The organism is Rapidithrix thailandica (assembly GCF_039710355.1).
Classification (GTDB): domain Bacteria; phylum Bacteroidota; class Bacteroidia; order Cytophagales; family Flammeovirgaceae; genus Rapidithrix; species Rapidithrix thailandica.
The window spans coordinates 115,344-173,014 of the sequence record NZ_JBDKWZ010000010.1; the positions used below are offsets into that span (position 1 = coordinate 115,344).

48 protein-coding genes (2 of these 48 cut by a window edge) are annotated in these 57,671 nt (G+C 42.2%); 31 read left to right on the top strand and 17 right to left on the bottom strand.

Annotated features, from left to right (window positions below; genetic code table 11):
• Positions 1-1,901 carry the 3' end of a hybrid sensor histidine kinase/response regulator transcription factor gene (locus AAG747_RS17645; RefSeq protein WP_346822530.1) on the top strand. 2,137 nt of this gene lie to the left of the window's left edge, so only the last 1,901 of its 4,038 coding nucleotides appear in the window; its start codon lies off the left edge, out of view; it ends in the stop codon at positions 1,899-1,901.
• Between the two features lie 502 nt (positions 1,902-2,403).
• Positions 2,404-5,496, top strand: a complete 3,093-nt coding sequence (locus tag AAG747_RS17650) for a M4 family metallopeptidase (protein WP_346822531.1) — start codon at positions 2,404-2,406, stop codon at positions 5,494-5,496.
• A 126-nt stretch (positions 5,497-5,622) separates the two neighbouring features.
• Here the strand turns inward: AAG747_RS17650 and AAG747_RS17655 are convergent, their stop codons facing one another.
• The 3 genes from AAG747_RS17655 to ribD form a co-directional block, all read right to left on the bottom strand.
• Complete coding sequence (locus AAG747_RS17655; protein WP_346822532.1) at positions 5,623-5,826, bottom strand: hypothetical protein; 204 nt, start codon at positions 5,824-5,826, stop codon at positions 5,623-5,625.
• 180 nt (positions 5,827-6,006) lie between these two features.
• Positions 6,007-6,555, bottom strand: a complete 549-nt coding sequence (gene dcd, locus AAG747_RS17660; protein WP_346822533.1) for a dCTP deaminase — start codon at positions 6,553-6,555, stop codon at positions 6,007-6,009.
• 122 nt (positions 6,556-6,677) lie between these two features.
• A complete protein-coding gene (ribD, locus tag AAG747_RS17665) occupies positions 6,678-7,706 on the bottom strand; it encodes a bifunctional diaminohydroxyphosphoribosylaminopyrimidine deaminase/5-amino-6-(5-phosphoribosylamino)uracil reductase RibD (protein ID WP_346822534.1) in 1,029 nt (342 codons plus the stop codon).
• A 203-nt stretch (positions 7,707-7,909) separates the two neighbouring features.
• On the opposite strand from ribD, the gene pyrR reads away from it, so the two are divergent.
• Positions 7,910-8,455 (top strand): bifunctional pyr operon transcriptional regulator/uracil phosphoribosyltransferase PyrR, encoded by a 546-nt coding sequence (gene pyrR, locus AAG747_RS17670; RefSeq protein WP_346822535.1) that lies wholly within the window; start codon positions 7,910-7,912, stop codon positions 8,453-8,455.
• 48 nt (positions 8,456-8,503) lie between these two features.
• Complete coding sequence (locus AAG747_RS17675; protein ID WP_346822536.1) at positions 8,504-9,436, top strand: aspartate carbamoyltransferase catalytic subunit; 933 nt, start codon at positions 8,504-8,506, stop codon at positions 9,434-9,436.
• A gap of 94 nt (positions 9,437-9,530) precedes the next feature.
• On the opposite strand, the gene AAG747_RS17680 is transcribed toward AAG747_RS17675, so the two are convergent.
• From AAG747_RS17680 to AAG747_RS17715, 8 genes are all read right to left on the bottom strand, one after another.
• Entirely contained in the window at positions 9,531-10,007 is a 477-nt protein-coding gene (locus tag AAG747_RS17680) for a DUF5004 domain-containing protein (protein ID WP_346822537.1), read from the bottom strand.
• Between the two features lie 99 nt (positions 10,008-10,106).
• Positions 10,107-10,715 (bottom strand): ABC transporter ATP-binding protein, encoded by a 609-nt coding sequence (locus AAG747_RS17685; RefSeq protein WP_346822538.1) that lies wholly within the window; start codon positions 10,713-10,715, stop codon positions 10,107-10,109.
• 12 nt (positions 10,716-10,727) lie between these two features.
• Positions 10,728-11,510 (bottom strand): acyl-ACP--UDP-N-acetylglucosamine O-acyltransferase, encoded by a 783-nt coding sequence (gene lpxA / locus AAG747_RS17690; protein ID WP_346822539.1) that lies wholly within the window; start codon positions 11,508-11,510, stop codon positions 10,728-10,730.
• Between the two features lie 103 nt (positions 11,511-11,613).
• Complete coding sequence (locus tag AAG747_RS17695; RefSeq protein ID WP_346822540.1) at positions 11,614-13,008, bottom strand: bifunctional UDP-3-O-[3-hydroxymyristoyl] N-acetylglucosamine deacetylase/3-hydroxyacyl-ACP dehydratase; 1,395 nt, start codon at positions 13,006-13,008, stop codon at positions 11,614-11,616.
• Positions 13,009-13,078: 70 nt separating this feature from the next.
• Positions 13,079-14,113 carry a UDP-3-O-(3-hydroxymyristoyl)glucosamine N-acyltransferase gene (gene lpxD / locus AAG747_RS17700; RefSeq protein WP_346822541.1) on the bottom strand — a complete coding sequence of 345 codons (1,035 nt, stop codon included), beginning with the start codon at positions 14,111-14,113 and terminating at the stop codon, positions 13,079-13,081.
• A gap of 57 nt (positions 14,114-14,170) precedes the next feature.
• Positions 14,171-15,400, bottom strand: a complete 1,230-nt coding sequence (locus tag AAG747_RS17705; protein WP_346822542.1) for an HD domain-containing protein — start codon at positions 15,398-15,400, stop codon at positions 14,171-14,173.
• Positions 15,401-15,420: 20 nt separating this feature from the next.
• Positions 15,421-17,004 carry an OmpP1/FadL family transporter gene (locus tag AAG747_RS17710; RefSeq protein ID WP_346822543.1) on the bottom strand — a complete coding sequence of 528 codons (1,584 nt, stop codon included), beginning with the start codon at positions 17,002-17,004 and terminating at the stop codon, positions 15,421-15,423.
• A gap of 99 nt (positions 17,005-17,103) precedes the next feature.
• On the bottom strand, positions 17,104-18,111 hold the full coding sequence (locus AAG747_RS17715) for a hypothetical protein (RefSeq protein ID WP_346822544.1): 1,008 nt from the start codon (positions 18,109-18,111) through the stop codon (positions 17,104-17,106).
• A 197-nt stretch (positions 18,112-18,308) separates the two neighbouring features.
• Between AAG747_RS17715 and proS the strand changes: the two genes are divergently transcribed.
• From proS to AAG747_RS17845, 26 genes are all read left to right on the top strand, one after another.
• Positions 18,309-19,781, top strand: coding sequence for a proline--tRNA ligase (proS, locus tag AAG747_RS17720; protein ID WP_346822545.1), 1,473 nt, complete (start codon positions 18,309-18,311; stop codon positions 19,779-19,781).
• A gap of 8 nt (positions 19,782-19,789) precedes the next feature.
• A complete protein-coding gene (locus tag AAG747_RS17725; protein WP_346822546.1) occupies positions 19,790-20,422 on the top strand; it encodes a NeuD/PglB/VioB family sugar acetyltransferase in 633 nt (210 codons plus the stop codon).
• A gap of 237 nt (positions 20,423-20,659) precedes the next feature.
• The gene (locus AAG747_RS17730) at positions 20,660-21,493 is read left to right on the top strand and encodes a hypothetical protein (protein WP_346822547.1); all 834 of its coding nucleotides are present in this window, start codon (positions 20,660-20,662) and stop codon (positions 21,491-21,493) included.
• A 7-nt stretch (positions 21,494-21,500) separates the two neighbouring features.
• Entirely contained in the window at positions 21,501-23,405 is a 1,905-nt protein-coding gene (locus AAG747_RS17735; RefSeq protein ID WP_346822548.1) for a RecQ family ATP-dependent DNA helicase, read from the top strand.
• A 367-nt stretch (positions 23,406-23,772) separates the two neighbouring features.
• Complete coding sequence (locus AAG747_RS17740) at positions 23,773-24,546, top strand: polysaccharide biosynthesis/export family protein (protein WP_346822549.1); 774 nt, start codon at positions 23,773-23,775, stop codon at positions 24,544-24,546.
• Positions 24,547-24,566: 20 nt separating this feature from the next.
• Positions 24,567-26,963, top strand: a complete 2,397-nt coding sequence (locus AAG747_RS17745; protein ID WP_346822550.1) for a GumC family protein — start codon at positions 24,567-24,569, stop codon at positions 26,961-26,963.
• A 121-nt stretch (positions 26,964-27,084) separates the two neighbouring features.
• A complete protein-coding gene (locus AAG747_RS17750) occupies positions 27,085-27,930 on the top strand; it encodes an ABC transporter permease (RefSeq protein ID WP_346822551.1) in 846 nt (281 codons plus the stop codon).
• A 19-nt stretch (positions 27,931-27,949) separates the two neighbouring features.
• The gene (locus tag AAG747_RS17755; RefSeq protein WP_346822552.1) at positions 27,950-29,254 is read left to right on the top strand and encodes an ABC transporter ATP-binding protein; all 1,305 of its coding nucleotides are present in this window, start codon (positions 27,950-27,952) and stop codon (positions 29,252-29,254) included.
• Between the two features lie 51 nt (positions 29,255-29,305).
• On the top strand, positions 29,306-30,355 hold the full coding sequence (locus AAG747_RS17760) for an NAD-dependent epimerase/dehydratase family protein (RefSeq protein WP_346822553.1): 1,050 nt from the start codon (positions 29,306-29,308) through the stop codon (positions 30,353-30,355).
• A 2-nt stretch (positions 30,356-30,357) separates the two neighbouring features.
• Positions 30,358-31,422, top strand: a complete 1,065-nt coding sequence (locus AAG747_RS17765) for an NAD-dependent epimerase/dehydratase family protein (protein WP_346822554.1) — start codon at positions 30,358-30,360, stop codon at positions 31,420-31,422.
• A gap of 2 nt (positions 31,423-31,424) precedes the next feature.
• On the top strand, positions 31,425-32,648 hold the full coding sequence (locus AAG747_RS17770; protein WP_346822555.1) for a glycosyltransferase: 1,224 nt from the start codon (positions 31,425-31,427) through the stop codon (positions 32,646-32,648).
• Between the two features lie 157 nt (positions 32,649-32,805).
• Complete coding sequence (locus AAG747_RS17775; protein WP_346822556.1) at positions 32,806-34,053, top strand: glycosyltransferase family 61 protein; 1,248 nt, start codon at positions 32,806-32,808, stop codon at positions 34,051-34,053.
• An 85-nt stretch (positions 34,054-34,138) separates the two neighbouring features.
• Positions 34,139-35,344 carry a glycosyltransferase family 61 protein gene (locus AAG747_RS17780; RefSeq protein ID WP_346822557.1) on the top strand — a complete coding sequence of 402 codons (1,206 nt, stop codon included), beginning with the start codon at positions 34,139-34,141 and terminating at the stop codon, positions 35,342-35,344.
• A gap of 244 nt (positions 35,345-35,588) precedes the next feature.
• Complete coding sequence (locus AAG747_RS17785; protein WP_346822558.1) at positions 35,589-36,824, top strand: glycosyltransferase family 61 protein; 1,236 nt, start codon at positions 35,589-35,591, stop codon at positions 36,822-36,824.
• A 68-nt stretch (positions 36,825-36,892) separates the two neighbouring features.
• Positions 36,893-37,768 (top strand): glycosyltransferase family 2 protein, encoded by an 876-nt coding sequence (locus AAG747_RS17790; RefSeq protein ID WP_346822559.1) that lies wholly within the window; start codon positions 36,893-36,895, stop codon positions 37,766-37,768.
• A 62-nt stretch (positions 37,769-37,830) separates the two neighbouring features.
• Positions 37,831-38,595 carry a glucose-1-phosphate cytidylyltransferase gene (gene rfbF / locus AAG747_RS17795; protein ID WP_346822560.1) on the top strand — a complete coding sequence of 255 codons (765 nt, stop codon included), beginning with the start codon at positions 37,831-37,833 and terminating at the stop codon, positions 38,593-38,595.
• 116 nt (positions 38,596-38,711) lie between these two features.
• The gene (gene rfbG / locus AAG747_RS17800; protein WP_346822561.1) at positions 38,712-39,818 is read left to right on the top strand and encodes a CDP-glucose 4,6-dehydratase; all 1,107 of its coding nucleotides are present in this window, start codon (positions 38,712-38,714) and stop codon (positions 39,816-39,818) included.
• Complete coding sequence (locus tag AAG747_RS17805) at positions 39,803-40,243, top strand: dTDP-4-dehydrorhamnose 3,5-epimerase (RefSeq protein WP_346822562.1); 441 nt, start codon at positions 39,803-39,805, stop codon at positions 40,241-40,243. Before rfbG ends, AAG747_RS17805 begins: the two co-directional genes overlap by 16 nt.
• Complete coding sequence (locus tag AAG747_RS17810; RefSeq protein ID WP_346822563.1) at positions 40,233-41,195, top strand: NAD-dependent epimerase/dehydratase family protein; 963 nt, start codon at positions 40,233-40,235, stop codon at positions 41,193-41,195. Before AAG747_RS17805 ends, AAG747_RS17810 begins: the two co-directional genes overlap by 11 nt.
• Before the next feature lie 41 nt (positions 41,196-41,236).
• Positions 41,237-42,283, top strand: a complete 1,047-nt coding sequence (locus AAG747_RS17815; protein ID WP_346822564.1) for a glycosyltransferase family protein — start codon at positions 41,237-41,239, stop codon at positions 42,281-42,283.
• A gap of 63 nt (positions 42,284-42,346) precedes the next feature.
• Positions 42,347-43,570: a glycosyltransferase family 4 protein gene (locus AAG747_RS17820; protein WP_346822565.1), complete on the top strand. Its 1,224-nt coding sequence runs from the start codon at positions 42,347-42,349 to the stop codon at positions 43,568-43,570.
• A 31-nt stretch (positions 43,571-43,601) separates the two neighbouring features.
• Positions 43,602-44,948: a hypothetical protein gene (locus AAG747_RS17825; RefSeq protein WP_346822566.1), complete on the top strand. Its 1,347-nt coding sequence runs from the start codon at positions 43,602-43,604 to the stop codon at positions 44,946-44,948.
• Positions 44,905-46,167, top strand: a complete 1,263-nt coding sequence (locus AAG747_RS17830; protein WP_346822567.1) for a glycosyltransferase family 4 protein — start codon at positions 44,905-44,907, stop codon at positions 46,165-46,167. Before AAG747_RS17825 ends, AAG747_RS17830 begins: the two co-directional genes overlap by 44 nt.
• Positions 46,168-46,183: 16 nt before the next feature.
• Entirely contained in the window at positions 46,184-47,338 is a 1,155-nt protein-coding gene (locus tag AAG747_RS17835; protein WP_346822568.1) for a glycosyltransferase, read from the top strand.
• Positions 47,339-47,417: 79 nt separating this feature from the next.
• Entirely contained in the window at positions 47,418-48,446 is a 1,029-nt protein-coding gene (locus AAG747_RS17840; RefSeq protein WP_346822569.1) for a glycosyltransferase family 4 protein, read from the top strand.
• Complete coding sequence (locus tag AAG747_RS17845; protein WP_346822570.1) at positions 48,403-48,972, top strand: putative colanic acid biosynthesis acetyltransferase; 570 nt, start codon at positions 48,403-48,405, stop codon at positions 48,970-48,972. Before AAG747_RS17840 ends, AAG747_RS17845 begins: the two co-directional genes overlap by 44 nt.
• An 83-nt stretch (positions 48,973-49,055) precedes the next feature.
• On the opposite strand, the gene AAG747_RS17850 is transcribed toward AAG747_RS17845, so the two are convergent.
• The 6 genes from AAG747_RS17850 to AAG747_RS17875 all read right to left on the bottom strand — a co-directional run bounded on the left by AAG747_RS17850 (position 49,056) and on the right by AAG747_RS17875 (position 56,579).
• Entirely contained in the window at positions 49,056-49,718 is a 663-nt protein-coding gene (locus AAG747_RS17850; protein ID WP_346822571.1) for a TetR/AcrR family transcriptional regulator, read from the bottom strand.
• Positions 49,719-49,780: 62 nt separating this feature from the next.
• Positions 49,781-52,954 carry an efflux RND transporter permease subunit gene (locus AAG747_RS17855; protein WP_346822572.1) on the bottom strand — a complete coding sequence of 1,058 codons (3,174 nt, stop codon included), beginning with the start codon at positions 52,952-52,954 and terminating at the stop codon, positions 49,781-49,783.
• Positions 52,955-53,009: 55 nt separating this feature from the next.
• Positions 53,010-54,062 (bottom strand): efflux RND transporter periplasmic adaptor subunit, encoded by a 1,053-nt coding sequence (locus AAG747_RS17860; RefSeq protein ID WP_346822573.1) that lies wholly within the window; start codon positions 54,060-54,062, stop codon positions 53,010-53,012.
• A 25-nt stretch (positions 54,063-54,087) separates the two neighbouring features.
• A complete protein-coding gene (locus AAG747_RS17865; RefSeq protein WP_346822574.1) occupies positions 54,088-55,437 on the bottom strand; it encodes a TolC family protein in 1,350 nt (449 codons plus the stop codon).
• Positions 55,438-55,606: 169 nt separating this feature from the next.
• The gene (locus AAG747_RS17870) at positions 55,607-56,056 is read right to left on the bottom strand and encodes a GbsR/MarR family transcriptional regulator (RefSeq protein WP_346822575.1); all 450 of its coding nucleotides are present in this window, start codon (positions 56,054-56,056) and stop codon (positions 55,607-55,609) included.
• A 67-nt stretch (positions 56,057-56,123) separates the two neighbouring features.
• A complete protein-coding gene (locus AAG747_RS17875; RefSeq protein ID WP_346822576.1) occupies positions 56,124-56,579 on the bottom strand; it encodes a GbsR/MarR family transcriptional regulator in 456 nt (151 codons plus the stop codon).
• Between the two features lie 260 nt (positions 56,580-56,839).
• On the opposite strand from AAG747_RS17875, the gene AAG747_RS17880 reads away from it, so the two are divergent.
• On the top strand, positions 56,840-57,671 hold the 5' portion of the coding sequence (locus AAG747_RS17880; RefSeq protein ID WP_346822577.1) for a beta-N-acetylhexosaminidase. Its footprint extends 755 nt past the window's final position; only the first 832 of its 1,587 coding nucleotides appear in the window; the start codon lies at positions 56,840-56,842; its stop codon lies off the right edge, out of view.

A 57,671-nucleotide genomic window follows, 5' to 3' on the forward strand; every position in this document is an offset into this window, starting at 1 on the left:
TGGGTTTTCCCATTCATCACCTTCAAGATAATTTACGGTTTGAATATTCTCTGGATAAGAAAACCTGGTATTCTCTTGACCCGGCATATCCTCATGTACTGTTGTATCACTTGAAGCCCGGTACGTATGATTTGCAATTACGGGCTGTAAAATACGGAAAACCTATTACCAACACGCATCTTCCTTTGCAAGTATTAGGGCCTTGGTATTTGCGTTGGTGGGCTTGTATGGTTTATCTTCTGTGTCTTGGTTTGCTTGTTGCATTTTACTTTCGCTACCGCATGCAAAAAGTGCATTTGCAACAGCAATTAATTTTGGAACAATTGGCCTTGGAGCATCAAAAGAAAATCAATACGGTAAAACTGGATTTTATCGCACATGTCTCTCATGAATTGCGTACACCACTGACCTTGATTCTCAATGATATAGAGCGAATGTACCGGACAAGTGGCGAGAATGTGAACGAATACCTCTCTAAAATTCGAAAAAACACCCTTCGTTTGAAAAAGCTGGCCAATGAGTTGATTGATGTTAGAAAAGAAGGAAAAGCCCCGGGGAAATTTTTGGTGGGAGAATATGAACTTTTGGGTTTTGTAGAAGAAACAATGGAGATGTTCCGGTCCGTAGCCGATAAAAACCAAATTCACTTTTACTTTCACACCTCCCTTTCCAAGGTTTTGATTTGGTTTAATAAAGACCAATTGGAAAAAGTACTTTTTAATTTGTTGTCCAATGCTTTTAAATATACTCCGGCTAAGGGACTCATTGAAGTTTCTATAGAAGAGTTCCGGAGTGAAGGAGGGAAGGAGGGAGTCCGGGTTTTGGTAAAAGACTCCGGCATTGGCATTGCACCGTCCAATTTGGATCAGTTATTTGAACGCAATTATTCCCGTTCATCTCTACATAAAAACGGCTTCGAAAATACAGGCATCGGCTTACATTTGTGCAAGCAATTGATGGAGCTTCACAAAGGAAGCATTCAAGTAGAAAGTACTCAGGGGAAAGGATCGACTTTTATGTTGACTTTATATAAAGGTGTGGGGCATTTCGAGCAAGAGCAATTATTGTTACAACCGGGGGCGCTGGATAATCACACCGCTGCAAATGGATACGGTATACCCCTGGCACAGGCATTGGAAGCAACGGTTTTGGTAGTGGAAGACCATGTTGAAATTCGCGAATATATAGTGGAAATTCTGTCCCCGCAATACCATACTCTACAGGCTAAATCAGGGGTAGATGGGTTTACCTTGGCAAAAACCAAATTTCCGGATTTGATTATTACGGATTTGGCCATGCCCGGAAAGGATGGGCATGCTTTAGTACAAAGTATCCGGAAAGATGAAGAAATCAGTCATACCCCTATCATTATGTTAACGGCCTTTGGCTCCGACCAACAAAGGGTTGAATTGTTGCAAGCGGGTATCGACAGTTTTTTGATCAAACCGTTTGACAAAGAAGTATTGCTGGCTACCATACAAAACTTGTTACAATCCCGGGCACGAATCAAAGCGTTGTTTTCAGAACCTTCCTCAAATATTGAAGAATTAGCCAAACAATCACCTGATTCCGAACTGATCAAACGTGCCATTGGGGTTGTGAACCGGCATATGGACGACCCCTATTTTGATGTGAGTGAGCTTTCTAAAAAATTGAATGTCAGCCGGTCTTTGTTGTATATGAAATTTTCTACGCTCACGGATTATTCTCCCAAAGAATTTATTCAAATATTACGGGTGCGGAAAGGAGCACGTTTGCTACGGACCGGACAGTACAATATTACCGAAGCAAGCGATGAGGTAGGGTATAATAGTGGTAAAATGTTCCGGAAATATTTTAAAGCCTATTTTGGTATTTCTCCTTCCGAATATCTCCGGCATCAAAAACAACAATTGAATTAGATCTAATGTAGAGTATTTGAATCAATGAGTGAAATGGCCAATTAGCGTGAGAGATTAATGAGAGAGAAACCTCGGTTCAACAGTTCAAATTGCCGGGCTTTGGAAGCTCTCTCAACACCTGTTTGTCTTTTCGGCTAAGGATTTTCAAAAATTTACTTCCTCCCCTTCACTAAAAGAGAGGTGGTTTTGCTCCATCCATTCACCCATTCCAAGGTTTCATCCAAACCGTACTTTCTTCTCATAAGTTACCTTTTAGATTCTTCCCGGTCAGGGGGAAGTTGCGTCAGTGTGCGATAGATGAATACCTTCGTATCAACTGTAAAATCCAAATGGATATAGGGAATTGTGAAATTTTCCATTGTACAAATGAGCCCCTTTTTGTACAAAAGAACCCTTTATTGAACAAATAGGCCGCTTTTTCATAGACACCCGCCTCATATTTTTATTTCTGAAGCCGGATTTTGCGATCATATTTTTTAACTATTTAAAACTACATAGACCAATGAAAAAGAAGTTTACCCACTGGATGATTCTAGGGTGTTTGTTGGCTTGTTCCTGGGCCTTTGCCCAGGAAGATACCCCCTATGAAAAGAAGGGGTTGTTTCAGTATTTTACGGAATATACTGAAGGTGGTGCTCCGGCATTTATCAGTCCGGAAGCATTTATGGCACAACACTTTGCAGCAACTACGAAGTACGGAGTGGAGGTGTTGGATGCGGAAACCGATGAGTTGGGGGTCACTCACTACCGTTTACAACAAGTGTTAAATCAGGTACCCATCGCCCGTTCTATGATGATAGTGCATGTGAAAGATGGCAAAGTATTAAAGGTGAACGGCGAGTGGTTTCGCGACTTACCGAAGCTTAACAATAAACCTGTATTGGCAGAGGGTGCTGCATTACAACAGGCTCTGACAAAGGTGAAAGCTAAAACCTACATTTGGGAAACCAAAATGGCTAAAGAACATGTGGCGGGATTACGGGCAAATGACGGAGTGGTAGATGTTACCAAGCCGAAAGGCAAATTGGTATACATTTCGGAAGGAAACGAACCCAATGCTCATCAACTCAAATTGGCATTTAAATTTGAAGTGTTTGCGGTAGATCCGTTTATCAAAGAAGATGTATATGTGGATGCCGGCACCGGTCAGGTGTTGTTTAAAGAATCTAAAATTCACAAGGCCAATACACCGGGTACGGCCAGCACAGGGTACTATGGGTCTCGCTCTATCACTGTAGACCAAAGCGGAGGCTATTATTATGCCCGGCAGACAGGAACGCGTTATATCGAATTGTACAATATGAACGGCGCGACAGTACCTCAAAACGGCTCGCGGCCTAATGGGAGCACCGTGTCCAGTACTTCTTCTACTTTTTCGGGCTCAGGCAATGCAAGGTATTATATAGATGCTTATTGGGGAGCGGAAGTGACCTTGGATTTTTATAAAGAAAAATTCAACAGAAACAGTTATAACAATGCCGGGGGGAAAATCGAGATCTTTGTCAACGGTTCCGGGTCTATTGCCAATAACAATGCCTTTTGGTTTGGCTCTTTTGCCTATTTTGGCAATAGCACCAGCGGAACGCCTTTTACCTCCTTGGATGTCGTATCGCATGAAATTACCCATGGTGTTACAGGAAACTCAGCCCGTTTGGTCTATCGAGGAGAATCCGGTGCCCTGAACGAATCATTTAGCGATATTTTTGGCTCTTATGCAGAGCATTACGCAGGGGTAGGCGATAAATGGACGATGGGAGAGTACATATCGTTTCAGCGCTCTATGAGCAATCCGAATGCTCACCGGCAGCCGGATACCTATCAAGGTACTTATTGGGTCAATCCTTCTTCCGGACAAGACAATGGGGGAGTACATACCAACAGTGGTGTGATGAACTATTGGTTTTACTTGACATCCGAAGGAGGCAGTGGAAGAAACGACCGGGGAAATACATTTTCCGTAAGTGGCGTAGGCATTGAAAAGGCTGCCCAAATTGCTTATCGTGCTTTGACCCGTTATCTGACCGCTAATTCCGGATATTCCGCAGCGCGTACGGCTGTAATCAATGCTGCCCGTGATTTGTACGGAACCGGCTCTTGCGAAGAGGCGGCAGCTACGGATGCTATGTATGCAGTAGGTGTGGGTAGTGCGTTTAGTGGTAACTGTAGCGGTCAATCTTGTGATGCCGTTACCGGATTGAGCGTTTCTCAAGTAAGTACAAATGCTGCCACCGTCGGTTGGAATGCCGTATCAGGGGTGAGCAGTTATACCTTGGAGTATAAAGAGGCTTCTGCAGGAAATTATACCAGCCTGACGGTGAACGGAAGTAGCCGTAACTTAACAGGTTTGACTCCGGGAACTACCTATCAGATACGTGTAAAATATACTTGTACCAATGGCTCTGAAGCCGATTATGCTACAACAAGTTTTACCACCCAACAAGACAATCAGGACTGTAATGCGTTAACCGGGCTATCGGTAGGCAATATTGGGGAGAGCTCTGCGGTAGTCAGTTGGAATGCGGTAAGTGGTGTGTCAAGTTATTCAGTAGAATATAAGGTGAGCCAATCAGGCAGTTATACCACTGTCAATGCCAATAGTAATTCGGTGACTCTTTCCGGATTAACGGCGAGTACGGGTTATGATGTCCGGGTACGGTACACGTGTAGTAATGGCGAAACGGCTCCTTATGTGTCTACTACCTTTACTACTTCAGGCGGCACTACCGGTTGTGACGGCATTCCTGAGTGGTCAGCCAGTGAATACTATTACACCGGAGACCGGGTGGCTTATAACAACAGCATCTACGAAGCAAAATATTTTATATTCTACTATCCTCCTACAGACACAAGGTACTGGGCGAAGGTAGGCGATTGCGGGGGCAATTCCTCTTGTAGTGCCGTGACAGGGCTACAAGCTACGAACATTACCGGTACCTCTGCACAGATTTCCTGGAATGGGGTGCCTGGTGTATCTACGTACAACTTTGAATATAGAGTCGGGAATGGAAACTTTGTTTCGGAAACGGTGACTGGCAATAGCGAACCATTTACCGGACTTACTTCGGGAACGTCTTATACCGTGCGGATTAATTATACTTGTTCTAACGGACAAACTGCTGACTATGCTTCGGTAACCTTTACTGCCGGTAATGGTAACTCAGGTGGAAACTGTGCCAATGTGCCGGAGTATGTCAGCGGAAATATCTATCAACAAGGAGACAGAGTGGTTTACCAAGGAAGCTTGTACGAAGCCCAAATTGATGGAATCTACTGGGAGCCTATCCACGGTTGGTGGACGAATTTGGGTGCTTGTTCCGGTGGGGTGAATGCCTTTCTAGAAAAAAATGCGCAAGATGTTTTGAGTGTGTATCCCAACCCTGCCACTAGCAAATTGACAGTGCGTATGCAAAACCCTGAAAATCAAAAATCGGCCTATATACGCTTGGTAAATACGGTAGGAGCTATTCTGTATACGAATCAAATATCCTTGAACCCGGGAAATAACGAGTTTGAATTGAACCTTGACTCTGTACCCGCCGGGATTTACATCCTTTCAATAAACAACACATCTAAAAGAGTGATTGTCAGGGATTGATCTTCATTCTTTCATTATCATTCATTTATCATCTATGTTGAGTTACCGGCCCTGTTCCATTTTGGAGCAGGGCCTTTTGTTTTGTTTCTCAACAAAAAACTGCCCTTCTCAAGGCAGCTTATCTTTTTACTTTACTTTCCATATATAGATGGATTTGTATTGGTCATTGATCCATTTATAAAGTTCCACTTTTACGTTTTGTTTGAGTGCCGAAGCTTTGCTCTTGGCTTTGGCCATCAAGGTGTTCATGTAATCTTCTATTTGCACATCACTTAATTCATCTTCCTCAAAGTAAGCCTGACTACTGAGCGTATATTTATAGGTTTTCATGATTAGGAATGTTAGAGGTGAATATTTGTGATAGTATGATTACAAAGCTTAGGCATAAAAAGTTGATCCTTCGTTGTTAACAACTGTTAAGTGTCTGTCTATAAAGGCGAGAAAGAAAAAAAGCCAATCGGCCTTTGTACGGGCGGATTGGCTTTTGGGCAAGCGTAATTTTTTCCGAATCTATTCGATGATTTTGAATTGGTTTTTCCACATCATCGATTCCACGGGCTTCTGTGTCCGTTCGATATATTTGGCGGATTTTTTCTTGTTGTAAAAATTCGTGATATTCCCTTCCACGGCAAAGTAAATCAACTGGCCAATAGGCATGCCCCGGTAGATGCGTACTTTCTGCGAAACCGAAATTTCCAAGGTCCAAGTATTGCAAAATCCTACATCTCCTTTACCGGCAGTCGCGTGAATATCGATGCCCAAACGGCCTACGCTTGACTTTCCCTCCAAAAAGGGAACATGGGCATGGGTCTCGGTGTATTCCATTGTCACACCCAGGTAAAGCGTGTTGGGTTGTAATACAAAGCCCTCTTCAGGAATTTCAAACACCTCTATTTGATTGTGCTCACGGGCATCCAGCACTTCATCTTTATACGTTGCCAGGTATTTACCCAAATGCACATCATAGGAGTTGGTTCCTAAACTCTCCGGGTCAAACGGTTCTATGACAATCGTCCCCTTCTCAATTTCTTGTAAAATTTGCTGATCTGACAGAATCATGCTTCTCTGCTATCTAAATAGTTGGAATAGAGTATTCCGTGAAAAATTTTCGCTAAATAATAAAAAAATCAGCACTATCCGGTCTTTATGTTTAATTAAATCCACAGTGAAGCGCGAAATCTTTATGTATCTTTTCTATAAATGTACAAATGGTCGTTCAGGAGTTGTTCCTGTTGAACCAAACAGCCCATAGGGTGGGGGGCCGGAATTCCACTGCCAAAAGTAGTTTTGCTTTTAAATACACGCAACTCATCCCACAATCCGGCCTGAAGAAAACTATGCAATACGGCACTTCCTCCTTCTACAATCAATGACTGGATGGGGTAATCACGCAAGCCTTGAATCAGTTGGCGGGGATCATGGCAGTCGGCAAGTTGAATATATTCTAACTGATCCTGTTTTTCTGTTTTTTGTTCGTTAAAACAAAGGGTCAGTTGACTTCCGTCAAATAAATGTAATTCCTTGTTGAGTTGTAAAGTCCGGTCAATCACAATCCGGATGGGGTTTCGTCCGGTCCAGGAACGCACATTGAGTTTAGGGTCATCGTATTTGGCTGTATTGCCACCTACCAAAATCGCATCTTCCTCTGAGCGCCAGCGATGTACCAATTTTCGCGAATACCAATCGCTGATCCATTTGGAATCGTAGTTGTCACGGGCAATGAATCCATCGGCCGTTTCCGCCCATTTTAGAATAATATAGGGCCGCTTTTGGAGAATTTGAGTAAAAAAGCGTTTGTTCAATTCTTGTGCTTCTTTCTCATGAACTCCTGTATACACTTCAACGCCTGCTTCTGTTAACTTTTTCAAGCCCCTTCCGGCTACTTGTGGGTTGGGGTCGGTTGTTGCCACTACGACCTTGGGAATTTTATGTTGAATGATCAGGTCGGCACACGGTGGGGTTTTTCCGAAGTGGCTGCACGGTTCTAACGTTACATACAGAGTGCTTTCTTTCAGTTTTTCGGGTTCCCGTACTGATCGAACGGCATTTACTTCCGCATGGGCTTCTCCATATTTTTTATGATAGCCTTCACCGATGATTTGACCTTCGTAGACAATGACACAGCCTACCATAGGGTTGGGGGATACTTTGCCTCGTCCATACCTGGCCAATTCCAAAGCCCGCTGCATAAAAATTTCTTCGTATTCCATAGGATATTTACTATTTCCGGATAAAGACACGATGCTATATTTTCCTTTGAATCAGCCTGGATAAGGCTTGAAAATCTGCGGATTAAGGCTATCTGAGAACTCCCTCCTGTTTTCAAGTATGAATTCTCATCAGCTGTGATGGATCCCTGATAACTGCCTTCTATTGGCTGATTCCTGTTTGCTTTTATTTATATTTGTGCCTGATGGCAAAGTTAAAAATTTTAAACAGTAAGTTACTGGACATTATGATCAGCCGCTTGTGTCAACAACTGGTTGAAAATCATGATGATTTCCAAGAGACCGTGCTTCTGGGCATGCAGCCTAAAGGAATTTATTTGGCTGAGCGTATCAAGCAACGTTTGAAAGAAATCACCGGGACCGAGTTGCCCTTAGGGCATTTGGATACCACTTTTTTCCGGGATGATTTCAGACGAAGGAGCGAACCTTTAAAGCCAAATGCCACTCACGTTCCTTTTATCATCGAAAATAAAAAAGTTGTATTGATTGATGACGTATTGTTCACCGGAAGATCAGTGCGCGCGGCAATTGATGCCATGTTGGCTTTTGGCAGGCCTTCATGTATAGAACTATTGGTATTGATTGACCGGAAGTACAGCCGGGATTTACCAATAGAACCTCATTATGTCGGAAAATCGGTCAACACCATTCAATCGCAACGTGTGCAGGTAGAATGGCGCGAGCAAGAACATGCCGAAGACAATGTTTGGCTGGTCAGTTCACAGCTGTAATAATAATTTGAAACATACATTTTATCACGATTAATCCTACAATAATTAATGGATAGTAAACTAAGTGTCAGGCATTTGTTGGGCATAAAGGAACTTACCCAAAGTGATATATTACATATATTTGAAACAGGCGCTCAGTTTAAAGAGGTAATTAACCGGCCTATCAAAAAGGTCCCTTCCTTGCGAGATATCACGGTGGCCAATGTTTTTTTTGAAAACTCTACACGAACCCGTCTTTCTTTTGAGTTAGCCGAGAAACGCCTTTCGGCCGATGTGATCAATTTTTCGGCTGCTTCCAGTTCCGTAAAAAAAGGAGAAACCCTGTTGGACACCGTTCGGAATATTTTATCCATGAAAGTGGATATGATTGTGATGCGGCATTCTTGTCCCGGTGCGCCACATTTTTTATCCAAACACATCCAAGCCAATATTATCAATGCCGGGGACGGTACCCATGAGCATCCGACTCAGGCATTGTTGGATACATTTTCGATGTATCAGCATTTTGACGGAAACCTGGAAGGGAAAAAAGTGGTGATTGTTGGGGATATTTCACATTCGAGGGTAGCCCTGTCCAATATTTTTGCATTGCAGAAGTTAGGGGCCGAAGTGATGGTTTGCGGGCCGATCACCTTGATTCCTAAATACATGGAAGCTTTGGGGGTAAAAGTAGAGTTAGATATCCGAAAAGCCTTACAGTGGTGCGATGTCGCGAACGTTTTGCGTATTCAAATGGAAAGACAAAAAACGAAAAACTTTCCCTCACTCAGAGAATATTCCACGTATTATGGTATCAACAAAGCCTTGTTGGAAGAATTGAATAAAGAAATCCTGATCATGCACCCGGGGCCTATTAACCGTGGGGTGGAGCTTACCTCTGATGTGGCCGATTCGGAACATTCCATCATTTTAGATCAAGTGGAAAACGGTGTCGCTACCCGGATGGCAATTTTATTTCTCTTGGCTCAACGGCAAGAGTAACGAAATAGGCGTGAAAGCAAAACATTATTTATACTTATAAAAAATGCTGTCAACTTTACCTTGACAGCATTTTTTTCTGAATACTCCTTTCTTTTTATTGAGCCGGGACCAAATCCATTTTCCAGGTTCCTTCGTCTTCCGGAGGAACTTGGTTATCCACTTTGGTAAGTTCCCATTGCAAGGTCAAGCCGGTTTCGGAAATACCCGATACGGTTAGTTGACTACTTTTTTGAGCATCTTTTAAGGTGATGGTATTGCCACTGAAGGTCCAGTTTCCGGTATTGGCTGAGTTGTAGTTAGGCAATCTCTTTGCCTCTCCGGGAGTCACGGTATAGGTGGTAGGGTTGCCCGAGCCGTCTACCTTAAATGTGATGCGGAAGTTAGCATAGGTCGCTTGATCGTCTGTAGAGAGGGCGGTATTATTCAGGAAGGTGGTAGTGACTTTCCAGGTAACAGAGGCTATTTTTTCAGAGTCCGTTTTTGGGGCCGGATCGTCATCGTCCTTACAAGCAGTAGTAAACAGTAGTCCTGATAGCAAAAAAAGTAAGACAATTTTTTGTATACATTGCATAATGATATGGCTTTTTTATTTTGAATAGATTATTCAATAATAAGTAAAAGTAGCATAATCTAACAAAGATGCCTGTTTTTTTTTATTGGCAAAGGACTCTTAACATATATTTAAATTAATCACTTCTTGGCAGAATCCATATTCAACAGGTTGATTTGAACTGACCACAATAAGCTGATCGCGGATATGCTCGGAAATCATCCGTAAATACCAATCTGTATTGTGTTTATCCAGGTTGGTAGTGGGTTCATCCAGCAGGATTACGCGATTATTCGTAAATATAGCAAGCCCCAACTTGAGTTTTTGTTTCATGCCCGAAGAAAAGTTCCGGATAGGCTTGTTGATATGTTTTTCCAATTCCAATACTTTGAAAAACTCTTTGGGGGGGAGCGTGAGTGGCTTGAAGGTATTGTGAAATTCAACGATTTCACGGAGGGTAAATTCTTGAATTAAATCTGTATAGGGCCCTACCAATACCAGGTGTTTGAAAAGAAGTTCTTGAGAGAGGGCTTTTTGTTGGAAGGAATATTGAATCTTGCCTTCATTCAAGTTAAGGATACCGGCAATCGATCTGAGCAAAGTGGTCTTTCCGGAGCCATTACTTCCGGTAATGGCGTAACTTCTTCCGGAGCAAAAAGTATAATCAAATTTGCGGAAGATCCACTCTTTCCCAAAGCGTTTGCCGATGCCCTCTAATTGAATTTTCATACAAGCGTACGATTACTGTCCGTAACCTTTCATCAATCCACGGGTGGATTTTTTGAGAAAGTCCAGGATTTCACTTTTCTGTTCGCTTGGGCGAATGTTTTCTTCGATCTCTTTAATGGCTTTGGCATTATTATACCCCCTTAAAAAGACAATACGGTATACTTCCTGGATATCGTCCACTTGTTGGTTGTCATATCCGCGTCTTTTTAAACCTACGGAATTGACGCCACAGTAGCTTAAAGGTTCCCGGGCGGCTTTGACATAAGGAGGCACATCTTTTCGTACCAAGCAACCACCCGAAATAAAAGAATGGCTACCGATTTTGGCAAATTGATGTACTGCGGAAGTTCCGCCAATTGTCACAAAGTTGCCGATTTCGGCATGGCCGGCGATTTGTACAGAGTTTGAAAAAATGCAGTTATCTCCTATAATACAATCGTGAGCGATATGTACATAGGCCATCAGTAAGCAATTTTTTCCTACCTCTGTTTTGAATTTATCTTTGGTCCCCCGGCTAATGGTGACACACTCACGGATTACGGTGTTGTCACCAATGATTGTCAACGTTTCCTCCCCTTCAAATTTTAAATCTTGAGGTACTCCTGACAAAACTGCACCCGGATAGATTTTACAATTTTTTCCAATCCGGCATCCTTCCATGATCGTCACATTCGGACCAATCCATGTCCCCTCACCAATTTCTACATTTTTCTCGATCGTAGTAAATGGTTCAATAGTTACATTCTCGGCAATTTTTGCGTCAGGATGTATATTTGTTAAGCGATGGTCATGCATCGTAGATCAATAATTTACTTTTGAAAGCCCTTGCGAAAGTGGCCCCATTATTATTTTGTGTAAAATGAGTACAAGCTTCTTCGCAGTAAGTTAATTAAGAATTTTATATATCTTTTTTGACCAAACTCGCTGACATGGTCGCTTCTGATACCAGCTTGTCAGCCACATAAGCTTGGGATTTCATTTTGGCAATACCTCTCCGGATAGGAGCCAGTAATTCGCATTTGATAACCAATGTATCCCCCGGAATGACCATTCTTTTAAAACGGCAATTGTCTATCCCTACAAAATACGTCCAATAGTCTTCAGGGTTGTCTACGGTGTTTAATAAGAGAATCCCCCCGGTTTGTGCCATGGCTTCAATTTGCAAGACACCTGGCATTACCGGGTTGCCGGGAAAGTGTCCTTCAAAGAAGGGTTCGTTGATGGTTACATTTTTTACCCCGGTGACACAATTGCTATCCAATTGAATGATTTTATCTACCAGGCGGAAAGGATATCCATGCGGTAAGACTTGAGAAATCTGATTGATATCCAAAACTGCCGGAGCTTTAGGGTCGTATTCCGGAGTGGGTGTATTTTGTGACTTTTGCATCAAGCGCTTGAGTCGTTTGGCAAAAGCAACATTGGCTGCGTGTCCTGGGCGTGCTGCCAGGATTTGCCCCTTTAACGGGCGACCCACCAGAGCCAAGTCTCCAATCAAATCCAACAATTTATGACGGGCCGGCTCATTGGAGTAGCGCAATTCCACATTGTTCAGTATACCCTCCTCTTTTACTTTTACACTGGGTAATTCAAAAAGCTGAGCCAGCTCTTGCAACTCTTCTTCTTCCACCACTTTGTCCACTACTACAATGGCGTTGTGGAAATTACCGCCTTTGATCAGGTTGTTTTTACGCAACATTTCCAGCTCGTGCAAGAAGCAAAAGGTTCTGGAAGAAGCGATTTCCTTTTCGAATTGATCAATTTGATTCAACGAGGCGTGTTGACTACCTAGCACCGGAGAGTTATAATCGACCATGACGGTCACCCGGTAATCATTGGCAGGCAATGCGGCCAATTCAATATTTTTATCTTCTTCTTTGTAAAAACAACTTTCCGGAATCTCAAAAAAGTTACGCATTACGTTTTGCTCTTCCAAACCGGCTTCCCGCAATGCTTCTACAAATTTGATAGAGCTTCCGTCCATAATGGGTGGTTCAGGTCCATCCAATTGGATCAATACATTGTCAATTTGCATACCTACCAAAGCCGCCAGAGTATGCTCTACAGTATTAATTCTCGCTCCGTTTTGTTCAATGGTTGTACCTCTGGACAAGTCGACCACATTATCCACATCCGCATCAACGATGGGCTGGCCTTCCAGGTCCACACGTTGAAACTTAATCCCGTGGTTGGGTTTTGCTGGAACAAAGGTCATATTAGATTCAATACCTGTGTGAATTCCAACCCCCGACACAGTGACCGGTTTTTTGATGGTATGTTGCTTTGTATACATTTTGTATGCTAATTGTTTAGACAAATGAATTCAAAATCCCCCTGGATCGAAACTGCAAAAATTCAAAATTTCAAGTTAAATCTTGGTATTTTTGCTCAAGAAGTTCAATCCTTTCTAATAATTCAGGTAGTTTCCGGTTCAAGACGACTGATTTTCTATAGTCTGACATGTTTTGTACAGGTGAGCCTCCATAAATTTGCCCAGGCTTTTTCAAAGACTTGCCCACTCCGGACTGCGCACTGATTACTGTACGGTCAGCAATTTCCACATGTCCTGCAATACCAACCTGCCCGGCCAATACGCAATTTTTGCCCACTGAAGAAGAACCGGAAATCCCGGATTGTCCGGCCATGACGGTATTTTCACCAATACGGACATTGTGCGCGATTTGGATTAAATTATCCAGTTTTACTCCTCTTTCGATGACTGTAGAACCAGTAGTAGCACAATCGATGACCGAATTGGCCCCTATCTCTACATGGTCTTCAATGATCACGTTTCCAATCTGGGGGATCTTCTTGTAAGAGCCGTCCGCTTGGGGGGCAAAGCCAAAGCCATCGCTACCGATGACCGTGCCGGCATGGATGGTACAATGTGAACCAATTACGGTGCCACTGTAAACTTTGACGCCAGACATGAGTATGGTGTTGTCACCAACTTGTACATTGTCTCCCAAATAGACCTGTGGGTAGATTTTGACATTCTTGCCAAGTTGTACATTGGCGCCTACATAGGCAAATGCCCCGAGGTACAGTTGCTCCCCGTGTTGTACTGACTCATGGAGAAAGGAGGGTTGTTCAATTCCCGTTTTTCCCAAACTACTCATCCGTTGTACTTCCTCGAGAATTGTACTAAACGCAGAATAGGCGTCCTCCACCCGGATCAGGGTGGCGCTTATTTGTTGTTTAGGAACAAACGTTTTGTCAACAATGACTGCTGAGGCATTGGTGGTGTACAGGTGGCTTTCGTATTTTAAGTTGGACAGGAAGGAAATAGAACCTTCTTTCCCTTCTTGTATCTTTGCTACTTGGTCAATAATAAGGTTTTCATTCCCTTGTACTTCTCCGTCAAGAAGTTGTGCAATTTCTTTTATACTTAATTTCATAGAGCCCTCTTTAGTTAAGCCAAGCTGATTGACTAAAACTCAGATCCATTAAAAATTTTACAAAGATACAACTTTAGGAAAGCATAGATAATATTTTTTAACAATTTTACTCAAGGCCTCAATATTGGGCAAATCTGAGGCCTGAGAGGCATCCAGGAGCTCTCCTTTTTTTGTTTGTATCATGATATTTTGATTATTGGCCACATATGCGGCATTGGTGATCTTCCCATGGCCACAAAGAAAATGTGCTGCCTCTTTATCAATTTGAAAATACGTTTGAATCTTTCTAATGGTTGAGGAAATCGCCTCTGTTGGGTGTGGCGTGTTGCTGAGAAGTACCCGAAAGAGCTTCCGGTCTAAGAGCATATTGCTTAATAAACGCAACAAAGAGTCCGGGTGGCTGGCCCATAGTTTAATACCTGCCCAGATATCAAAGTCATCTAATCGGGAAAAGGCATCAATATACATGGGGTTTTGGTGAAAATCTTCAATGCGGATATCTTTTTCCAAAAAGGTTTTTAATGAAGGAGAGGCAAATACTTCTTGCCCGGATTGGAGCAGTTTTCGGGCTCGTTGGATGATCTTAATCAGCATTTGTTCGGTACTGACGGTAGTTTTATGTAAGTACACCTGCCAGTACATCAACCTGCGAGCCGTCAGAAAGTTTTCAATGCTGTATATCCCTTTTTCCTCCACTACTATTTGATCTTCATGGATATTTAACATGCGGATCAGCCGGTCAGCGGCTACCTTTCCTTCCACTACACCGGTGAAAAAGCAATCGCGTTGCAGGTAGTCCAAACGATCCATGTCCAATTGGCTGGAAATGAGTTGGTGAAAAAATGCCCGTTCGTATCGGTTACAAAACATTTGGATGGCTAACTCCAACTGGCCGTCAAATTCCCGGTTGAGCTTTTCCATAAAGAGCAAAGATAAGTGCTCATGATGGGCGCCTGTTAATATCGTGTTCTCTAAGGCATGAGAAAACGGGCCATGGCCGATATCATGCAATAAAATGGCAGCCATCGCTGCCTCATGTTCTTTCTTACTAATTTTATGGCCTTTGTTTTTAAGGGCGTCTAAGGCGATACTCATCAAATGCATGGCCCCTAATGCATGGTGAAACCGCGTATGTAAAGCTCCCGGGTAGACAAAGTCCGTAAGACCTAATTGCTTGATCCTTCTGAGTCGTTGGAAATACGGATGTTGGACAATTTGAGAAATCAGGTCCGTTTTGATGGAGATGAATCCGTAAATAGGGTCATTGATGATTTTTTTTCTATGCATAGGGGGTAGTCCGTAGCGGGTTAATAAAACATGCCGAAACTGATAATGGCTTGTACCTTTGAATGAGAAATGTCGGCACCCGGATTGGGGAATTTATCAGGATTGGTGATATCGTAAGGAGCAAAACTGAATTTGTCCTTTTGAGCAACAACTCCCAAGTCAAGGTAAAAGTCTTTTTTACGGAGACCAACGCCTCCGGTGAAAAATTGACGGGTTTCATCCCTGTTTACAAAGCTTTTAAAAGGGCTTCCATATTGCGCAAATCCGGCCCGGAAGCGGAGTAGTTTCCACCTGTACTCTCCTCCCACCCTGAAGTTGAGTGCAGATTGGTACTCGTTGTCAATGACACCCTGACTGGTGGCAAAATCATTTTCAGAATTGGCCACCAAGTTGATAGAACTGTAATTTACATATTCTACATCTCCACTGATAAAACCGCTTTTTCCGATAAAAAAGGCAACTCCACCTTCCAGGCGGTAAGGGGTAACCAAAGAATAGTCGAATGATTCCAAGGCAACAGAAGCATTTTGATTTGTAAGGGTGATATTTCTATTGTCTCCAACACCCACTCTTCCGTATTCCTCTGCTTGATAAATACTGTCATTGAAGACGAAGTTATTGTATTGAACAAACAGACTGGCATTGTAATCATCCGTAATTCTATAGACGGTCGGGGTTGTGGCCGTAAACCCGAATCTTACCAAGTCTGTCGGGCGGTAAATCATACCGATTTTGGCATTGATTCCGACCCCTCCCATGCCTTGATTTACTTGATAAACCAAGTTGTTGACGGGGTAATCATTGGCCACACTATTTTCCGGGGTTTCGCTTAAAATCCGGGTCCGTTCATAACGCAAGGTATTGACTCCTACCGTTCCACCGATATAAAAGCGGTCGTCAAAATTGGCTCCGTACGAGAAGTTGATGACATATTGGGCTCCCTTGGTGGTTACTTCCTCTCGTTGGCGGTTAGGGGCCAGGTTTTTGAAAGTATAGTATTCGGTTTGGTTGGGGTCCGAATTGTCAACAGGGTTCAACAAGTAGGTGAAATAAAATAAACTATGAGGTTCTGAAATTCCAAAATCTTCCTCTTCCAGGTAAAAACCATAAGGTACCCCTCGTCTGTGGACTTCTTCTTGAAAAAAATCTGCAATGGAATTATTAGGGTTTGTTCCCTCGTAGGCAAACTTGTTTTGAAAGTCGTTCACCCGGGTAAGGGTGATGGCAAAAGCCCCCCCTTTGAATGCGGTCAAACTGTTGCGTGCTTTGGAAAAGACGGCTCCAAGGTGACTGATATTCATATTGAGTTTGCTGTCATCTGTGGATTCTCCAAAAAAATCAGAGGTAGTATTGTTAAACGCTAATGCCGGGCTGATGGACCATTCGGACCTTCGTGAAAAACCCAAGCCCGCAGGGTTGGAAAGAGCATTGCTGATATCGCCTCCCAAGGCTACTCCGGCTCCGGCTATACTTTGGTAACGGACGGAACCCCCAAACCGGGTTCTTGAAAACCGTAAAGCGTCTTCAAAAAACTGTGCTTGTGTAGTAAAGGTAAAACTAACGAAGGAGAGGGTTAATAGTATTACAATCTTAAGCGTTTTCATAGGGTTGTCTGTTTGTAATGAAAAAAACGAATTGACGGAGAATCAATTCGTTTTGTATAAGGCCTATATTGTGTTTATTAGTACTAGTCTAATAATCAATTAGTTACCCCGTCCGCTTCTTCTGGAGCCCGAATAAGTACTTCTTGACGGAGTTGAATAATTCCTACTAGGTGTGCTTACTCTGCTCGGAGGGTTGTAAGAAGGTTGAGGTCTTGTAGAATAACTATTATTAGTTCTAGAATTGTTACGGTAATTATATGTATTGCTTCTGGTATTGCTACGGTACGTAGATTGGGTATCATACGACTTACTATTCATCCTTGAAGAATATCTTCGAACCTTTTCATTCGCTGATAATCGTTGGCTGCCTGATGTAGCGTTAAGGTTTTTCACCCGGGTTGGTCTTGAATATTTACGGATATTTTGACGTTCTCTGTTATTTACTATGATATAGGTATTTCTTCTTCCATAGTAATGTCCCGGATAATAGGAATAAGGATCATAAAACGGATCGTACATGTTGTAATAAGGTCGATGCCATGAATTCCATGCCCCATATCCAAGCCCGATACCTAAAGACCAATACGGGTTGCCAAATCCCCAATTCATCATTGTACTTGGGCCATAAAAGCTACTGTAGCCAAAGCTCATGGAAGGGCGTGCCCAAGAAGAATACGGACTGTGGTACATTGCCTGATCCCACATACCCCGTTGGTAAGCATGTGCTAAAGCATTTGCATCCAAACTGCGGTTTTGTTGTGTATTATATCTGGGTACATAACTGCCATCTGCTACTTGGCCTACTTTGTTTTCTTGTACATATTGAGGTGTGTAGGAAGGTGCAGGTACTTGTTCTCCCCCAGTGGTATAGTCCGGGTTAGTAAATTTAGGTTGAGTCACATTTGATTGTTCTACCTCTTCCACTTGCGGAGTAGAGTAAGCGAAGGTTGGAGTTTCACTGGGAGTGACTTTATCAATTTGAGCAATTTTAGGTGCTTTTCGGTCTTTTCTGGAAAAGTACAAGTCATCGTATTCAGCTTGGGCCATGGCACTGAAGCTGCTGATACTTGCAAGAAGGAAAATACTTATTTTTGAAAAGGTCTTCATCTTGATCTCCCTTGGGTTAATTTATGTAAAAATATTAAAAAGAAGGAAATACTCCTATATTTGCATTTCCTCTACCATTATAGACACGTAAAGTCAAATAATAGTTCGAACGGAAATACAAAGTGGTTTGGAACCAAATGTAGCCACTTTTTACCCAAGAAAAAAATAATAGTACCTTTTTTAAAGAATTCAGTTTCATGAGCAAAGCAATACCAAAAAGAAGCCAAGACTACTCCTTATGGTATAATGAGTTAGTGAAGAGGGCGGACCTGGCTGAAAATTCAGCGGTCCGGGGTTGTATGGTCATTAAACCTTATGGCTTTGCCATTTGGGAAAAAATGCAAGCGGTGTTGGACGGCATGTTTAAAGAAACCGGGCATTCGAATGCCTATTTTCCTTTGTTTATTCCCAAATCGTACTTAAGCAAAGAAGCTGATCATGTGGAAGGCTTTGCAAAGGAATGTGCGGTGGTTACACATTACCGCCTGAAAAATTCCGAAGACAACAAAGGCGTAGTGGTGGACCCGGAGGCGAAGCTGGAAGAGGAATTGATTGTCCGGCCTACCTCCGAAACCGTTATTTGGAGTACATATAAAAATTGGATTCAATCCTATCGCGATTTGCCTTTGTTAGTGAACCAATGGGCCAACGTGGTGCGGTGGGAAATGCGTACACGTGTGTTTTTGCGTACGGCTGAGTTTTTATGGCAAGAAGGGCATACGGCTCATACCACTCAAGGGGAGGCCATTGCCGAAACCAAACAAATGTTGGAGGTATATGCCAACTTTGCCGAAAACTATATGGCGATGCCCGTGGTCAAAGGGGTGAAAACGGAAAGCGAGCGCTTTGCCGGAGCCGTAGATACTTATTGCATCGAAGCCCTGATGCAAGACGGTAAAGCTTTACAAGCGGGAACGTCTCACTTCCTGGGGCAGAATTTTGCCAAAGCTTTTGATGTGAAATTTGCGGCTCAAAACGGTGAGTTGGAATATGTGTGGGGAACCTCTTGGGGCGTAAGTACCCGTTTGATGGGGGCTTTGATTATGGCTCACTCTGACGACCAAGGTTTGGTACTGCCTCCTATGTTGGCGCCTATTCAGGTAGTTATTGTTCCGATCTTTAAAGGAGAAGAACAATTAAAGGAAATCGTAGACCACGTACAGCCTTATATTGATGAGCTGAAAAAAGCCGGTATTTCTGTAAAACTGGATGACCGGGACACACTTCGCCCAGGGTTTAAATTTGCCGAATGGGAGTTGAAAGGGGTGCCTGTTCGTTTGGCTTTCGGCCCGCGTGATTTGCAGAATAAAACGGTGGAAGTGGCCCGTAGGGATACCAGCGAAAAGCAGGTGGTGGATGTCGACAAAGTCGTGGAGCATATCAAAGCGCTTTTGGAAGATATCCAACAGTCGATTTACAAAAAGGCCTTGCAATTCAGAGAAGAAAATACCCGGAAAGCCGAGAGTTATGAGGAGTTTAAGAAGCTGATTGAGGAAGGAGGATTTGTATTGGCGCACTGGGATGGAACGAGCGAAACCGAGGATAAAATTAAAAACGAAACCAAAGCAACCATTCGCTGTATTCCCTTAAATGCGGAAAAAGAAGAAGGCAAGTGTATTTACACAGGTAACCCTTCCTCTTGTAGAGTGTTATTTGCAAAAGCATATTAATTCGAATTATGGAAAATCCGGTTATCATCTTGGGTGCAACCAGTGCTGGAAAACAAGCATTGGAAATTTTTAAAAGCTTAGAAATTGAGGTGTATTGTTTCTTGGATGACGACAAAGAGTTGCACAATACCGAGATCAGTGATGTCAGTGTGATGGGGCATACCCGTGACGATGGCTTTTTGAAATTTATCGGTAAGCGTTGTGAAGTATTTGTAGGCATCAATGAGAATGAAGAGCGCAAAGAGTTGGTGGAATTTGTCCGGGCTCGCCGGAAAGTTCAACCGGTCAATGCCATACATCCCTTGGCCTATGTGGCCAGTTCCGCACATGTGGGGCATGGTAACTTGATCAATGTGGGTGCGGTAGTGAATGCCGGGGCGGAAGTAAAAAATGCCTGCATGATCCAATCCAAGGCGGTAGTCGAAACAGATGTGGTATTGGAAGATTATGTTTCCGTGGGCACAGGGGCAATTATTAATGCCAATTGTACGGTGGGAGAAGGCAGTCTGATCGGCTCGGGAGCCATCCTTGCTCCGGGAGTGAAGATAGGAAAGAACGTACAAGTAGCTCCGGGTTCTTTAGTGATGCAAAATGTAGACGATAATCAAGTAGTGTTTGGAGTACCTGCCAAAAGTGTTTAACAGCATTTTTGGTGGGCTACCACCCTTTTGTCTTTTCAACACCTTATATATACGATACATAGTAGATGCTGTTTCTTATTATCGGGCGAAGTAATATTCTCTCCCTTTCACCTTTGTTCGTATTTCCTATATTTTTGCAATTAGTATATGCCCCTCAGGTTTCGATCCGCTACTAAAAAGATTCTTCTTGGCTTTCTTGTATATGCCTTCGGAGTGTTTGTTCTCTCTGTCATCTCTTTGACATCCTACCGAGAATTGGAAGCCGCCCGCAACGTTTCTACTCAAATAGATCGTTTAGATAAATATACTTCCGAACTGGTCATGTTAAGTCAAGCATTTATATACCGGCAACTCAGCTCTACAGCAAAACCGGATTTTTTAAAAGAGCATCGCCACGACTGGGAAGTGTGTTTACAAAAAACAGCAGAGACCATTACACAACTCAAAAACAACAAATACCTTCGGAAACATACAGTGGATTCTTTAGTTACCGGCTTGCAAGACCGTGTAAATATTTGTGATTCTACCTACGAAAAACTGCTTGATTATTTTCATAAAAGAAACGATGAAAAATCCGGATTGGAAAATGCGGTGATCCATAAGCGAAGGCAACTTATGACCTACCAAAATGCTTTTCCCACCCTTTTGGCAGACCTTGCCGCGTTGGAACAGGCCTATTTGCTGAAGGGAGATGTATCTGTGATTGAGCAGTTGCCTTTGAAAATCAATCTGCTGAAGGAAGCTTTGGTGCGTGGTTTCTTAAAAGAGAAAGAAAGCCTGCTCTTGCGCCAATTAATGAATGAGTATGAGGTGGCGTTTAAAACGTTGATTGATTTGGATAATATGTTGGGCTATAAAAGGGAGCAGGTGGGGTTGATTTTTTTGATGAAAACCTCTTCGGAAAATTGTATGGCACAAGTAGGCCGAATGAAACTGCAACTCGAAGCAAAAATATCCTTGGTTTTACACCGCTTACAGTGGACCGTAGTGATTTTAGTGACCGCATCCGTTATTTTGCTTATGTTACTTAGCATATCCTTTAAATTTGTACTTGGCGAAAGCTATCAATAAGCAAGTGATGAACACACCTTTACAAATATTACAAGCTTACTGGGGGTATGGTGCCTTCCGGTCACTACAGGAAGAGATCATTCAATCGGTATTATCAGGAAGCGATACCTTGGCACTTTTGCCAACAGGGGGAGGGAAATCAGTTTGCTTTCAGGTGCCGGCCTTATTGCGCGAAGGAGTTTGTATCGTAGTTACCCCTTTGATTGCTTTAATGAAAGACCAGGTAGAACAGCTTAAAAGCCGGAACATCAATGCATGTGCGATTTACTCGGGCCTTTCGTATAAAGAAATCGATATTTTATTGGACAACTGTATTTATGGAAATGTAAAATTTCTTTATGTTTCTCCGGAGCGATTAAAGACAGAATTGTTTTTGGAGCGGGCCAAACAAATGCAAATAGGCCTCTTGGCCGTGGATGAAGCCCATTGTATTTCACAATGGGGGTATGATTTCAGGCCTCCTTATTTGGAAATAGCACAGTTTCGAGAGTTGATTCCGGATACCCCTTGTATTGCGGTGACGGCTTCGGCTACTTTACATGTGCGGCAAGACATTGTTGAAAAACTGGAATTCCGTTCAGGTCATCAACACTTTGAAAAGAGTTTTGTCCGGGAAAACCTGTCTTATTCCGTATTTCAAGAAGAAGATAAAGAAAGGAAGCTTTTACAAATTTTAAACAAAGTGCCCGGTACGGCAATCGTCTATGTGAGAAGCCGGATGCGCACGCAGAAATATGCGAAACTGCTGAATTCACAAGGAATTCGTGCGGATTATTATCATGCCGGTCTTTCTAATGCCGACAGATCCAAGAAGCAAGAGCGCTGGATTCAAAACCAAGTAAGGGTAATTGTTGCTACCAATGCGTTCGGAATGGGGATCGACAAACCGGATGTCCGTTTGGTCATTCATATGGATTTGCCGGATAGCCTGGAAGCTTATTACCAAGAAGCCGGAAGAGGCGGGCGGGATGGTAAATTGGCCTATGCCGTGTTGTTGTACTCACAGTCCGATGTTGAGAAACTGAAAGAAAATATTGAAAGAGCTTATCCCGCGCCTAAAATCATCCGGCAAGTTTATCAAAGCCTGTCAAACTTTTTAAAACTTGCCGTTGGTAGTGGCTTAATGGCTAGTTTTGATTTTGACTTAGAGGTTTTTATTCAAAATTTTAACCTGAATTACCTGGAAACCTTCTATGCCTTAAAGCGCCTGGAAGAACAAGGGTTTGTACAACTGAACGAGTCTTTTAGTGTACCTTCTCGTTTGAGAATCATTGCTGGCCATCAGCAATTGTACCGGTTTCAGGTATCCCATGCAAAATTTGACAAATTACTGAAAATGTTGCTGAGAATGTATGGAGGGGAATTGTTTAGTAATTATATCAATATCTCAGAAGAGAAATTGGCGAAAGCCCTTCATGTATTTACCAATACTGTGGTGAAAGACTTGATGCAACTGGTCCAAATGCAAATCGTTTCGTACTTTCCTCAAAATGAAAAGCCTAAGATTACTTTTCTGACGGAACGTTATGCACAGATGAGGTTGCCTTTTGATGAGAAGTTGTATCAACAACGAAAAAAGCGCGAATTGGAAAAGGTAGAAGCGATGATTGCATACACCGAAAATACCCAATTATGCCGTACCCTTAAACTCGTAGAGTATTTTGGGGAGCTTAATGATGAACCTTGTCAGGTGTGTGACCTTTGTTTAAAGAAAAAACAAGCCAAGCGAAATACCTCTCCTCAAGAAGCGATCGATCCCATCCTTGAATTGCTGCGCAAGCACCCCCAATCCTTTGAAGAATTGAAAGCACTTCCCTTCAAAGAAGAGCAGTTGCTAAAGGGATTAAGGAGCTTATTGGACAGCGGGGAAGTCTATCAGGATGAGGCGCAAAAATATCACCTGTCCAAGTAGCCTTCTCTTTTCCAAACCAGCCGCAATCCACCCTCTTCTTCTCTGCGATTTTCTGTAAAAAATACAATTTTGATACAAGGAGGATATTTGTCCTTTTCTACGGCCAAATAGCAGGCTTTATGCAAAAAAATCCCTGAAAAACGCAGCGTTTCAGGGAACTTTTTTATTGTATATCCCACAAAATCAGCGAAATGTTAATATTGGTGAATGTAACAACGTGCAGTCTTTAGAATTTAGAAAATTCTCTTACATTTGTTATATCAGCATAAATAACTTAACTTTTTATAAGTAGAATTACTTAATCCTTCCAAGAGTTGAACAACCTTGAACAAACTATTCTAAAAAGTCACTTTTAAAGGAATTAATCATGCACAATTATCTCTACAAAGGAATCATGTTAATGAATTTAGCGCTACTCACTTTTTCCTGTGTACCCAATAAAAAAATCATTTACCTACAAGGGGATGGGGTTGACGGGTATAACGATCCTACGATACAATATGCCACCCGGTATGCGGAGTATATTTTGAAAAAGGACGATGTGATTGGTGTCAATGTATTTAGTACTACAGAAGATGAATTGAATTTTTTTACGACCCGCGGTGGAGGAGAAAGTACCCGGGGGCTTGAGTTTACCATCAATGAAGATGGAGAAGTAGAATTGCCCGTAGTAGGCTTTGTGAAGGTGGCAGGGCTTAATATTGCCGAAAGTCAGAATGTGATCAAAGAAGCTCTGTCGAAAGGCTTTTTGGAAAACCCTGTCGTACAAGTAACCCTGCTAAGTTTTAATTTCACTGTGTTGGGAGAGGTCAATGGCGAAGGAACGTTTACGGCACCTACTCCTAAAATCAGTGTGTTGGAAGCCTTAAGTATGGCCGGTGGCTTACAAAAGTATGCTGACCGCTCCAATATTAAGATTGTGCGCAATGAAAACGATAAATTAAATGTTCACACCATTGATGTCCTGAATGATGATTTCTTGTCTTCGGATTTTTACTATTTGAAAACGAAGGATGTCATCATTGTTTCTCCATTGAAAAGCCGGAATTTCCAAGAAGGGCGCAGCAGTTTAGCTTTTGTGATCAGTATCGTCAACTTAGTGGCTGTTATGGCCATTGCCGTGAACAACTTATCTAAATAACACTCAAAAACTCAAAAACCGTGGAACAAGTGAAGGAACATTTCAGCTTCGGTAACCACCGCAAAGACGATATTTTTCTGGATATAAAAAAAGTATTCGGCAAAATCTTAAAATATTGGTATTTCATTTTCCTCTCTGTGGCGGCTTGTGTGGTAGTCGCATTTTTTGTGAACCGCTATACTCATCCGGTTTACCTGGTGAATACTTCGGTACTGATGAAAGGACAGAAAAACGAAGGAATTACCCTGTCGGATATTTTTAGTTTACAAGGCCGTAGCAGTGGCGGTTCCAACCTTAAGGACGAAGCCGTACTATTGACTTCGTACAAATTGATTAAATCCACTTTGAAAAATTTAAATTTTGGCATCTCTTATTTTATAGAAGATAATTATTTGCTGAAAGAATTATATCAGCACACACCGGTCACTCTCACCTTGTATAAAACCTCCACCAATATCCCGTATGGGAAACAGTTTGCCTGTAAAATTCTCAACCGGGAATCATTTCAACTGATTGATGAAGACAAAGTGCAGAATTTTAAATTCGGGAGAACGATCGATATTGAGGGGTTTATATTCAAAATTGACCTGAATGAAAATGCTGAAAAGTATATAGGGAATCAAATCATCTTTCAAGTCAACAATATAGAGCAACTGGTGAAGCACTACCGGAATAGCCTGAGCATTAATCCAATCAGTGAAAAATCATCGGTACTCAATATTTCCATTACCGGGACAAATCCCGCCAAAGAAATGGACTTTCTCAATGCCTTGGTGAAAAATTATATTGATAAAGACAAGGATGAGAAAAACTATAACTCCAAAAGAACGATTGAATTTATTGATCAACAATTGGCTAAGAACAGCGATTCCTTACGGACTATCGAAGGGAGAATGCAGGACTTCAGAGACCAGAATGCCACCTTAAACCTCAGTACCGAAGGGAACCAATTGTTTAAAGATATTCAGGAATTAGAAAAACAAAAATCCAGTATTGAGCTGGCCCAACAATATTATGATTACCTGGAAAACTCTTTGAGTAGCCAGGAGGGAAAACTGGAACAAGTGGAAGTCCCGGCTTCCATCGGTTTACAAGATCCCGTATTGAATTCACTGGTGAAAAAATTAGTGGATACACAAATTGAAGTGAAGTCCATAGCGGATGATCCCAATGAGCTGAAACACAACCCGCGGGTACAAAGCAAGTTGCAAACCATCGAAGAATTAAAAGTCAATATTTTATCCAATATCAAAAACGTCACAGCGACAAACAGAATTACCCTCAATGACTTGAGCCGTAGAATCGGTTTGTTCAATTCCTCCTTGCAACGCCTACCCAAAGCCGAACGGGAATACATCAATATCCAACGAAACTACAGTTTGAGTGAAAACCTGTACATGCTGTTGATGCAAAAGAAAACGGAAGCCGGGATTGCCGCTGCCTCTGTGGAATCGGATTTTAAAGTGATCAACAGTGCCGAGTTAGTAGGGGGTGCTTTGAAACCGCGGCCTATCAAAAATTACATTACGGCAGTCATAGTCGGTTTGGTAGTACCCATCGGGATTATACTTATTGTGTATTTACTGAATGACAAGGTGACCAGCAAGGAAGATGTGTTACGCCTCACCAGTATTCCGGTGATCGGGTCGATTGTGTCCGCCAAGAATGCTGCCGATATTTTTGAGCGGAAAGCAAAACCCAATTCTGCGCTTTCCGAATCCTTCCGGAGTATCCGGACGAAGTTACAATACCTGGTCTCCTCCAAAGGCGATCAGGCAAAAGTCATTTTGTTGACGTCATCCATTAGTGGGGAAGGGAAAACGTTTTGCTCGAAATACTTGGCGTACCTTTTATCAATCACCAACAAACGGGTGGTCTTAATCAACTCTGACTTACGAAAACCGAATGTTTCACGAGAATATGGTTCCATCGGTGCCGGGTTAAGCAGTTACCTGGCCGGGTTGAACGATATTCAAGAAATCATCAACCGGAGTCCATACGATAATTTGTACCTGATTAAATCGGGGGAAATCCCACCGAACCCGGGAGAATTGCTTTTGAGCAAGCGTATGGAAGACTTATTGACTTACCTCAAATCCAATTTTGATTATATCATTCTGGACAGTGCCCCGATCGGTATTGTCTCTGACGGCTTGGAATTAATGAAATTTGCCGATGCTAATATCCTGTTAGTACGGCAAAATTATTCGCTCAAGTCTTATGTCCATGAGTTTAATGAATTGTATCATTCAGGGCGTTATCAACATATCGTAGTGATGATGAATGATGTGAAGTCCAAAAAACTACAATACGGATATGGCTATTATGCCGAAGACAAAAAATCCAAGAAAGTAAAAAAACAATTGGAAAAACTCAAAGAGCAAAAAGACCAACTCGTCACCACGAAGGAATCATAAACTGAAATAGTACAAGCCCAAACTTCTGGTAAACAACTGACACACAATGAAAGGTATGGCTCTTACACGGGTAAGAGCGCCTTTCCTACCTGTTTCCCATTTATTCATCAACGTTTAGATTATGTCAAAATCAAAAGCAGAGGAATTTAACCTGGTGATCAAGCCAGGAAGCATTGAAAAAAACTATTGGCTGGATTTGTGGCGATTTCGGGAGTTGTTTTACATTCTTTCCTGGCGGGATATTAAAGTACGCTATAAACAAACGGTTATTGGTATCGCCTGGGCAGTCATCCGGCCGTTATTGACAATGTTGGTATTGACGTTTGTTTTTAGCAACCTGGCCAATATGTCTTCCGAAGGAAATGCTCCGTATCAAGTGATGGTTTTCGCAGGCATGTTACCTTGGCAATTTTTTTCCAACGCCTTGTCTACCAGTAGCAATAGTTTGATTACCAATACCAACCTGATTTCCAAAGTCTATTTCCCCAGAATGATCGTTCCTGCCAGCTCCATTATCACCAGCTTTGTAGATTTTTTGATCTCCTTTTGCATTATGGCGGTGATTATGGCTTACTATCAATATGTGCCTCCGGTGACAATTTTCTTCTTACCCATATTCATATTGATTGCTTTTACCCTGTCATTCGGAATCGGTTTGTTTCTGACGACCCTCAATGTCAAATTCAGAGATTTTAAATACATCGTCCCTTTTATTATTCAGTTTGGTTTATACATTTCTCCGGTAGGCTACAGTAGTAGTGAGGTAGATGCCAAGTGGCAGTTCTGGTACTCGCTGAATCCGATGGTAGGCGTGATTGACGGCTTTCGTTGGGCAATACTAGGTACAGGTGAAAATATCTTTTACAGTGAAAGCTTTTACATCTCCGTGGGAGTGTCTGTACTGGTTTTGATTATATCCATTCGGTTCTTCCGGAAACTGGAGAGGTCTTTTGCTGATATTATTTGATTTAATCCCCTAGGAAATTATGACTGAAATAGTAATAGATATTCACCAATTAGGTAAAAGCTACTTGATTGGCCATCATAACCAAGTGAAACATAATGCCCTTCGCGATGTAATTGTCCATGGGGTGCAGAGTTTTACCCAAAAATTCAAATATTTACTGAATGGCAACCAGCCGATATTGTCAGGGGATGAAGTTGAAGAATTTTGGGCCTTGCGCAATTTAAGTTTTTCGGTAGAAAAGGGAGATAAAGTGGGAATTATCGGCCGGAATGGAGCCGGAAAGTCTACTTTGTTAAAACTGTTGAGCCGGATTACAGAACCTACCGAAGGAGAAATACGGGTAAAGGGACGAGTGGCCAGTCTTTTGGAAGTCGGGACGGGTTTTCACCCGGAACTGACCGGGCGGGAAAACATCTTTCTCAACGGGGCCATTCTGGGAATGACCCGCGCAGAAGTAAAAAGAAAATTTGATGAAATTGTAGAATTTTCCGAAGTGGAAAAATTTCTGGATACGCCTGTCAAAAGGTATTCCTCAGGCATGTACGTTCGTCTGGCTTTTGCCATTGCCGCCCACTTGGAGCCTGAAATTCTGGTAGTGGATGAAGTTCTGGCCGTAGGAGACACCAAGTTTCAAAAAAAGTGCTTGGGTAAGATGGAAGATGTAGCCAACCAAGGCCGGACCGTTCTGTTTGTAAGCCATAACATGGGGACGATTAAGACTCTGTGTAATAAAGGAGTACTGTTACAACAAGGGCAATTGATCTATAAAGGGGATATTGACAGTGTGGTACAAAAGTATTTGGAAAGTGTACAGGATACTTCGATTAGCAAGCCGGAAGTGCATTTTGAACCGAATGTACAAAAAGAGGCACAACTGGTCTCCGCACGGATTTTTAACCAACACCAGGAACCTTGTTTGAGCTTTGATGTCTTTGATAAAATATTTCTGGAATTTACCTATGATTTACACATTGCCGCCCGCAATATCGTAGTGCAACTCCAACTGGAAAGAAATGGAGAAATGCTGTTTTACTCCTTCGATACGGATGTAGATCCCGATCGTTTGGAACGAAGAGAGCCTGGGAGGTACCAAGCAAGGGTGGAACTACCTACCCCTTTGAAAGCCGGTCTGTATACCTTGAATTTTGATATCGGAGTATATGGCTCCCGGAACCTGGAAATGGTATATGATCTCTTTTCCTTTGAAATAGAAGAACGCTCCTTCAACTCGCGCTTTAAATCCTACGCTGCGCGAAAAGACGGAAAAATCGTAACGCATTTGAAATGGACGCAGGATTGTCTTTCTCCTGTTTTGCGAAAATAACCTTTACCTCATCAAAACCTCTATTGTCGAATCTAAATCTCAAATAATACCATGAAAAAGCTTTTAGTAACCGGATCTTCAGGGCTAATTGGCTCAGAAGTTTGTACTTTCTTTGATCAGTTAGGTTGGGAAATCTACGGGCTGGATAATAATCAACGGGCAGTGTTCTTTGGCCCTTCTGGTGATACCCGCTGGAACCAAAAGCGCCTTGAAGGGGCTTTGTCCCGCTTTTCCCATGTGGAGTTGGATATCCGCGACCGGGCCAACGTACTGAAAATGATCCAAGAGATAAAACCGGATGCCATAGTCCATACAGCTGCTCAACCCAGCCATGACCGGGCGGCAGCAATCCCCTTTGATGATTTTGATACCAATGCCGTAGGAACGCTCAACTTGTTGGAGGCTGTCCGGCAGTACAATGTGGAGACACCGTTTGTGCATTTGTCTACCAATAAAGTTTACGGAGATGCGCCTAACCGGATAGAAATGAAGGAATTGGATAAAAGGTGGGATTATGCCGATACCAAATATGAAAACGGTATCAGCGAAAGCTTTACCATTGATCAAAGCAAGCATTCGCTATTTGGAGCTTCTAAAGTTGCGGCAGACGTAATGGTGCAGGAGTATGGAAGATACTTTGGAATTCCTACTTGCTGTTTGCGGGGTGGCTGTCTGACAGGTCCCAATCATACCGGGGTGGAATTACATGGCTTTTTAAGTTATCTGGTAAAATGTAATCTGGAAGAGCGGAAGTATACAGTATTCGGATACAAAGGAAAACAAGTGCGCGACAATATACATTCTTATGATGTGGCTCGCTTTATCGAGGAATTCCTTAAAGCTCCCCGGGTAGCGGAAGTTTACAATCTGGGAGGGGGAAAACAGAATACCTGTTCCATTTTGGAAGCATTTGAGATGGCCTCTTCTCTGACAGGTAACAAAATGCACTACGAATATACGGATCAAAATCGCGAAGGAGACCATATTTGCTATTACAGTGATCTCCGGAAAATGCAAAACCACTATCCCAACTGGGGTATTACCAAGTCTTTGGAAACCATCTTTGAGGAAATTGTCGCTTCATGGAAAAATAGAATTTAAGCATGAAAATACTCATTACAGGAATTGCAGGTTTTGTGGGAAGCCGCCTGGCGGAATATTTAACGCATCATTTGGAGGGGGTAAGCATTGTAGGCATTGACAATCTTAGCAGGCGTGGAAGCGAAACCAATATCCCCTTTTTGAGAGAATTGGGTTGCCAGTTTGTTCATGGGGATATTCGTATGGCGGAAGATGTCATGGAATTGCCCAATGTGGATTGGGTATTGGATTGTGCGGCTATTCCTACCGTTATGGCCGGTTTGCAGGGAGGTACCTCTCAATTAATCAGTAATAATTTGAATGGCACGCTCCATCTCTTGGAGAAATGCCGGAATGACAATGCAGGTTTTACTATTTTGAGTACCAGCCGGGTGTACTCGATCAACGACCTGGTAGCTCTTCCTTTACAGGAAACGCCAAGCCGCTTAAGTCCTCAAATTCAGGAGGGCCAAGTACCACAGGGTTTTTCTGAAAGAGGGATTAGTGAAACCTTTCCGACCACTGCTCCGGTCTCTTTGTATGGGGCTACTAAATTAGCTTCGGAAGTGATGGCCTTGGAGTATGCTACCACATTTGGTTTTCCGGTGTGGGTCAACCGCTGTGGAGTGATTGCCGGTCCCGGCCAATTTGGCAAAATAGATCAAGGGATTTTTTCCTTTTGGATTTATCAATGGCTTTTGGGAAAGCCGCTTGCGTATATTGGCTTCGGAGGCGCAGGAAAACAAGTCAGGGATTTCTTAAGTCCCCAGGATTTAGGACGATTGGTAGTAAAACAAATTCAAAAACCGGATCATAAAGTATCCAAAGTCATCAATGCGGGCGGTGGTAATTCCTCTGCCATGAGCTTGTATGAATTGTCTCAGTTTTGTAAAGAATATATTTCCCCGGACAAAACCTTATCGTCAGATCCCGTGACCCGGCCTTTTGACATTCCTTATTATGTGACCGATAACTCACTGGCCCAAAAGTATTGGGACTGGACACCGGAAGTAAAGGGAGAGGACGTGTTAAAATCCATTTTGGAATGGGCTGTTCAAAACCGGAAAATCATTGAAAAAGGATTCTGAATATGACTTCACTGACCATAAATTTTGTTGTAAGCTCTGTGCATGAAGCGGGCACATATTTTCGCTATCACAATTTTGCCCAAGGGTTGCAAAAATCAGGGCACCGTGTAACGGTGTTTGGCTATGATGCGATGGGAGAGTTTCCTACTTCTCATGAAGAAACAAGGGATGGGGTATCTTACCGGATTACAAAAAGAGTAAAAGGGGATAACTTTTTCGGAAAATGGAACAATCCGATGGCTGCCGTGGCGCGCAGTATGCAGGATTATCCCAAAGCAGATGTCACACACTTCTTTCAACCTCACTTGACTTCGGCCCTTCCGGCATTGATGAAGCATAAAAATAAATCAAGCCTGTTTCTGTACGATTGGGATGATTTATGGGCCGGAGAAGGCCTGATGAAATTTGTGAAGAACAACAGTTTTAAGAATTGGTGGCAAAATAAAACCTTGGCATATCTGGAAAAAGTACTGCCCGGGAAAGTTCATCATGTTACGGCTTGCAGTCATTATTTGGCCGATCTGGCCAAACAACGGAAGGCCCCCGGTGCTACGGTGATTCACAATGGGTTTTGGCCATACGAAGTGCTCTCCAAGGAACAAGCCCGTAAAAATTTGAAGCTGGATCCGGATGCCAAATACATCGGGTTTATGGGACGTACGGTTTGGGAGCTGGCCTGGTGTTTTAAAGCGTTGAGGCAAGGTGTTAAAAAGTATGAAAACTTGCGGCTTGCCATTTGTGGACCGACCATGAGTGAATTGGAAATGAAGGGCTTGGATGAGGAACTGAAAAGTAAAGTGGACTACCTCGGACAGCTGCCCCCGTTGAAAACCCGTGATTTTGCGGCCGCAATTGATATTGGACTTCTGCCTTTGGGAGATCATGAATTTAACAAAAGTCGATTTCCTATCAAATATGCAGAATACATGGCTGCTAATGCCAACGTACTATGTTCCAATGTAGGGGAGTGCGGATTGCTTGCTCAGGAAATGCCGTGGGTAGTGGAGGCCGGTAATGGCATTGACGACTGGTTTGTTGCCTTTGAGCAAATGCTTGATGCCTTGTATTCAGGCACTCTTCCACCGGTAGATCGCTCTCATATCCTGGAACTGTTCTCTTGGAATACTTTAGGTAAAGAGTTGGAGCAGTTGTATTTGAGGGAGTTAGGATTAGCTGAGCAGTCGGTTCCCTTGGTGAAACCATCGGTATCCTCCGTATATCATTAATACAAATTGAATTCCTGACAAAAGTTGTAAAAGGAATTGGTCAGTCAGCACAAGTTGTATAAGTCTGTAGTAGCTGATCATTTGTACATTGGTTATTTCTTAATGAAGTGAAATCAGTGATTTTTAACTTCTTTGATTACTTCAATGTCCTTAACTTATGAAACATTCACTAGCCCTAAAGAGCCAGCTAAAACTGAACTATTGTAAAGTATTGCAAATGCTACCTTTCAGTTCAAAAGTCATCGGACCTCCTAAGGGATATGCAACAGATATAAAAGAATACGTGGAGTCGTATAATTCCCGAAAGCCTTCACATCCTCATACATTTTGGGATTTTGGAAAGGGAAGTTATACGGTGCCCCATCCTAAGAAAATTTGGGGAAATACAGATCCTGTGGAGGAAGAAGTGTGTCATTACCACGATTTTGTCGTGTCACTTCATAAAGGCCGTTTGATCAGTATTCCTTATTCGGTAATTTCCAATGACGATGTTTTATTGAGCGAACTGTCTGACAGTGTGGATACTCCGGCGGCTTTGAATCCGATATTTTTTCATCACCGTTTGCCTAAAACGATGTATTTGAAAGGAAAGGCTTTTGTGTTAGGCACCTTAAAAGATGATAATAATTATGCCCATTGGCTTACGGAAGTCCTGCCTAAACTGCACCTTCTGGAGCAAGCCAATATTGATTTAAATGAAATCGATCATTTTCTACTGAGAACGTACAGAAGTGGTTTTGTCAAAGAACATTTGGCGTATTTGGGCATTCCGGAAGAAAAAATCAGGATTATTGATGATAAAATAGCCAGTGAAAGAGACCTTACCAAAGCTACCAACAGCTCTCCTTATTGGCATGTGGAAGCCGATGAATTGATCGTGACCTCAGTGTTTTGGAAACCTGAGTGTTGGATGGGAGACTATCTTAAAAAACTCTATTTGGAAGAACAAAAATCACCTATCCAGATCTTTGACCGGATTTACGTTCGCAGACATAAAACCAATGGCAGAAATGTAGTGAATGAAGAGAACCTGTTGAATGTATTGAAAAAGTTTGGCTTTGCGATCATTGAAGCGGAAAAGTATACCCAAAAAGAAAAAGCCTTGCTGTTTAACCGGGCTAAAGTGGTAGTGGCCCCTCATGGAGCCGGTATGGCCAATCTAATCTTTTGCGAACCCAATACCCAGGTATTAGAACTTCGGGCAAAAGGCCACTCCTCTTATATCATTGATGAGTTCAGGCAGTTATGTGCCGCTCTTCAACTTGATTTTTCCCTGTTTATCTGTAAGGGGGTAGGGGTGCCTTCCCAATACAATACCGGAGCTAATTTGGATTTGATGGTGGATGTTGAAGCATTTGAAAGCATGCTATCTGAATTGTTGGAATCGGAGTATATGAAAAAGTAGGTGGGATGTTCACTATCAGAGATTTGTACATGACCGGTTGTTAATTATACTTCTCATTACTTGTCGAAACAGAATTGTTAGAGCCATGTCAATGAAGTTGAAAAAAATAACTTTTGAAAACCCTCTCAAAACGTATGTCTATTTGCCTCTGAGCCCTCTGAAGACAATGGTTTCCCGCTTTTTACGGCATATGCCAGTAAGCTCTTCGGTGATAGGCCCTCCTAAAAACTATCTGGCTACCGTTAAGGAGTACTTGGCGGCTTTCACCCAACCGGCTAAAATTTATACGGAAGTGTACCGGGGCAGTTTTTTGGTAAAGCCATACAAGCGTTCTCTGGATGATTTAAACCAACCCGGCCAGGAAGAACAAACCCGGGAATACAATACGTTTCTTTTATCATTGGAAGCAGGAAGATATAGCTCGGTACATAATTGTGTGATTACGGCCCAAGACAAGTTGCTATCCGAAGTATCCAGCTATCCGGATGACGGGTTGAAACACGGTGTTTTTAAGGCCTTGAAGATATCCCCGGTGAAAAAACTTTCGGGAAAAGCTTTTCTGTTGACCGGGCAAGGCGATGCGAATTATTATCATTGGCTGTTACAAATTATTCCAAAATTACATTTGCTAAAGGCTGCAGGGAAAGACATCAATTCCTTTGATCATATTTTGCTGCACCGGCATGATTTGCCGTTTATCGACTTCCTCCTGAAATATTTTGAAGTGGATCAGCATAAATTGGTTAATCTGTTAGAACATCGGCATATTCAAGCCGATGAGTTGGTGGTTACGTCCCCCCTTTGGAAGCCGGAGCCTTGGGCAGTGGACTTTTTGCGAAGCAGTTTTTTGAAAAAAAATAACCGGAAAACACCTGCCCGGAAGCTTTTTATTTCCAGGAAAATGGCCAAACACCGGAAAATTCTCAATGAAGAAGAGGTGCAAAAAGTGCTCGATAAATACGGCTTTGAACCCATTTGTTTGGAAGAATTTTCCCTCTTGGAACAAGTAGAACTAATGGCGAGTGCTCAATATGTACTGGGCCCTCATGGTGCGGGCTTTTCCAACATCGTATTCTGTCCCAAAAACGCAACGATTATTGAAATACGGGCCAAAAATCATCAGGACTATATCATGGACTGTTTTAATGATTTGAGTAGTATTATTGGTATGGACCATTACCTTTTGGAAAGCGAGACCTCCACGGAAACGGACGTGAATGAGGGTACCGATGACATGTGGGTAGATGTGACAAAGCTAGAGGCATTGCTGCATTCCCTGAATCTTAAATAAGTTTTAATATTTAGTCTCATTAACAGATTGAGTTCTGTTAAAATGCCGAAAACCCGTACTTTTATAAAAGTTGTAAGAGGCTGATTTTCATTGAAACAAAACCTTGTTTTGAACAGCCTTTACAACCTTAATAAGGTAAACTGCTTGTATACTAATCAACTCAACAAACTGACAGAAAGGCACCGGAATGGCCCTTTCGTAACAATGCATTTGCAAGGAATACTTAGTTAAATACAGCACCATAATGAAGTTAAAGCTTTACAATTTTCTGCGGAAACTTCCCGTCAGCTCAACTTTAATCGGCCCTCCCAAAGGATGTAACAATGATCTGAAAACCTATATTGATACCTATAATTGTAAGCATCCGAAAACGCCTCATCAATATTGGAATTTAGGAAGTGGTGAATACACTGTACCGCCTCCGGAAAACCTCAAAGAGGCATCCCGAGAGGCGATTGTTCAGACCCAAATCCCCTATAAAAACTTTGTGGCGACTTTGAAAAAAGGGCGCTTGTTGAGCATGCCTTATTGTGTGATATCCAACGATGATATTGTCCTGTATGAAGTCTCAGATTACTTACAGGTACCCCCCGAAAAGAACCCTGTATTTTACTTTCATAAACTGCCCGGAGTAAAAAAACTCAAAGGGAAAGCGGTGGTATTGGCAACTTTATACGATGATAATAATTATGCACATTGGCTTACCGAAATTCTCCCTAAACTTTATTTATTGGAAAAATGTGGGATGCGGATTCAAGATTTTGATCATATCCTGATGCGCTATTTTAGAAGTCCGTTTGTACAGGAGCATTTGGATTACCTGGGTATTCCGAATGAAAAAATCCGGATGATTGATGACCGGACTTCTGCTGAGAAAGACTATTCCAAACGGGAGAATACCTCTCCTTATTGGCATATTCAGGCGGATGAACTCACCGTGACGAATGTTATTTGGCGTCCGGAACCATGGATGCCGGGATTTTTGCAAGATTTATATTTAAAAGAGAATAAAGGACAAGTTACCCCCGGTAAAAAACTATATATCCGGAGGCACAATGCCAAAGGAAGAAACCTGCTTAACGAGGCGGCGGTATTGGACGTATTAGGACGATACGGTTTTGAAATCATTGAAGCGGAAAAGTTAAGCTTGTTGGAAAAAGCCGGACTATTTCATGAGGCAGAGTTTATCGTGGCTCCTCATGGGGCGGGTATGGCGAATATCGTTTTTTGCCAACCGGGCACCTGTGTATTAGAACTGCGGGCCCATGGGCATAGCTCTATCATCATCGATGAGTTCCGGCAGTTGTGTGCAGCCGGAGGCCTGAAATATTCCCTGTTACTTAACGAAGGAGTGGGAGAACCGGAGGAGATCAATACCGGGGCAAATCTTGATCTTAAGGTTGACTTAACCGAGTTTGAAGAGACATTGAAACTGTTTTTGACTCAATGTGTCTCCGCAAACCAGTCGATGACCAGATGACGTAATGCATTTAGTCTCATTAACAAGTCTTGTTTTTAAAAGAGTACTTAATCTTCTTAGTTTTAACAATGATTCATCCATTGATATCTGTAGTAGTTCCGACTTATCAGCGGAATGATTTGCTGAGAGAATGCCTGGCTTGTTTGGCGCCATCCGTGCAGTCTTTGGACAAAAAATATTATGAAGTCATTGTAACGGATGATGGCAGGCAGCATACTGCGGAACAAATGATCAAAGAAGAATTTTCTTGGGTTACTTGGGTGCAAGGACCGGGAAAAGGCCCTGCCAGCAACCGGAACAACGGAGCCAAACAGGCCCAAGGGGAATGGCTGGCATTTACAGACGATGATTGTCTGCCTGAGCACAATTGGTTGGAGTCCTATTACCAAGCAATACAAAACCATCCGGAAACCCAAGCTTTTGAAGGGGCGATTCATCCGGTGGGGGAAGTAGAGCAAGATTTGACAGATTGTCCGGTAAATTTAAAAGGAGGGTGTTTCTGGTCGGCGAATATTTGTGTAAGGAAGAATTTGTTCGAAGAGATCAAGGGTTTTGACGAAAGCTATTTTCTGGCAGCCCAGGAAGATCAACAATTGAAAATAGATGTGGAAGAAAAAGCGCCCATACATTTTTTGCCGGAAACCATTGTCAAACATCCCGTGAGGAAAGTAGCCTTGTGGAATACGATAAAAAATGTGCCCAAGCGCTCTAAAAACTTCGCATTATATGCCTATAAAAACTTTGCTGTGCTGGGCTATCGAAACTGGCTGAACTTTACCTATAAACAATACCGGTTTCATCTATCATCCCTTTATTCCAATTTAAGCAAAGGGTTTTATAACAATGCGCTGATTTCATTGGTGTGGCTCTTGTATGGCGTTCCCCTGAATTGTAGCAATTTGTTACGCTTTCAAAAGGGAGGAGTCACCTTACAAAAACAATAACGGGTGAACCCGTAGGCTGAAAAATACCGCAAATTTTTATTATTAACAATATTCAAAATACCATGAAAGTCTTAATTCTTGCCGGAGGATTTGGTACCCGGCTTAGTGAAGAAACACATGTTCGTCCGAAGCCGATGGCCGAAATTGGTGGAAAGCCAATCTTATGGCATATCATGAATATATATTCCAAATATGGACTGAACGAATTTGTGATTTTGCTCGGATACAAAGGGGCCTATATCAAAGAGTATTTTTACGAATATTATTTGCATAATACGGACTTTACCATTGATCTGAGTTCAAACCAAATCGAAACACATTCCTCCAACAGTGAACCCTGGAAAGTGACTCTGTTGGATACCGGTTTGCATACCATGACGGGCGGACGAATCAAACGGGCGGCTGATTTTATTCAGGATGAAACCTTTTTGTTGACCTATGGTGATGGGGTATCGGATGTAAACATCGAGGAATTACTGTCCTTTCACCGCTCACACGGAGGAGCCATTACCATGACTTCGGTGATGCCGGACGGTCGATTCGGGGCCTTACAAATTGACGGGGAAAATAAAGTGAATTCCTTTATGGAAAAGCCCAAAGGTGATGGCAAATGGATCAATGGAGGCTTCTTTGTGTGCGAACCCAAAGTATTGGAATATATTAATAACGGAGACGGTACCATATTCGAAAGAGAGCCTTTGGAAAAGCTGGCCAAAGATGGTGAACTGTACGCTTATCATCACTATGGTTTCTGGCAATGTATGGATACGTTGAGTGATAAGAAAAAATTAAATCAACTCTGGGACAAAGGCCAAGCCAAGTGGTAGAAATCTGTAAAATGAAAACGGTCAATAAAATACAGTAGATCTGTTTTCGTGAATACACCTTCATCATTAGGCGTCATTTCATTAATGCCTTCATTCTCATAATCTAAATAGTAATCATGTATCAACGAATTTACCAAAATAAAAAAGTACTGATCACCGGAAATACCGGGTTTAAAGGTTCCTGGCTGTCCATTTGGCTATTGAGTTTGGGAGCGGATGTGTATGGGCTTTCCAACGGCATTCCTACAGAGCCTTCCATTTTTGAAAAGTTGAAGCTCGCTCAACATATTACACATTTTGATCAGGACGTACGCGATTTGGAAGGTGTAAAACGCATTATTTCGGAAGTAAAACCCGATTTTATTTTCCATTTGGCAGCCCAGCCCATTGTCAGTATTTCTTATCAAAATCCGGTGGACACTTTTTCTACCAATGTGATCGGCTCCTGTAATATTCTGGAGGCTCTCCGGGTGTCCCAACAGGCTTGTACGGTAGTAATGATTACCAGTGATAAGTGCTATGAAAATGTGGAATGGACTTGGGGATATAGAGAGAATGACCGGGTAGGAGGAAAAGATCCTTATAGTGCATCCAAAGGGGCTGCCGAAGTGGCTATCCGTTCATTTTACCACTCGTTCTTTAAAGCAGAAGACTCTCCGGTGAAGATGGTAACGGTACGTGCGGGTAATGTGATTGGCGGAGGCGACTGGGCTGCCAGCCGGATAGTACCGGATAGTGTGCAGGCTTGGGCCAAGGGGGAAGCGGTAGTGATCCGGAGTCCTCAGGCAACAAGACCTTGGCAACATGTATTGGAGCCATTGAGTGGGTATTTACGGGTAGGGCAACTATTGCATACCAACCGGAAGTTGAGTGGAGAGTCATTTAATTTCGGACCCAAAGCCGAACAGACCAAAACCGTATTGGAACTGCTTCAGGAGTTGAGTCTGTATTGGGAGTTTTCCTCCGAACAAGAGAAATTTCAAATTACCGAAAATACTTCGTATCACGAAGCCGGTTTGTTAAAACTGAACTGTGATAAAGCATTGCATACCTTGCAGTGGTTACCTACCTTGGATTTTGTGCAGACGGCTCAATTTACCTCCGAATGGTATTTCAACTTTTACAGGCATCCGGAAATTGACCTGATGGAATTTACCACAGAACAAATTAATACCTATTGTAACATTGCAAAAGAGTTGAAAATATCATGGGCACTCGATTGATAGAGGGAATACAAATTACCCCGTTAAAAGTGATTCCGGGGGAGCTGGGAGATATTTATCATGCATTCAAACGCTCCGATGAGGGGTTTGAAGGATTTGGAGAGGCTTATTTTTCAAATGTAAAAACGGGAACCATCAAAGGCTGGAAAAAACATAGCCGGATGATTTTGAACCTTGTAGTGCCCGTAGGTGCAATCAAGTTTGTCTTATTTGATGACCGGGAAGGTAGCCCTACTCAAGGCATGTATAATGAGTTTGTGCACTCGCTTGAAAACTACAACCGCTTGACCGTACCTCAAGGTGTTTGGATGGCATTTCAAGGAGTCGGTAACGGACAAAATATGTTGTTGAATATTGCCAGTATCCCTCACGATCCTCAGGAAAGCGAAAACCAACCTTTAGAAGCAATTCAATATGAGTGGTAAGCGACAAAAAGTGATCCTTACGGGAGGGCTGGGTTATGTGGGTGGCCGTATAGCCCGGCATTTAGCACAGACCGGTGAATTTGAAGTGTGGGTAACTTCTCGGAAAGTACCTGTTTCTTTGCCTGAATTCCCGTGCGCCATTCAACAAGTAAACTTAGCTGATCCTGTAGAACTCTCTGAGCTATTGCGTGGAGCAGATGCTGTTGTCCATTTGGCAGCGGTCAATGAAATTGTCAGCACACAAGATCCGCTGTATGCACAGGAAATCAATACCCGGCAGAGTTTACTTCTATTACAAGAAGCCGTGAAAGCACAGGTATCAAAGTTTGTATATTTTTCTACTATTCATGTGTATGGAAGGCCGTTGGAAGGGAAAATCACAGAAGAAAGGTTACCTATTCCTGTGCATCCTTATGCGATCAATCATAAAGGAGCTGAGGACTATGTAATAGCCGCCCTACTTAATCAACAAATAGAGGGCGCGGTATTCAGGCTTTCCAATTCCTTTGGGGCGCCCGTATGGCCTGAAGTTGATCGCTGGACCTTATTAGTCAATGATTTATGCCGTCAGGCTTTTACGCAAGGGAAATTAGTTCTGAAATCGGATGGAACACAATTGCGTGATTTTGTTACACTGACAGATGTTAGCAGGGCGGTAGAACATATGTTACAGGTTGATCAATTGGATGTGGCTGTTCCGGTCTTCAACTTAGGAGGTGAAAAGGCCCTGAGTGTTTTACAAATGACCGAATGGATTGCAAACCGTTTTTTTGCTTTGTTTGGCAAACATATTCCCATAGAGATAGGGGCATCCCAAGCTACTGTTGTAGAACAGAAAGGCTTGGCGTTTAGCATCGATAAATTGAAACGTACCGGATTTGTTTTGCAGAATAATATAGAACAGGAAATAGATGATATGCTGCTGTTCTGCAAACAACATTTTGAGAAGTAGCGAAAGTGTGCACGTCAATGACCTAATGACTCTTGAAAACCATGCGTCAAAAACCAAAAATATTTATTATCACCCCTGTAAAAAACGAAGCCTGGATTTTAGAGCGCTTTTTATCCGTGAGTTCTCATATTGCGGACTATGTCATCATCAACGATCAAAATTCCACGGATGGCAGCCAGGATATTTATGAAAAATATGAAAAAGTAGTGTTGTTAAAAAACGACACTTCTCAATATAATGAAGCTACCCGGCAGTTGGATATGATCAAAAAGGCCCGGGAAATTGAACCAGGTCGCAAAATCATTTTTGCACTGGATTCCGATGAAGTATTTGCGGCCAACAGCTTGCAACTGGCCGAATGGCAGAAAATCATAGAGGCGGAGCCTGGCACCGTTATTCATTTTGAAAAGCCGGAAGTCCTTCCCGGAGTGAACAAAGTGATTCGTTATGACAATACCTATCCGATCGGTTTTGTCGATGAGCATGGCCCGGAATCGGATTTCTATTATCTATTAAGAGGCTTTGCCAAGAAACAACATTTACTATTGGATCAAGGAGTTGATTATACCGTCTCTTCCATTGATGAAAATCCCCAGCTTCATTTACAGGATGTAAAAATATTGCATTATGCTTTTACCCGACCGAAAGCGATCAAATCCAAAATGCGCTTTTACAATGTGGTAGAATCTTCTATGTATGGCCATTCGCTTAAAACCACCCTGCGCAGACGGTATTTCTTTAAAGCTAATTATTACGAAGAGCAAGGGAATATTCAAGTCATGAACCCTGCCTGGGTGAATGCCTGGGAACAGAAAGGGATTGATATGACCAGCATTCCTCAACAAGAAGATTATTGGTGGGATTTTGAAATTCTGGAGTACTTTAAAAAACACGGTAGCCGCAAGTTCTGGTATGACAATATTTGGGATAAAGACTGGGGAACATTTTACCGGAAAAATAGAACGAGCGGTAAAATTTTAGAGAACCACTTGCGCATTGAAAAGCCCCCTTGGTATTTGAAGACTTCTTTAAACGCATTGGATAGGCTGTATGTGTTGGCCCTCAAAATGAGAGAGAAATTATCTTGAGACATTGAGTCAGGAAAATGATTGTTAAAGCCGGATTGGAGAATTTATAATAAAGGAAATATTTTGAAAATCGCATTCATTTCAAATCATCTTCCCCCTACTGTCGATGGAGTAGGAGATTATGTGTATCACTTGGGGCAGGAGTTTGTGCAAAATGGGCATGAAGTTTCTGTACTATGCAAAGCCTTGCCCGAAATTGAAGCGCATTTTCAACGTAATTCATCGGGAATTCAAGTTTATCCTATCGTAAAGAGTTGGGACTTTTCGGCAATTTCTACACTATTAAAAACTTTAAAAGAGATCCGGCCCGATTGGGTTTTGCTACAATATGTGCCGTATTCATTTAACTATTTTGGTGTCCCCTACTGGATGCTGGCTTTGATGGTAACCTTGAAATGGAAACGTTATAAGGTAGGAATTACTTTTCATGAAATAGCGATCAGGATTGCGTTTTCAAAACCCAAGTATCTTCCCATCAGTTTGAGCCAGCGTTTGATTGCTTATGGCATGTCCCTTTTGTCGGATGTCGATATTACCAGTGTGAATCGCTATATCCGTATGCTGCGCTTACCTTTCAAAACAGATGCCCGTAAAGTCCCTATCGGGAGCAATGTGTTTCCCGGGAAGGAAGAAAACACACCGAAGGGAATTGTTAATAAAGATTATTTTTTACTGTGTTCGTTTGGAAGTAACCCCAGAAAAAATGAACTTTTGCTTGGTGTTTTACAAGAGCTTATCCGGGAAGGGGTGCCTGCAAAATTATTGCTGTTAGGGAAGTTGAAACCGGAAGTAAAATCCAGGTTTGAAACCTTGGCGCAAGAAAAACAGGTAAGTGAATATTTGGAATTGACGGGGTATCTGCCCGGAGAGCAATTATTTGAAAAGCTACAAACTGCGGATGTATTTCTATTGATGGAAGACGTCAATAGCAAAGGGTGGGGAGGGATAAGTACTAAAAGTGGCTCGCTATCCGCTGCTTATCTGGCGGGCTTGCCCATTATCAGTACGAAAGGCGATATGACAGATTCCTTTTTTCAAGACCAACAAAATATACTATTGACCGGGACATGTGAGGTGCAAAAGGTGAAAGAACTGGTATTACAGTTGTATTTCAACCCGGAATTAAAAGAACGCTTGAGAAAAAATGCCAGAATGGGGTTTGAACAAAACCTTTCCTGGAGCAAAATTTACTTACGGTATAGAGAAGAGTTGGGCCTTGAGCTGACACAAGAGGAGGCCACAAAGCAACAAACTATACCGGTTACCACAAGAGTGTTTTCGAAATAGGTCAAACTTACTGATTAATTAGGAGCGTAACGTGTACAGTTTATATAAAACAGATTATCCGGCATACCGGTATATTATACTGGCTTTTTATGGCTGGATGCTTTTGGAAGGTATTTTAAGGAAATGGGTGGCGCCTTCCTTGGCAACTCCTTTGTTTTTTGTCAAATATATGATTATCTATCTGGGCTTGTTTCTGTTTTTGATCAGAAAAGAGCGCCTGTCAATAAAGAGTTATCCGTTTATAGGATTTGTCCTCTTTTTTATCTTCTATTGTGTCCTTCAGTTATTTAATTTTAAAGTGACCAGTAGCCCCTTTTTGGGGGTGATCGGTTTTGTCATCCATACCGGCTTTATCACATTGGTCTTTTTACTGCCTAAAGTGATTACGGAGAGAACACAGGTAGATCGTTTGCTTGATAAAATTCAATGGCTGGTGATTCCTATTTTTCTCTTGGGGGTCATACAATATTTTTCCCCGGCATCCAGCTTTCTGAATACCTATAGTGATAAAGACAGTGTGGCCGGAGTGGCCATGGTAGGAGGGCATGTACGGGTCACTACGATATTCTCCTATATAGCAGGGCATACTTCGTTTTTGAACTTTGTTATGTTATTACTTTTCTTTAAAGTACTCCAAATCGAAAAGCTTACCTGGAAAAATATTCTCTTATTGTTTACGGTGTTGCTAGGCGTGTTAAACGCTTTTATGTCAGGTTCCAGAGGGGTGGTATTCATTACCTTCGGGCAATATGCCTTGATTTTCTTTATCTATTCGATTACTCTGAACCGGCAACAGTTTGTCTCTTATACGTTCAAATCCATCGTGGCAATGATTGTATTGGCCGTGGGGATGCAGTTTACGGAACAGGGAAAAACCGCTATTAACTCGTTTATGGAAAGGTTTGAAAAAAACAATGACCTTTCCGGCAGGATTGCCGACTCCTTTGATCCTTTTAAATACGTGGATTATGCAGGGGTTGTAGGAATGCAAATCGGCAGTACGTATCAAGGCGCCTCACAGTTTCTGGATGAACGCTGGCGGATGCCTCCCTACTGGGAAGAAGAGTCCGAACGTCTGGTAATTGAGTTGGGAGTCTTGGGCTTCCTGGTCATTATGATTATGCGTTTGGCCATATTCTTTTATGGCATCCGAACGGTGATCCATATGGATGATAAGTGGTCGAAGCTTTTTGCCATCATCCTTACGGTACATCAGGTGCCTACGGTCATCATTATTAATCAAGTAACCTTTAATTGGGTGGAAAATATTACCTATTGGACGAGTGTAGGCCTTTTGGTATTTATCAATAATTTTCATAATCGCAGTCAACAGCATGAAGCAAGCACTAAAAAATATACTAGTCTCGCATCAGGGTAAGCAATATGTACATCAGCTTTGCTACGCCTTACAGAAAAAAGGACTGTTACAAGGGTTTATTACTTCCATCTGGTATAAGCCGGACAGCTTGCTTTTTCGCCTGGCCAGCCGGTTGCCAAAAGCATTTTATAACAAGCTGGTTCATAGTTTTAAAAAAAGATCTTTTGCTCCTTTGGACCTGTCGTTGATTTCCCAATACCCCTACTATGAATTTTTCAGGCAGTTGGCTGGCAATGTGTTGAAAGTCCGTGGTGAGCGGGGCGTGTTCTTTTGCGAAAGAAAACACGACAAATATGTAAGCCAACAGCTGGATAAGTACCGTCCGGATATATTTATCGGTTATGAAAAGTCGTCTCTTCTCTCTTTTAAAAAGGCAAAAACATTAGGGGCCGTTACAGTATTGGATCTTGCTCAGGTGCATTACGAATATATCCGGTATTTACGCGATCATTATGCGCCTTTTAAAGCCATTATTCACAGTGAAAAACTCTTTGATGCAATCAATACCGTCAAAGGAGCCGAATACAAGGAAGCGGATTATATTATGGCTTTGTCCTCTTTTGCCAAAGATACCTTGGTACAGCAGGGCATTCCCCAAGAAAAAGTGTATACGGTGAATTTAGGTTTTGATCCGGCAAGGTTCAAGTTAAAATCCCATTACAGAAAGGAAGGCGTATTTAAAATTCTTTTTGTAGGAACCATCACCAAACGCAAAGGAATCCAGGTCCTTCTGGAAGCATTTAAATCCTTGGATTTGCCCGGAGTGGAATTGACTATGGTAGGGCCAATGTATGACGGGCAGGACGTATTTGACCAATACAAAGGGATGTTTACCTATGTTCCCTTCTTACATCATGAGGAATTGGTGAAATATTATCAGGATGCCGATTTGTTCGTGTTTCCCTCTTTGTTGGATAGTTGGGCGATGACCGTATTGGAAGCTATGGCTTGCGGGACTCCGGTGATTGTTTCCGAAAATACCGGAGCCAAGGATGCCGTCAAAAAAGGAGGGGGGGAGATTCTACCGATTGACAACGTTCCGCTTTTAAAAGAAAAAATCACACATTTTTATCAAAATAGAAATGCTTTGGAAAGTCTTGGCAAAGAAGCCCACGAGATTGCCCAGGAATATTCCTGGGAACAGTATTATGCCCGTATTGCAGAAGTGATGGAGGAAATATGGGCCAAAAAACAGCGCAAAGTACAAATTGAAGCATAACTCCGGGAGAACGATCTTGAAAAAAGTACTGATTTTATACGAGTTTTTTACACCGGCTTTTAAGGGTGGGGGAATCATCCGCTCCTTGACGAATATAGTCCGGAATTTCCATAAGGAGTACGAGTTTTATGTACTCACGACCAATACCGATTTGGGAGAAAGTGGCCCCACGATTTTGGAAGATATTCAAAGTAATCAATGGTTGGACTTTGAAGGAGTGGCCAAGGTGAAATACCTTTCCAGAGATCAACTTACCTATTCCACATTTGATAAAGAAATTTCTCACATACAACCGGATACCGTCTATATCAATGGGATGTTTGATTTGGCCTTTTTGATTCAACCTTTACGGGTACTCAAGGCATCAAAGAGGAAGGTGAAGATTGTGGTGGCACCGAGAGGAATGTTGCAAAAAGGGGCTTTGGCACTGAAACCTTTGAAAAAGAAAGTCTATTTGTTTCTGTTCAAGGCTTTAGGTTTTCATAGAGGTTTGTATTGGCATGCCACAGATGAACAGGAAGTGTGGGATATTAAAAAAATGATGGGGAAGGGGGTGTCTGTGAGTTTGGCGAGTGTGTTGCCCGACTTACGGGAAAAATCTCCGAAAGGCTTGTCAAAAGTTGCTCGAAAACTCGATTTGGTAACCATTTCGGTGATTGCGGAGAAAAAAAATGTGGGACGTGTACTTTCCGAATTGGAAAAATTTATCCATTCCGATGTGCAAATTACTTATCATATCTACGGCCCTGTGAAAGACAAGGAGTATTGGGAGGGGTGTCAACATAAAATGAAGCGCTTCGAAGGAACCAACATTACAGTTGCCTATCAGGGAAACGTATCCCCGGAACAAGTGGCAAATACCTACCAGCAATATCATTTTATGATTTTGCCCACTTTTGGAGAAAATTTCGGACATGCCATTTTTGAAGCCTTGAATGCCGGAAGGCCGGTGATCATTAGTGATAAAACACCCTGGCGACAATTGACCCGACACCGGGCCGGCTGGGATTTGGCCATAGATCACAACGGGGCATTGCATGAAGTGTTAAATTCTTCATTGGAAATGCCTCAAGAACAGTACGATTTGTGGTGTGAAGGAGCCAGAGAAATGGCCCGTAAGTTTGTAGAAGACTCCCGTTTTTCAGATGAATACAAAGCTTTATTTGGCTAAGTGAGGGATATATGGAGCCATTTGAATAGAACCGCATCGGTAAAAAACGTATAGAAGCTTCACGGAAACCCTTTTTGATATGTCTTTGAAAGTTACTTTCTTTCAGCGAAAACCTTTTGAATTTCAGTTTAGCATTGAAACTCTTTTTCATGCATTAAGAAAAAGTCTGCCTGCTGATATTGAACAAAAAGTAAGCATCTCAAAGTACGAAAGTAAAGGTTTGTGGAAGCGCTTGTATAACGTATGGGAAGCTTCCCGGAAGCAGGGTGAAATTAACCATGTGACCGGAGATGTTAACTATTTGGCCATAGGCTTGAAGAAATATAAAACGATCTTGACTATTCACGACTGTGGGTTTATGCGACATCCTTCCGCATTAGCCCGTTGGTTATTGAAATGGTTTTGGTTAAAGTTGCCCGTACAGGCTTCGGAAATGGTGACAGTAATTTCCGAAACCACCAAAGCAGATCTATTAACTTATGTAAATTGTGACCCCGCTAAAATCCGGGTGATTCCCGATTTTATTTCGGAGGCTTTTCAACCGGCCCCAAAGCAATTCAATCAAAGCAAGCCGGTGATTTTACAAGTAGGGGTAAAGCCAAATAAGAATGTAGAGCGTTTAGTTGAGGCTTTACAGGGCATTGATTGTCATTTGGAAATTATCGGAAAGCCTTGGCCTAAGACTTTGGAAGCTTTGGAAAAAAAACAGATCAGTTACCATTGGCAGGCCAATCTTACCGAAGAAGAAGTAGTGGAGAAATACAAAGAATGTGATATGCTGGCATTTGTCTCTACTTTGGAAGGTTTCGGCATGCCCATCATCGAGGCCCATACCATAGAACGCCCGGTAGTCACCAGTAATCTCTCCTCCATGCCGGAAGTAGCAGGGGAGGCCGCTTGTTTGGTCGATCCTTATGATGTGTCTTCTATACGGCAAGGGGTTTTGAAAGTGATTGAAGAGGAAACTTACCGGACATCCCTGATCGAAAAAGGAAGAGAAAACCGGAAGCGTTTTGCGAAAGAAAAAATTGCAGAGCAGTATTATCAACTCTACCAAGAAATTTATGCAAACCACCGAAAGAATAAAGACCGACTTATCAAAGTTTAAAAACGATTGGTATTCTACGGGAGCCTCTTTGCCCAAGCAAGTTCTTTGGTATTTTACCAACATTGTGTTTTTTATCAACCCCCTGAATCCTTTGAGTTTTCTGAAGGTCCGTCTTCTTCGCTTATTCGGGGCAAAAATAGGGGAAGGTGTGGTGATCAAGCCTCAAGTAAATATCAAATATCCGTGGAAGCTGGAAATAGGAAATCATACCTGGATCGGCGAACATGTTTGGATAGATAATCTGGCTACGGTCCGGATCGGGAGTCATGCTACTTTATCTCAAGGGGCCATGCTTCTTACAGGAAGTCATAATTACAAAAAAGTAGCCTTTGACTTGATTGTTGGAGATATTATCATTGAAGAAGGAGCTTGGGTAGGCGCGAAGGCAGTGGTCTGTCCGGGCGTTACTTGCCACTCCCATGCAGTCTTGTCGGTAAGTTCCGTTGCTACAAAAGACCTGGAAGCGTATCAGATTTACCAAGGGAATCCTGCAGTAAAAAAGCGTGAAAGGACAATAGATAATTGAGGTTTACCAAACTTCTTTGAAAGAACGGTGGCGCATTGTTCAATCCTTCAATCCCTCAACCTTCAATCCTTCAACCTTTTTAATTATGGCACTTTCAAACTCTCAATCGCCATTTCCCTGTGTTTGGCCCATGTTTTTTCCCAGGATTGCTGCCCTTTAGACGTCAGTAAACCTTTTAAAGGAAAGAGAATCATATGTTCGTAATATTCTATCAGGTCTTGTTGGCCACGCCAAGGTAGCACCCCGTTTACCAGTGCTTCAATATGATGATCAAAAAGTTGAGCCAGCAAAAGAGGTTTGAGTTGTGACTGAACGTAGCCGGCTTGCAGTAATTCGTTGAGTGCAGGGACAGTACAATGTTCTATGAAATGCGCTTTGAGTTGAGTAAATTCATTGAAGGAGCGAGGGTACTGTCTTTTTAAGTCCAGAATCACAATGGCAGAGTGCCGGTTGAGTACTGAAAAAATATAGGCATACATCTTCAATATACGCTCCATCGGATCGGCATTTTTCGAAGCGATGCGGTCTAAATCTTCTTGTAAACGACCATAATATCCCTTCAGGCTTTCGTGAAACAACTCTCTTTTGCCTGGAAAATACTGGTACAATGTGCGTTTGGAAATACCAAGGCCGAAGCAAACGTCATCCATGGTGACGCGCTTCGGGCCATAGCACAAAAGTAATTTTTGGGCATGAGCTAGGATTTTTTCCTCCATAGTCAATGATTTATTTATAAAATCTACCATGTTACTTTTGAAAGTTTAGGAGATTCATTTGATCCCCCAAACTTTAATTTTTAAGAAGGAGTTTAAGCCAATTCTAATTCCTTTTCAGCTTCTGCTATTTCGGATTCTCCTTCGTGTATTTCATAATCCTCTAATGGATATTCTTTCTTCTTGTCTAAGCCCAGTTTCTCCATGATTCGCTCAAAGATGTAGTAAATCAATGGAACCACTACCAAGGTCAGGAACATGGAACTGATCAAACCACCGATCAATACCCAAGCCAATCCGTTTTTCCATTCAGCCCCCGCACCGCTGGCCAAGGCAATTGGCAACATACCAAACACCATTGCCAAAGTAGTCATCAAAATCGGACGAAATCGAGCATGTGTGGCTTGTACTAATGCTTTTTTTACATCCATTCCTCTACGAACCAAAGCGTTGGTAAAGTCTACTACTAATATCGCATTTTTTGCGACCAATCCAATCAGCATGATCATACCCAGAATGGAAAAGATATTGAGTGAAGATTTGGTCAGGGCCAAGGCGAATAAAGCGCCAATGATAGCCAAAGGTACTGAGAACATTACCACTAACGGGTGAATGTAGCTGTCGTACAAACCGACCATGATCAAATAGACCAGGAACAAGGAAGCCAAAAGGGCAACTCCCAAAGTACCAAAGGATTCTTCTTGCTGCTCCAATTCCCCTCCGTATTGCACATTTACTTCATCAGGGAGGTTCATCTGAGAAATTTTCTCCTGGATGTCAGCACCTACGGATCCGGTAGGGCGGCCGATTACTTGCGATTGAACACTCAAAGAGGTAATCCGGTTAAACCGTTCCAATTTGGAAGGCGCTTCACTTTCCACAATGTCAGCAAACTGCTTTAACTTCACCAGTTCGTTACGATTGTTGGTAAACGTCAATTCCTCGATATCCGAAGTATTTCTACGGTCAAACTGATCCAGCTGGATGTTGATATCATATTCTTCGGTTTTCCCCCGGAATTTGGTTTCATCTCTTCCATTAAAAGCCGTTCTAAGGTTGGCGCCTACAATATCCATGGTCAAACCTAATTGAGCCATTTTCTCCCGGTTGACAATTAATTGAATTTCCGGGTTTCCTTCCTGTATGGACGTTTCAATTTCTGCTGTTCCGGAAATATTTTCTAAAGCATCCATGATAGAGTCAGCCACTGGCCAGAGTGTTTCCAGGTTCGGGGCTGTCAGGATCACTTCGATTGGTGCTTTGTCAGCCGTACCTACAATACTTACGTTAGCTGGGGTAACTTCTACTCCCGGAATGCTTTCTTCCAACTCTTTTTTGAGTTGACGGGTAAAGGCTTCCGTTCCGAAACTTCGCTCTTCTTTTGCCACTAACTTTACATTGACTTCTGACAGGTAGGCGGTGTTTTGTCCTTCCTGAGCGCTGGATTCCGTACCGATGGTGGTAAACACACTGACAATCTCCGGGTAGTTCATCAGGTGTTGTTCTACTTGTTTGGTTGCGAAACTGGTTTGCTCAATGGTTGCATTTTTATCTAATTCTAATTTTAAGATAAATTCTCCACGGTCACCGCCAGAAATAAATTCACTTCCGATATAACCCATTGGCACCAAGGCAAAACTTAACACTGTCAGAGCAGTGGACAATCCCAATACGATGAATTTGTGGTTAAAAGACCATTGCAACAAGCCAGTAATGGCCTTAGAAAAACCGTTGATCAGTCCTTCAAACTTGTATATAAACCAACCGAAAGCAGATTTCTTATTGATATGCTCCAGTTTGGAAAAACGTGAGGATAGCAAAGGAATCAGGGTAAAAGCGACAAACAAACTCAACATTGTAGAGGTTGCTACCACAATGGAAAACTGGCGTAAGATATCCGAAACCAAACCGGTAGTCATGGCAATCGGTAAGAATACAACCACAATTACCAGGGTGATAGAAGTAACCGTGGCACCGATTTCCCGCACTCCGTCATAGGCTGCCTGTACCCGGTTTTTACCCATCTCCAAGTGCCGGTAGATATTTTCAATGACTACGATAGCATCATCCACCAAGATTCCAATGACCAATGACATTCCTAACAGGGTCATCAAGTTGAGGCTGAAGTTGAACATTGACATTACAATGAAGGTAGCCACTAAAGAAGCCGGTACGGAAATCATGACAATGATTGCATTCCGGATACTGTGCAAGAACAACAACATGATAACGGATACCAATACAATGGCAATCACCAAATCGTGTACAACGGCATCTACAGAGTCCATGGTGTAAGTAGAGGAGTCTTGCGCTACGTTAAAGGCAAGGCTTTCCTTTTTATATATGTCCTCCAACTCTTTAAGTTTTGCCCGTACTAATTCACTTACCTCTACCGCGTTGGCGTCCGATTGCTTCTGGATGGTCAAACCAATTGCATTTTGCATATTTACCCGGCTCATTACTTCGGTTTCCTTTTGCATATCGCGCACTTCTGCCACGTCTTTCAAGAAAATTTTCGAGCCATCGGCATCACTGGTAATCACCAGATTTTCCAGGGCAGAAACCGAAGAGAATTTACCCGCCAAACGAATTAACTGTTGGCCTTTTTCATTTTTGATTTTTCCCGTTGGAAAGTCCAGGTTGGAGCTTTCTACTGCCTGAGCAACATGCATTACGGACAAGTTGTATGCATTTAATTTATCTCGGTTAATCAAAATATTGATTTCTCTTTCATCACCTCCCAACATTCTTACTCTTGCAACTCCGGGAACTTGCCCGAGTACGGGTTTGATTCTTTTATCTACCAATTCGTAAAATTCCGTAGGAGACATAGAAGCAAAAGCTCCGATCCGGATAATAGGCAAATCATCGATACTTACCTTACTGAGTGATGGCGGATCGGCATCGTCCGGCAAATCTTTTACAATCGCATCTACTTTCCGTTGAGCATCTTGTAATGCCATGTCGGCATCCTGGCCATACACCAGTTCGATCATTACCAATGAAAAACTCTCTTGTGAGGTAGAGGTAACCTTTTTGATCCCTTCCATGGACGAAACGGCATCCTCAACTTCTTTGGTAATGGACATCTCTACCTCTTCAGGAGCTGCCCCGGGATAGAAGGTAGCAATGGTAATGGTGGAGGAGGTAAACTTTGGCAACAGCTCATAATTGAGCGTAGTGAAACTAAAGATCCCTCCTGCAATCAGGATCGAAAAGATCACTACCACAATAGTGGAGCGTTGTATGGATAATTTTGTGATTTTCATTTTTGCGTTTTATTTCAATCGAAAAATCAAGTTGTCAAATGCTGAAAGGAAATGCTTATAGCGTTACCTTTTTTACCGGAGTACCTTCCTTCAGGTTAATTTGCCCGGAAAGCACCACTTGGTCTTGTTCGCTTAAGCCACTGATGATTTCTACCTGGCCCTCAAAGGATGCACCGATTACTACAGGCTTTTCAAAAGCTTTTCCCTCTTTTACTACAAACACTGTTGGCTTTTTGACACTCCCCACAATGGCTTGGCGTGGCAGGGTATGGATGGCCCGGTTGCTTTGAGGAATGAAGCGGGCTTCTACAAACATTCCGCCTTTCAACGAAGAAGTATTTTTGACTGCCACTTCAATGTTGTAGTTCAATGACTTATCGGCTTTGGCCGCTACTGATTTTACAGTCCCTTCTAAGGTTTTTTCAGGGAATAATTTAGAGTGAATCAATACCTTTTGCCCATTGGCAATGTAGAGAATGTCCCGTTCAGGCACTTTCACATTTAAGTACAATAAATCCGTATTCACCAAGTCATATAATTCTTGACCGGGAGATACATAAGAACCCTTTTCAAAGTAATCTTCATTCAAAATTCCATTGGCCGGGGCTTTGATGAAGGTATCGTTGTAGGCCTTTTTGGAGGAGATTAATTGCGCTTGTGCATTTTTATGGGCTAGACGCGCTTCTTCCAATTGTCTTTGGGTGATGGCCTCCGTTTCGATCAGTTTTTCAAAGCGTTGCAAGTCCCGGGTTGCTTTTTCGAAGTTGGCTTCTGCCACCAGCAAATTGGCTTTGAGTCTTTCGTTATCCACGGTTGCCAATAATTGCCCTTGGCGTATCTTTTCTCCTTTGCGCTTGCGCTTTTGAGTGATCTTCCCTTGTGCTTCGGCTACAATTTGAATTTCTAAAGAGGGTTCGAAAGTCCCTGTCGTCAGGATGGGCCGCAAGGAACTGTCCACCTGTAAGTGGATCAGTTCCACTGGAATGGCCTCACTGGTAATGTCGGCAAGTTTTGCTTCTTCCTGAATTTCTTTTTTGTTATTTTGTAAGGTAAAAGCAACTAAAGCAATAGCTCCAAGTACGAATATGGAAATGGCTACTTTTTTCATTGTTGTACAGCGTTGAAAATTTGAGTTATTTAATTAATTGGTTGAGCTCACCTTTTGCTTTCATTAAATTCAGCTCGGCAAGTTTATACTTGAGTAATTCCGTATTGAGGTTGATTTTGGCCTCTCGTAATGAGGTTTCGGCATTGAGCAAGTCAGTCAGAGGTGAAATTCCTTCCTTGTATAAATCCTGAGTTTGGTTATATACTTTAAAGGCCAGTTCTATATTTTCTTCCTGGGCTTGAACGGATTTCATACTGTTTTGCAGTTGTGCAATGGCATTTTGCTGGTCGGTACGGATGGCATTAGAGAGGTAGCGCTTGTCTTCCTCTACCTTCAGCAAGTCCAGTTGGTTTTGTTGTACCTGGGTACGCTTTCGCATGCCATCGAAGATGGGAATGTTTAACCGGAAACCGATGGTAAACATGTCAAACCATTCCCGGTTGGTATCGAAAAAGTTAAATTGATCCCGTTGCGCTTGGTAGTTAAATTGTGCAAAAGCGGAAAGGGTGGGCAGGTATCCGGCTCTGATGTTTTTCTGGTTGAGTGTATAAAGCTCTTGTTGCATGTTCAGTAGCTTCATGCCGGTGATGTTCTGAATGGATGCCGTATCTGCTGAGATACTACCCAAGGAGGAAGAGCTTACTTCCGGAGCTTTGATTTCCAAGGGTTCTTCTACGGACATTCCCATCAGCAACTTCAAATAGTTCTTCTGATTGGTAATGTTGGAATTCAAAGAAGTTAACTGTGTATTGATATTGGTGATGGAAACAGCCACCCGGTTTACCTCAATTTCATTGACCAAATCTTGTTCTTTCTGTGCAATCAGAATTTTTTTCAGCTTGACTAATTCATCCAGGTTGCTTTGTAGTACGGCTTGTTGCTCTTGCAATTGAAATAATTGATAATAAGATTGAGCCACGTTCAACACTACATCTTCTTCGGTTTTTATTTCCTGTAAAGCGTAGAGTCTTTCTGAAGCCTTGGCTGCTTTGAGTCCCACAAAGAAAGACCCATCGTAGATCAACTGTTCCGCTTTTATGCCTGCCGTAGCATTGTATTTTGTCCCGAACTGTACCGGTATCATTGTGCCCGGTTGTTGTACGAGTTCACCGGGTAATAACTGGGTGGGCAGGGCAGGGTTGATATCCAGGTTTACATAGGCATTTACCTGAGTCAAGCCGTTACTTCGCACTTCTTTGGTGTATTGAGAAGCTTGCCTGGACTCAAATGCTTTTTTCCGGATTTCTACACTATTTTCTACGGCATACTGTAAGCATTCTTTGAGCGTAAAATGCTTTGTTTCCTCTTGGGCATTAACCCGGAAAGGGGAGAGTAGCCATAAGGACAGTGTGAACATGAGAAGTTGCTTTTTCATCACAATGATTTTTTGACAAAATTGTTTTTAAACTAATTAATTACTTATGTTATTAGTGTTTGGTTCGGTATTTTAAGAACTAAATGAGTTGAAAAAAAAGCACTTTGATCTTTTGATATGGATGCCTGTGCTCATCTTCCCGGTTTATTGTATGTAAATGATGGCTTGTTTACTTTTTCAAAAGTTGTATACTAGATGTATGTAATTGTTCCATAAGGTTCACCAAATCAATAAGGTGTTTATTGAATTCATGAGTTTCTTCAGGTCGTTGTTCTATTACTTCACTCAAAAGCTCGTTCAGCTTTTTTTGTCTTTTTAATTTTTTTAGCAAGAAATCTCTCCACGCCCGTACCTCTAATCGGTAATATCGTTTTCGGGCTAGTAGTTTATGTCCGTAGGACAACATACCTGCTTGAAGCAAAATATTGATGGCATGGTTTGTAGAGCTTTTACTAAGTTGTAATTGTTCTTGAATTTCATCTATCGTCATTTCTCTACAAGGACTTACCAACAGTAAAGCGACAATGCCTGCGATTGCCGGAGAAGTATTGTCTTGTTCCAGTACGGTGACAATTCTTTCTACTAATTGAAGTTGCTGTTCATTGAGTTGATAATTCATTTATATCTGCAAATTTATATAATAACTTTTTAGTTCTGTTATTAAAGAACTAAAAAAGTAAAAAAAATTAACTTTCACTTAACAATCGAATCATCTCCTGTGTGACTTTGTCCATATGATTTGCTATTTCTAGAATTTTTTGATTGAATTCGGGGGTTTTCTGAGTTCTTTGTTTGGCCACCTCTCTTAAAATGCTGTGAAATTCCAAACGCTTTTGCATAAGCTTTTTGTAGATCATTTGCCATTCAAAGATCCTTAAACGGAAATAACGCTTTCGTTCACCGATCCGATGGTGGTATTCAATTAATTCCACTTGCAATAGCATGTTAATGGCATTACTGGTGGCACTTTTACTGAGCAGTAAGGTTTCCCGGATGTCGTCAAAGGTCAATTCAGGGTCATCACTTACAAATAGTAAAGCTAACACACGGGCTACGGCAGGTTGTACATGGTCTTCTTGCTCCAGCCATGCACTGATGCGTTCTATTAACTTTACTTGTTGCTCTCTTAATGTTAATGCCATATCTTTGTAATCCTTTTGGAAGCAAATTTATAAATTACTTTTTAGTTCTGCAAAAAAAGAACTAAAATCCTTTCTCTTTTTAACGCCTTCTTTCCTCGTTTTGGTTTTTTTTTTATGTAAAAAGCTTTTTCTCCGGAAAATTTCATTGCTTTTCCTTTTGTACAATCGATTGTTATCTCTACTGAATCCATTAATTTTAAGCAAACACAAAGCAATTATAAGCTTATACTATTCACCTAATGGAAAAAATTTAAAGTTCAATGAAAAAAATAACTACCTATCTGGTGCTTGCATTGGTTTATTGCAGCGCCTGGGGACAAGCCCCCGAAATCATTCCGGCTCCGGCTTCCGTGATGCCCATGGATGGGGAATTTCAATTGCATAAAAAGGCAGCTATCTATTCTTCAAATGCATTGAAGCCGCTCGCAGAAAAGTTGATTGCGGAAATAAAAGATCAGGGGATCTCTTTGACTCATTCTTCAAAACAATTTTCAGGAACTGGCATTCATTTACGCTTGGACCCAGACCGGAAAGATTGGGGTAAAGAAGCATATCAATTGACTATCAGTCCACAAAAAATAGAAATCATCGCCAGAGACGAAGCCGGCCTATTTTATGGAGGACAATCTTTATTACAATTGGTTAAAGTACAGGAAGGGCAAAAGCATATAAAATTAGCCTGTATGAAAATTGGAGACCAACCCCGAATGGCTTGGAGGGGGCTTATGCTGGATGAATCCCGTCATTTCTTTGGGAAGGAGAAGGTAAAGCAACTGTTAGATTGGATGGCTTATTACAAGATGAATCGTTTCCATTGGCATTTAACAGATGAACCCGGTTGGAGAATTGAAATTAAAAAGTACCCTAAATTGACTGAAATAGGGGGGAAGGGCAATTGGCATGACCCTAATGCAACGGCTCGCTATTATACACAGGATGAAATCCGGGAGATTGTGGCCTATGCGGCCGAAAGGCATATTGAAATCATTCCCGAAATTGATATGCCCGGGCATGCAACGGCTGCTAACCTGGCTTATCCCGAGTTTTCCGGAGGAGGAAGTAAAGACTATCCCGACTTCACTTTCCATCCCG

Bases quoted from the DNA above. Each gene is read 5' to 3' on its own strand.
- rfbF (WP_346822560.1), top strand. From the start codon at position 37,831: ATGAAAGTCTTAATTCTTGCCGGAGGATTTGGTACCCGGCTTAGTGAA.
- proS (WP_346822545.1), top strand. From the start codon at position 18,309: ATGAGCAAAGCAATACCAAAAAGAAGCCAAGACTACTCCTTATGGTAT.
- lpxD (WP_346822541.1), bottom strand. From the start codon at position 14,113: ATGAAATTAAGTATAAAAGAAATTGCACAACTTCTTGACGGAGAAGTA.
- AAG747_RS17755 (WP_346822552.1), top strand. From the start codon at position 27,950: ATGACTGAAATAGTAATAGATATTCACCAATTAGGTAAAAGCTACTTG.
- AAG747_RS17855 (WP_346822572.1), bottom strand. From the start codon at position 52,954: ATGAAAATCACAAAATTATCCATACAACGCTCCACTATTGTGGTAGTG.
- AAG747_RS17735 (WP_346822548.1), top strand. From the start codon at position 21,501: ATGAACACACCTTTACAAATATTACAAGCTTACTGGGGGTATGGTGCC.
- AAG747_RS17810 (WP_346822563.1), top strand. From the start codon at position 40,233: ATGAGTGGTAAGCGACAAAAAGTGATCCTTACGGGAGGGCTGGGTTAT.
- AAG747_RS17865 (WP_346822574.1), bottom strand. From the start codon at position 55,437: ATGAAAAAGCAACTTCTCATGTTCACACTGTCCTTATGGCTACTCTCC.
- AAG747_RS17750 (WP_346822551.1), top strand. From the start codon at position 27,085: ATGTCAAAATCAAAAGCAGAGGAATTTAACCTGGTGATCAAGCCAGGA.
- pyrR (WP_346822535.1), top strand. From the start codon at position 7,910: ATGGCAAAGTTAAAAATTTTAAACAGTAAGTTACTGGACATTATGATC.
- AAG747_RS17785 (WP_346822558.1), top strand. From the start codon at position 35,589: ATGAAGTTAAAGCTTTACAATTTTCTGCGGAAACTTCCCGTCAGCTCA.
- AAG747_RS17780 (WP_346822557.1), top strand. From the start codon at position 34,139: ATGTCAATGAAGTTGAAAAAAATAACTTTTGAAAACCCTCTCAAAACG.
- AAG747_RS17710 (WP_346822543.1), bottom strand. From the start codon at position 17,004: ATGAAAACGCTTAAGATTGTAATACTATTAACCCTCTCCTTCGTTAGT.
- ribD (WP_346822534.1), bottom strand. From the start codon at position 7,706: ATGGAATACGAAGAAATTTTTATGCAGCGGGCTTTGGAATTGGCCAGG.
- AAG747_RS17680 (WP_346822537.1), bottom strand. From the start codon at position 10,007: ATGCAATGTATACAAAAAATTGTCTTACTTTTTTTGCTATCAGGACTA.
- lpxA (WP_346822539.1), bottom strand. From the start codon at position 11,510: ATGCATGACCATCGCTTAACAAATATACATCCTGACGCAAAAATTGCC.
- AAG747_RS17650 (WP_346822531.1), top strand. From the start codon at position 2,404: ATGAAAAAGAAGTTTACCCACTGGATGATTCTAGGGTGTTTGTTGGCT.
- AAG747_RS17860 (WP_346822573.1), bottom strand. From the start codon at position 54,062: ATGAAAAAAGTAGCCATTTCCATATTCGTACTTGGAGCTATTGCTTTA.
- AAG747_RS17695 (WP_346822540.1), bottom strand. From the start codon at position 13,008: ATGTATACAAAGCAACATACCATCAAAAAACCGGTCACTGTGTCGGGG.
- AAG747_RS17845 (WP_346822570.1), top strand. From the start codon at position 48,403: ATGCAAACCACCGAAAGAATAAAGACCGACTTATCAAAGTTTAAAAAC.
- AAG747_RS17875 (WP_346822576.1), bottom strand. From the start codon at position 56,579: ATGGCATTAACATTAAGAGAGCAACAAGTAAAGTTAATAGAACGCATC.
- AAG747_RS17790 (WP_346822559.1), top strand. From the start codon at position 36,893: ATGATTCATCCATTGATATCTGTAGTAGTTCCGACTTATCAGCGGAAT.
- AAG747_RS17815 (WP_346822564.1), top strand. From the start codon at position 41,237: ATGCGTCAAAAACCAAAAATATTTATTATCACCCCTGTAAAAAACGAA.
- AAG747_RS17655 (WP_346822532.1), bottom strand. From the start codon at position 5,826: ATGAAAACCTATAAATATACGCTCAGTAGTCAGGCTTACTTTGAGGAA.
- AAG747_RS17725 (WP_346822546.1), top strand. From the start codon at position 19,790: ATGGAAAATCCGGTTATCATCTTGGGTGCAACCAGTGCTGGAAAACAA.
- AAG747_RS17805 (WP_346822562.1), top strand. From the start codon at position 39,803: ATGGGCACTCGATTGATAGAGGGAATACAAATTACCCCGTTAAAAGTG.
- AAG747_RS17705 (WP_346822542.1), bottom strand. From the start codon at position 15,400: ATGCATAGAAAAAAAATCATCAATGACCCTATTTACGGATTCATCTCC.
- AAG747_RS17675 (WP_346822536.1), top strand. From the start codon at position 8,504: ATGGATAGTAAACTAAGTGTCAGGCATTTGTTGGGCATAAAGGAACTT.
- AAG747_RS17775 (WP_346822556.1), top strand. From the start codon at position 32,806: ATGAAACATTCACTAGCCCTAAAGAGCCAGCTAAAACTGAACTATTGT.
- AAG747_RS17760 (WP_346822553.1), top strand. From the start codon at position 29,306: ATGAAAAAGCTTTTAGTAACCGGATCTTCAGGGCTAATTGGCTCAGAA.
- AAG747_RS17685 (WP_346822538.1), bottom strand. From the start codon at position 10,715: ATGAAAATTCAATTAGAGGGCATCGGCAAACGCTTTGGGAAAGAGTGG.
- rfbG (WP_346822561.1), top strand. From the start codon at position 38,712: ATGTATCAACGAATTTACCAAAATAAAAAAGTACTGATCACCGGAAAT.
- AAG747_RS17870 (WP_346822575.1), bottom strand. From the start codon at position 56,056: ATGAATTATCAACTCAATGAACAGCAACTTCAATTAGTAGAAAGAATT.
- dcd (WP_346822533.1), bottom strand. From the start codon at position 6,555: ATGATTCTGTCAGATCAGCAAATTTTACAAGAAATTGAGAAGGGGACG.
- AAG747_RS17840 (WP_346822569.1), top strand. From the start codon at position 47,418: ATGTCTTTGAAAGTTACTTTCTTTCAGCGAAAACCTTTTGAATTTCAG.
- AAG747_RS17765 (WP_346822554.1), top strand. From the start codon at position 30,358: ATGAAAATACTCATTACAGGAATTGCAGGTTTTGTGGGAAGCCGCCTG.
- AAG747_RS17830 (WP_346822567.1), top strand. From the start codon at position 44,905: ATGAAGCAAGCACTAAAAAATATACTAGTCTCGCATCAGGGTAAGCAA.
- AAG747_RS17740 (WP_346822549.1), top strand. From the start codon at position 23,773: ATGCACAATTATCTCTACAAAGGAATCATGTTAATGAATTTAGCGCTA.
- AAG747_RS17770 (WP_346822555.1), top strand. From the start codon at position 31,425: ATGACTTCACTGACCATAAATTTTGTTGTAAGCTCTGTGCATGAAGCG.
- AAG747_RS17850 (WP_346822571.1), bottom strand. From the start codon at position 49,718: ATGGTAGATTTTATAAATAAATCATTGACTATGGAGGAAAAAATCCTA.
- AAG747_RS17715 (WP_346822544.1), bottom strand. From the start codon at position 18,111: ATGAAGACCTTTTCAAAAATAAGTATTTTCCTTCTTGCAAGTATCAGC.